The 57,671-nt window shown below is 48.9% G+C and carries 53 protein-coding genes, 1 pseudogene and 1 riboswitch (2 of these 55 only partly in view); of the genes and pseudogenes, 26 read left to right on the plus strand and 28 right to left on the minus strand.

Annotated features, from left to right (window positions below; genetic code table 11):
• The 9 genes from purH to B0D95_RS01360 all read right to left on the minus strand — a co-directional run.
• Positions 1-412, minus strand: the 5' portion of a protein-coding gene (gene purH / locus B0D95_RS01320; protein WP_078042198.1) for a bifunctional phosphoribosylaminoimidazolecarboxamide formyltransferase/IMP cyclohydrolase. It extends 1,169 nt beyond the left edge of the window; the window shows 412 of its 1,581 coding nt (coding positions 1-412); it begins with the start codon at positions 410-412; its stop codon lies off the left edge, out of view.
• Positions 413-556: 144 nt separating this feature from the next.
• Entirely contained in the window at positions 557-850 is a 294-nt protein-coding gene (gene fis, locus B0D95_RS01325; RefSeq protein ID WP_078042199.1) for a DNA-binding transcriptional regulator Fis, read from the minus strand.
• Positions 847-1,878 carry a tRNA dihydrouridine synthase DusB gene (gene dusB / locus B0D95_RS01330; RefSeq protein WP_078042200.1) on the minus strand — a complete coding sequence of 344 codons (1,032 nt, stop codon included), beginning with the start codon at positions 1,876-1,878 and terminating at the stop codon, positions 847-849. Before dusB ends, fis begins: the two co-directional genes overlap by 4 nt.
• Positions 1,879-2,185: 307 nt before the next feature.
• The gene (locus B0D95_RS01335) at positions 2,186-3,760 is read right to left on the minus strand and encodes a DUF3426 domain-containing protein (RefSeq protein WP_078042201.1); all 1,575 of its coding nucleotides are present in this window, start codon (positions 3,758-3,760) and stop codon (positions 2,186-2,188) included.
• A gap of 119 nt (positions 3,761-3,879) precedes the next feature.
• Positions 3,880-4,761, minus strand: coding sequence for a 50S ribosomal protein L11 methyltransferase (gene prmA, locus B0D95_RS01340; RefSeq protein ID WP_078042202.1), 882 nt, complete (start codon positions 4,759-4,761; stop codon positions 3,880-3,882).
• A gap of 94 nt (positions 4,762-4,855) precedes the next feature.
• Positions 4,856-6,196 carry an acetyl-CoA carboxylase biotin carboxylase subunit gene (accC, locus tag B0D95_RS01345; RefSeq protein ID WP_078042203.1) on the minus strand — a complete coding sequence of 447 codons (1,341 nt, stop codon included), beginning with the start codon at positions 6,194-6,196 and terminating at the stop codon, positions 4,856-4,858.
• 72 nt (positions 6,197-6,268) lie between these two features.
• A complete protein-coding gene (gene accB, locus B0D95_RS01350; RefSeq protein ID WP_078042204.1) occupies positions 6,269-6,733 on the minus strand; it encodes an acetyl-CoA carboxylase biotin carboxyl carrier protein in 465 nt (154 codons plus the stop codon).
• Positions 6,734-6,797: 64 nt separating this feature from the next.
• Entirely contained in the window at positions 6,798-7,235 is a 438-nt protein-coding gene (gene aroQ, locus B0D95_RS01355; protein WP_078042205.1) for a type II 3-dehydroquinate dehydratase, read from the minus strand.
• Positions 7,236-7,555: 320 nt separating this feature from the next.
• The gene (locus B0D95_RS01360) at positions 7,556-9,352 is read right to left on the minus strand and encodes a protein-disulfide reductase DsbD (protein WP_078042206.1); all 1,797 of its coding nucleotides are present in this window, start codon (positions 9,350-9,352) and stop codon (positions 7,556-7,558) included.
• A gap of 175 nt (positions 9,353-9,527) precedes the next feature.
• On the opposite strand from B0D95_RS01360, the gene B0D95_RS01365 reads away from it, so the two are divergent.
• Both B0D95_RS01365 and B0D95_RS20965 read left to right on the plus strand, forming a co-directional pair.
• Positions 9,528-10,259 carry a hypothetical protein gene (locus tag B0D95_RS01365; RefSeq protein ID WP_078042207.1) on the plus strand — a complete coding sequence of 244 codons (732 nt, stop codon included), beginning with the start codon at positions 9,528-9,530 and terminating at the stop codon, positions 10,257-10,259.
• Between the two features lie 140 nt (positions 10,260-10,399).
• Positions 10,400-10,561: pseudogene (locus B0D95_RS20965) on the plus strand (IS110 family transposase); the annotation flags it as partial.
• 40 nt (positions 10,562-10,601) lie between these two features.
• Here the strand turns inward: B0D95_RS20965 and B0D95_RS01375 are convergent.
• Together B0D95_RS01375 and B0D95_RS20625 are read right to left on the minus strand one after the other, a co-directional pair.
• A complete protein-coding gene (locus tag B0D95_RS01375; RefSeq protein ID WP_078042209.1) occupies positions 10,602-10,937 on the minus strand; it encodes a hypothetical protein in 336 nt (111 codons plus the stop codon).
• Between the two features lie 149 nt (positions 10,938-11,086).
• Complete coding sequence (locus tag B0D95_RS20625) at positions 11,087-11,425, minus strand: hypothetical protein (RefSeq protein ID WP_210403667.1); 339 nt, start codon at positions 11,423-11,425, stop codon at positions 11,087-11,089.
• Positions 11,426-11,764: 339 nt separating this feature from the next.
• On the opposite strand from B0D95_RS20625, the gene B0D95_RS01385 reads away from it, so the two are divergent.
• On the plus strand, positions 11,765-12,724 hold the full coding sequence (locus B0D95_RS01385; protein ID WP_078042211.1) for an IS110 family transposase: 960 nt from the start codon (positions 11,765-11,767) through the stop codon (positions 12,722-12,724).
• A 48-nt stretch (positions 12,725-12,772) separates the two neighbouring features.
• Here the strand turns inward: B0D95_RS01385 and B0D95_RS01390 are convergent, their stop codons facing one another.
• From B0D95_RS01390 to B0D95_RS01435, 10 genes are all read right to left on the minus strand, one after another.
• Positions 12,773-13,504, minus strand: coding sequence for a hypothetical protein (locus B0D95_RS01390; protein WP_078042212.1), 732 nt, complete (start codon positions 13,502-13,504; stop codon positions 12,773-12,775).
• 50 nt (positions 13,505-13,554) lie between these two features.
• On the minus strand, positions 13,555-14,403 hold the full coding sequence (locus B0D95_RS01395) for an IS3 family transposase (RefSeq protein ID WP_246841778.1): 849 nt from the start codon (positions 14,401-14,403) through the stop codon (positions 13,555-13,557).
• Positions 14,404-14,414: 11 nt separating this feature from the next.
• Positions 14,415-14,723, minus strand: a complete 309-nt coding sequence (locus B0D95_RS01400) for a transposase (RefSeq protein ID WP_210403668.1) — start codon at positions 14,721-14,723, stop codon at positions 14,415-14,417.
• Positions 14,724-15,369: 646 nt separating this feature from the next.
• On the minus strand, positions 15,370-15,660 hold the full coding sequence (locus tag B0D95_RS01405; RefSeq protein ID WP_078042213.1) for a hypothetical protein: 291 nt from the start codon (positions 15,658-15,660) through the stop codon (positions 15,370-15,372).
• A 630-nt stretch (positions 15,661-16,290) separates the two neighbouring features.
• On the minus strand, positions 16,291-16,740 hold the full coding sequence (locus B0D95_RS01410) for a hypothetical protein (RefSeq protein WP_078042214.1): 450 nt from the start codon (positions 16,738-16,740) through the stop codon (positions 16,291-16,293).
• Positions 16,741-16,874: 134 nt separating this feature from the next.
• The gene (locus tag B0D95_RS01415) at positions 16,875-17,465 is read right to left on the minus strand and encodes a hypothetical protein (protein WP_078042215.1); all 591 of its coding nucleotides are present in this window, start codon (positions 17,463-17,465) and stop codon (positions 16,875-16,877) included.
• A 154-nt stretch (positions 17,466-17,619) separates the two neighbouring features.
• A complete protein-coding gene (locus B0D95_RS01420) occupies positions 17,620-17,904 on the minus strand; it encodes a hypothetical protein (protein WP_078042216.1) in 285 nt (94 codons plus the stop codon).
• Positions 17,904-18,206 carry a hypothetical protein gene (locus B0D95_RS01425; protein WP_078042217.1) on the minus strand — a complete coding sequence of 101 codons (303 nt, stop codon included), beginning with the start codon at positions 18,204-18,206 and terminating at the stop codon, positions 17,904-17,906. The genes B0D95_RS01420 and B0D95_RS01425 overlap by 1 nt, the downstream gene beginning before the upstream one ends.
• A gap of 994 nt (positions 18,207-19,200) precedes the next feature.
• Complete coding sequence (locus B0D95_RS01430; RefSeq protein ID WP_078042218.1) at positions 19,201-19,602, minus strand: DUF1493 family protein; 402 nt, start codon at positions 19,600-19,602, stop codon at positions 19,201-19,203.
• Positions 19,603-19,721: 119 nt separating this feature from the next.
• On the minus strand, positions 19,722-20,207 hold the full coding sequence (locus B0D95_RS01435; RefSeq protein WP_149867845.1) for a hypothetical protein: 486 nt from the start codon (positions 20,205-20,207) through the stop codon (positions 19,722-19,724).
• Between the two features lie 346 nt (positions 20,208-20,553).
• Here B0D95_RS01435 and B0D95_RS01440 point away from each other — a divergent pair, with 346 nt between their 5' ends.
• Together B0D95_RS01440 and waaA are read left to right on the plus strand one after the other, a co-directional pair.
• Positions 20,554-21,546 carry an integron integrase gene (locus B0D95_RS01440; RefSeq protein ID WP_371453611.1) on the plus strand — a complete coding sequence of 331 codons (993 nt, stop codon included), beginning with the start codon at positions 20,554-20,556 and terminating at the stop codon, positions 21,544-21,546.
• An 85-nt stretch (positions 21,547-21,631) separates the two neighbouring features.
• The gene (gene waaA / locus B0D95_RS01445; RefSeq protein WP_078042221.1) at positions 21,632-22,909 is read left to right on the plus strand and encodes a lipid IV(A) 3-deoxy-D-manno-octulosonic acid transferase; all 1,278 of its coding nucleotides are present in this window, start codon (positions 21,632-21,634) and stop codon (positions 22,907-22,909) included.
• A 108-nt stretch (positions 22,910-23,017) separates the two neighbouring features.
• On the opposite strand, the gene B0D95_RS01450 is transcribed toward waaA, so the two are convergent.
• Positions 23,018-24,391 (minus strand): TolC family outer membrane protein, encoded by a 1,374-nt coding sequence (locus B0D95_RS01450; protein ID WP_078042222.1) that lies wholly within the window; start codon positions 24,389-24,391, stop codon positions 23,018-23,020.
• A 585-nt stretch (positions 24,392-24,976) separates the two neighbouring features.
• On the opposite strand from B0D95_RS01450, the gene nhaD reads away from it, so the two are divergent.
• The 12 genes from nhaD (at position 24,977) to radA (ending at position 40,626) form a co-directional block, all read left to right on the plus strand.
• Complete coding sequence (gene nhaD, locus B0D95_RS01460) at positions 24,977-26,233, plus strand: sodium:proton antiporter NhaD (protein ID WP_078042224.1); 1,257 nt, start codon at positions 24,977-24,979, stop codon at positions 26,231-26,233.
• A gap of 181 nt (positions 26,234-26,414) precedes the next feature.
• Positions 26,415-27,656: a sodium:proton antiporter gene (locus B0D95_RS01465; protein WP_078042226.1), complete on the plus strand. Its 1,242-nt coding sequence runs from the start codon at positions 26,415-26,417 to the stop codon at positions 27,654-27,656.
• Positions 27,657-27,800: 144 nt separating this feature from the next.
• A riboswitch (TPP riboswitch) is annotated at positions 27,801-27,910 on the plus strand.
• 76 nt (positions 27,911-27,986) lie between these two features.
• Positions 27,987-28,799: a bifunctional hydroxymethylpyrimidine kinase/phosphomethylpyrimidine kinase gene (gene thiD / locus B0D95_RS01470; RefSeq protein WP_078042230.1), complete on the plus strand. Its 813-nt coding sequence runs from the start codon at positions 27,987-27,989 to the stop codon at positions 28,797-28,799.
• Between the two features lie 28 nt (positions 28,800-28,827).
• Positions 28,828-30,756 carry a phosphomethylpyrimidine synthase ThiC gene (gene thiC, locus B0D95_RS01475; protein ID WP_078042231.1) on the plus strand — a complete coding sequence of 643 codons (1,929 nt, stop codon included), beginning with the start codon at positions 28,828-28,830 and terminating at the stop codon, positions 30,754-30,756.
• A 58-nt stretch (positions 30,757-30,814) separates the two neighbouring features.
• Positions 30,815-31,438: an NUDIX domain-containing protein gene (locus B0D95_RS01480; protein WP_078042233.1), complete on the plus strand. Its 624-nt coding sequence runs from the start codon at positions 30,815-30,817 to the stop codon at positions 31,436-31,438.
• A 129-nt stretch (positions 31,439-31,567) separates the two neighbouring features.
• Positions 31,568-32,056 (plus strand): DUF1249 domain-containing protein, encoded by a 489-nt coding sequence (locus tag B0D95_RS01485; protein WP_078042235.1) that lies wholly within the window; start codon positions 31,568-31,570, stop codon positions 32,054-32,056.
• 241 nt (positions 32,057-32,297) lie between these two features.
• Positions 32,298-33,080 carry a 3',5'-cyclic-AMP phosphodiesterase gene (cpdA, locus tag B0D95_RS01490; RefSeq protein WP_078042237.1) on the plus strand — a complete coding sequence of 261 codons (783 nt, stop codon included), beginning with the start codon at positions 32,298-32,300 and terminating at the stop codon, positions 33,078-33,080.
• Positions 33,081-33,086: 6 nt separating this feature from the next.
• Positions 33,087-33,671 (plus strand): YqiA/YcfP family alpha/beta fold hydrolase, encoded by a 585-nt coding sequence (locus B0D95_RS01495; protein ID WP_078042239.1) that lies wholly within the window; start codon positions 33,087-33,089, stop codon positions 33,669-33,671.
• A 24-nt stretch (positions 33,672-33,695) separates the two neighbouring features.
• Entirely contained in the window at positions 33,696-35,585 is a 1,890-nt protein-coding gene (gene parE / locus B0D95_RS01500) for a DNA topoisomerase IV subunit B (RefSeq protein ID WP_078042241.1), read from the plus strand.
• 171 nt (positions 35,586-35,756) lie between these two features.
• Positions 35,757-38,111 (plus strand): Ig-like domain-containing protein, encoded by a 2,355-nt coding sequence (locus tag B0D95_RS01505; protein ID WP_078042243.1) that lies wholly within the window; start codon positions 35,757-35,759, stop codon positions 38,109-38,111.
• Positions 38,112-38,326: 215 nt separating this feature from the next.
• Positions 38,327-39,247, plus strand: coding sequence for a hypothetical protein (locus B0D95_RS01510; protein ID WP_078042244.1), 921 nt, complete (start codon positions 38,327-38,329; stop codon positions 39,245-39,247).
• 8 nt (positions 39,248-39,255) lie between these two features.
• Positions 39,256-40,626, plus strand: coding sequence for a DNA repair protein RadA (radA, locus tag B0D95_RS01515; RefSeq protein ID WP_078042247.1), 1,371 nt, complete (start codon positions 39,256-39,258; stop codon positions 40,624-40,626).
• Positions 40,627-40,632: 6 nt separating this feature from the next.
• On the opposite strand, the gene B0D95_RS01520 is transcribed toward radA, so the two are convergent.
• Positions 40,633-41,001, minus strand: a complete 369-nt coding sequence (locus B0D95_RS01520) for a PilZ domain-containing protein (protein ID WP_078042249.1) — start codon at positions 40,999-41,001, stop codon at positions 40,633-40,635.
• A gap of 47 nt (positions 41,002-41,048) precedes the next feature.
• Positions 41,049-41,435, minus strand: a complete 387-nt coding sequence (locus B0D95_RS01525) for a PilZ domain-containing protein (protein ID WP_078042250.1) — start codon at positions 41,433-41,435, stop codon at positions 41,049-41,051.
• A 184-nt stretch (positions 41,436-41,619) separates the two neighbouring features.
• Between B0D95_RS01525 and B0D95_RS01530 the strand changes: the two genes are divergently transcribed.
• The 6 genes from B0D95_RS01530 to B0D95_RS01555 are packed head-to-tail and all read left to right on the plus strand — an operon-like array spanning position 41,620 to position 46,813.
• Positions 41,620-42,531, plus strand: a complete 912-nt coding sequence (locus B0D95_RS01530) for an ROK family protein (protein WP_078042251.1) — start codon at positions 41,620-41,622, stop codon at positions 42,529-42,531.
• Position 42,532: 1 nt separating this feature from the next.
• Positions 42,533-43,408 carry an ABC transporter substrate-binding protein gene (locus tag B0D95_RS01535; protein WP_078042252.1) on the plus strand — a complete coding sequence of 292 codons (876 nt, stop codon included), beginning with the start codon at positions 42,533-42,535 and terminating at the stop codon, positions 43,406-43,408.
• Positions 43,409-43,430: 22 nt separating this feature from the next.
• Positions 43,431-44,432 (plus strand): iron ABC transporter permease, encoded by a 1,002-nt coding sequence (locus B0D95_RS01540; RefSeq protein WP_078042254.1) that lies wholly within the window; start codon positions 43,431-43,433, stop codon positions 44,430-44,432.
• The gene (locus B0D95_RS01545; protein WP_210403669.1) at positions 44,429-45,232 is read left to right on the plus strand and encodes an ABC transporter ATP-binding protein; all 804 of its coding nucleotides are present in this window, start codon (positions 44,429-44,431) and stop codon (positions 45,230-45,232) included. The genes B0D95_RS01540 and B0D95_RS01545 overlap by 4 nt, the downstream gene beginning before the upstream one ends.
• 46 nt (positions 45,233-45,278) lie before the next feature.
• Positions 45,279-45,737, plus strand: coding sequence for a DUF4442 domain-containing protein (locus B0D95_RS01550; protein ID WP_078042255.1), 459 nt, complete (start codon positions 45,279-45,281; stop codon positions 45,735-45,737).
• 35 nt (positions 45,738-45,772) lie between these two features.
• Complete coding sequence (locus B0D95_RS01555; RefSeq protein ID WP_078042257.1) at positions 45,773-46,813, plus strand: Gfo/Idh/MocA family oxidoreductase; 1,041 nt, start codon at positions 45,773-45,775, stop codon at positions 46,811-46,813.
• 10 nt (positions 46,814-46,823) lie between these two features.
• Here the strand turns inward: B0D95_RS01555 and B0D95_RS01560 are convergent, their stop codons facing one another.
• Entirely contained in the window at positions 46,824-47,534 is a 711-nt protein-coding gene (locus B0D95_RS01560; RefSeq protein ID WP_246841696.1) for a DUF1461 domain-containing protein, read from the minus strand.
• A 278-nt stretch (positions 47,535-47,812) separates the two neighbouring features.
• Between B0D95_RS01560 and B0D95_RS01565 the strand changes: the two genes are divergently transcribed.
• Positions 47,813-48,394 carry a hypothetical protein gene (locus tag B0D95_RS01565; RefSeq protein ID WP_078042261.1) on the plus strand — a complete coding sequence of 194 codons (582 nt, stop codon included), beginning with the start codon at positions 47,813-47,815 and terminating at the stop codon, positions 48,392-48,394.
• A gap of 126 nt (positions 48,395-48,520) precedes the next feature.
• On the opposite strand, the gene dapE is transcribed toward B0D95_RS01565, so the two are convergent.
• The 3 genes from dapE to B0D95_RS01580 form a co-directional block, all read right to left on the minus strand.
• Positions 48,521-49,672: a succinyl-diaminopimelate desuccinylase gene (gene dapE, locus B0D95_RS01570; RefSeq protein ID WP_078042262.1), complete on the minus strand. Its 1,152-nt coding sequence runs from the start codon at positions 49,670-49,672 to the stop codon at positions 48,521-48,523.
• Positions 49,673-49,876: 204 nt separating this feature from the next.
• The gene (locus B0D95_RS01575; RefSeq protein WP_078042264.1) at positions 49,877-52,858 is read right to left on the minus strand and encodes a TonB-dependent receptor; all 2,982 of its coding nucleotides are present in this window, start codon (positions 52,856-52,858) and stop codon (positions 49,877-49,879) included.
• 293 nt (positions 52,859-53,151) lie between these two features.
• Positions 53,152-53,724, minus strand: coding sequence for an Hsp20/alpha crystallin family protein (locus tag B0D95_RS01580; protein WP_141229440.1), 573 nt, complete (start codon positions 53,722-53,724; stop codon positions 53,152-53,154).
• A 521-nt stretch (positions 53,725-54,245) separates the two neighbouring features.
• On the opposite strand from B0D95_RS01580, the gene B0D95_RS01585 reads away from it, so the two are divergent.
• Together B0D95_RS01585 and B0D95_RS01590 are read left to right on the plus strand one after the other, a co-directional pair.
• Complete coding sequence (locus tag B0D95_RS01585) at positions 54,246-55,214, plus strand: ABC transporter ATP-binding protein (RefSeq protein ID WP_078042268.1); 969 nt, start codon at positions 54,246-54,248, stop codon at positions 55,212-55,214.
• Positions 55,204-57,671, plus strand: partial view of a Gldg family protein gene (locus tag B0D95_RS01590; protein ID WP_078042269.1) — the 5' portion only. 451 nt of this gene lie beyond the right edge of the window; 2,468 of the gene's 2,919 nt are visible here — the first part of the coding sequence; it begins with the start codon at positions 55,204-55,206; its stop codon lies beyond the right edge, outside the window. Before B0D95_RS01585 ends, B0D95_RS01590 begins: the two co-directional genes overlap by 11 nt.

The following is a 57,671-nucleotide window of genomic DNA, read 5'->3' on the forward strand; positions in this document are numbered from 1 at the left end:
GCACCATGGTTGGGCCGCCGATATCAATATTTTCTACGGCGTCTTCCAGTGAGCAATTTTTGTTGGCGACTGTTTTTTCAAAGGGATAGAGGTTTACGACAACCATATCAATGGCATTGATGCCATGTTCGCGCATGATGGCTTCATCGGTACCGCGACGCCCCAAAATGCCACCGTGTACTTTCGGGTGCAGGGTTTTAACGCGACCATCCATCATTTCCGGGAAGCCGGTGTAGTCAGAGACTTCAATAGCAGGGATCTTGTTGTCGGTCAGCAATTTGAAGGTGCCGCCGGTTGATAAAATTTCCACGCCTTGGGCGTGCAGGGCTTGGGCAAATTCAACAATGCCGGTTTTATCAGACACGCTAATAAGCGCGCGTTTTACTGCAACAAGATCGGAAGTATTGGACATACACTGTTCCTGTAAAATTGATGATGTAAAAGTGAAAGGTAGAAAAAATAAAATTCGCTAAAAAGCAAAAGGGGTGGAAACGAATCACCACCCCTTTTTTGATTTGCGCCAGGTTTTTTTGAGGTTCCCAGTGCGCTGTAAAAATTACAGCAGACCGTATTGCTTTAATTTTTTACGCAGTGTGCCACGGTTTAGGCCCAACACTTGTGCGGCGCGGGTTTGATTGTGACGGGTGTACTTCAATACGATTTCCAGCATAGGTGCTTCCACTTCGGCCAGAACCATTTCGTACACGTTGCTAACGTCTTGGCCGTCGAGGTGTTTGAAATAGTTTTCAACGGCTTGCTCTACGCAGCCGCGCAGCGATTGAGCTTGTACTGGTTGAGTGGGGGCAGCTTGTGCTGGAGTTGCATCAGCAAAGAAAGTTGCAGTATTCATGCGGCTTTTTCCTCTTTCGTAAGCAGCTGTTCAAAGAAATTTTGAATGCTGGTTTGTTGTTCTTCTGCGTTATCTATAGCGTTAAAGGTTTTGCGAAAAATTTCGCTGCCTGGGACCGTTTGCAAGTACCAGCTCACGTGTTTGCGAGCGATACGCGGGCCCATAAACTCACCATAAAAACGGTATAACTCGCGCAGATGGGTAGATAAAATATCCCTGACTTCTATCAGGGATGGTTCAGGTAATTGCTCACCGGTTTGCAGGTAATGTGCAATCTCCCGGAAAATCCACGGGCGCCCTTGGGCCGCTCGTCCAATCATCACCGCTGCCGCTCCGGTGTAATCCAACACGGTTTTGGCTTTGTGTGGTGAATCTATATCGCCATTGGCAAATACCGGAATCTTCACGGCATTGACTACACTGGCGATAGTGTCGTATTCGGCTTGGCCAGCAAAGGCGTCGGCGCGGGTGCGACCATGAAGAGCAAGGGCTTGTATACCTGCATCTTCAGCGATGCGTGCAATACGCACCGCATTGCGTTCTTCGTTGCTCCAACCAGTGCGAAACTTCAGGGTGACGGGAATGTCCACCGATTTCACTACTGTCTGCAAAATATCGGCGACCAACTGCTCGTCTTTCAATAGCGCTGAGCCAGCCGCTTTTTTACATACTTTTTTAGCAGGGCAGCCCATGTTGATGTCGATAATCTGGGCGCCATTCGCGGCATTTAAGCGCGCCGCTTCGGCGATCATGTCCGGATCACCGCCCGCGATTTGCACTGCTATCGGTTCGGCTTCGCCGGTATGATCCATCCGCAAGCTACTTTTACGACTCCCCCATAAGCTGGCATCGGCGGTGAGCATTTCCGAAATCACCAAGCCCGCGCCCAGAGAGCGACACAATTGACGAAACGGCCGATCAGTAACGCCTGCCATAGGCGCGAGAATCATCTGGCTGTCGATAGTGTAGGGGCCGATACTAAACACGTGGTTGGTTTGCAGTGATCGAGTTGTCGTTGTTGCGGTCATACCGGAAACTCCGGCGTTAGCCTGAGCAAGTCAGCACAAAAATTGAGCTGTTGGCCTGCGTTAAAGGGGCGCCATGATACCCGTTTGGGGTGGGGTTGGGAACGCAAAAAACGCAAAAAACGGTGTTTTTTTGAGCGATAAAAACAGGCTTTTTTAGTGATATCGGGTTGCAAAAAAAGCAGATTTGGGGCAGCGGCTGGGCTGGAGTGGTTTTTAGTTGTTCATCCCCATCAGTTTGATCCCTATGAGGTAAAGCTGCGCCCCCGGTTGTTGCTTTTTGTACAGTGAGGGCGCAAGTCGTGTGTTGTTACTGTTGTGGGATGTGAATGCGGTAGTTCACTGCCTCGGCGCCCGGGTCCACTATATCGAGGGTGATATAGACTTTTTGGTTTTGCGGCATCAGATCCCTGCCTGCCAGCTCACCGCCCAAGTAATCCTTCGGGGTAAAGCGCCGTGAGGCGACCAGATTGTCATCCAGATCGCTGAATACGAGGACCAGATCCGGAAAGGGTTGATCGAAAGGAGCACCGTTAATAATCATCACATCAACCGCCAGTGCATTCTCGGCATCGGGGTGTTCGCGCACAACCAGGTTGGAGGTGGTGATTTGGCGGGTATCCACCAGTGTGGGGAGTTCACAGCCAAGGTAAGGGCAGGCAAATAGATAGGCGGTGCGATAGGGTTCAATACGACTCAGGGAATCGAACTTGAACCAGGCTATCTGCACGGCGAGTGTAATCAGTCCGATCAGGCTTAAGGTTGCCCATAATTTGCGTTGATACCAGCGGCGCATACTTTTGGCTGTAAATTCGATCGGCGCGGGAATGATGTTCATCAATAGCGCGGCGCGAGATCCGTCGTAGGCGCGGATTTTGGGTTGGGTTTTCACCTGGCGCTTGTGCGCGTCATCGCTGGGTGGTGTTTCTGCGTCAATGCCAGTGTCGGTATTGATTGCTTCATCGAGTGGTGTGGCCGATGGTTGAAACCCTTGGTGATCGGGAATCTTCGCCAGTTCTTCACTGAGTATAAATTCATCTGTTGCGGTCGAGGCCTGACTCTCGGTTTCATCCACAAGGCTGAATACTAGCCCCGGTGTTGCAGGTTTACTGTCGCCAGGGAAGTTATTGTCGGATGGCGCAGGTGTTACAGCATGGCTGGCAAGCAGTGCCTCATCGGCCAGCTCCTCATCGGACTTGGGGCGAGCTACACCTAATTGCGGCACAGTCTCCTCTTCATCAATCAGCATTTCTGCCCAGGATTCATCCGCCTCTTTGTGTTGTTTGTCGTCGCTGTCATTATCGGGGCGAATCTTACGCTCAAACAGAGACACGTCCGTCGTTGGCTTTACGTCTATATCCATAAAGCTGTCGAATTCGTACTTGCTGTCCTCGGCCAGCGGCTCCTCCATGTCGTCGCTAATAAGAATGTCATCACCATCATCCAGAGTGATGGGCTTGATGATTTTTCGTACGGCGACCGGTTTTTCGGGGATGGGTGGCTGTTGTTGCAGTGTGTGTAAATCCGGCTTTTTCAGCGTCACATTGGACGACTCTGACGCGGCTTTTGGTTGCACTGGCTGCTGTGCGTTTGGCGTGTTTGGTGGTGTAGTTGTATTGATAGCACGTGGAGTTGCGCTCGGTGTAATCGCTGGTATCGTGCGTTTGGGTGTGTCAATTTGTGCTGGTGCTGGTGCTGGTGCTGGTGCGGCGACAGGTGGTGTATTTGGCTTCACAGCAACCAGATATTCCTGCGCCTTGAACACGTTCAGGCAAGAACCGCAGCGCACTGCACCCTTCGCGGTTTGCAGCTGGCTTTGGGTTACACGAAATGCAGTTTCACATTTTGGGCAACGGGTGATCATTGGGTTGCTGGCAGAGGTCATGTCTATGGGCTCTTAAACCTGTCGAAGTAATCAGCGAGATTGCACAGTGTAGCTTTTCGCGAGCTATGCGGTAAATTGCGACGCGCGCGCCAGCCAGGGTTGTCGCGTCGCAATGCCAACTATCTCACCTTTGTGGCCGTCAGGCGTACCCATTCTTCTTGTTCGGCGACAGGATCAAATTCAAACCAGGGTTCATAGGCCGCCATCACTGATTTTGCTTGAATCGCCAGTATGCCGGATAGGCAGAGCTTGCCGCCTACTTTGGTCATGGCATTCAGTGCGGGAGCCAATTCGGCCAGTGGGCCAGCGAGAATATTGGCTAGCATGACATCCACCTGACCTTTGGGGCAGTTTGGCGGTAAATAGACGGGCATGGCATCCGCCGGTAAATGATTGCGTTTGGCGTTTTCGGTGGTGGCGAGTAGTGCTTGTGGGTCGATGTCTACGCCGATCACGCGCTTGGCGCCTAACAGCAGGGTGGCAATGCCCAAAATGCCTGAGCCGCACCCATAGTCGACGACGTCAAGCCCTTTAAAATCCTGTTGATCAATCCACTGCATGCACAGGAAAGTGGTTGGGTGGGTACCGGTACCAAATGCCAGGCCGGGGTCAAGCATCAGGTTTACCTTGTCCGGTTCCGGCGGCTGTTGCCAGCTGGGGCAAATCCATAGGCGCTCACCGCAGCGAATAGCATGGTAGTTGGTCATCCATTCGCGCTCCCAGTCTTTGTCTTCCAGTTGTTCCCAATAGTGCTCAGGCAATGGGTTGCCAAAGCGCCGCTCAGCAATGGCGATGGTCTTGGCGGTATCAATTTCTGCATCGAACAGGCCGGTGATTTTGACGCTGTCCCACAGTGGTGTCTCGCCCAAACCGGGTTCCAGAATGGGTTGATCTGCGTTGTCTTGCAGTGTGACTGAGGCGGCACCGCAGGCCAATAGTGAATCCTCAAGGGATTCGGCGTAGCGGCGTGTACTGATGATTTTGAGTTGCAGCCAGGGCATAGACTTCTGCTCTTGGTGAAAAAAGATGTGCTCTTGGTCGAGGTGAATGCAAAAGGGCGCGATAAATCGCGCCCTTTTGGTCAATCGGCTGATATTACTCGGCCAATTTCTTTTCCAGGTAGTGAATGTTTACACCACCTTTGCGGAATTCGGTATCGCGAACCAACATTTGCTGTAGCGGGATGTTGGTGCGAATACCATCCACAATTGTTTCATCCAGCGCGTTGCGCATACGGTTCAGGGCGATCTCGCGGGTATCACCGAAGGTGATAATTTTGGCGATCATTGAGTCGTAGTTGGGCGGCACTGTGTAGCCGTTGTAGAGGTGAGAATCCACCCGTACACCCAAGCCACCGGGGGCATGGAAACCTTTTACCAGGCCGGGGCAGGGCATAAAGGTTTTGGGGTCTTCGGCGTTGATGCGGCATTCAAATGAGTGGCCGCGAATGACTACATCGGATTGCTTGTAGGACAGCGGCAAACCGGAGCAAACGCGAATTTGCTCTTTGATCAAATCGATGCCGGTTACCATTTCCGATACTGGATGTTCCACCTGGATACGGGTGTTCATCTCGATAAAGTAAAAACGTCCGTCTTCGTACAGGAACTCAAAGGTTCCTGCGCCTTTGTAGCCAATATCAATACAGGCTTTAACGCAGGCGGCATAAGTCTCTTCGCGTACGTCTTGCGGAATGCCGGGTGCAGGTGCTTCTTCCAATACTTTTTGGTGGCGGCGTTGCAGTGAGCAATCGCGATCACCCAAGTGAATGGCGTGCCCCTGGCCGTCAGACAGGATCTGAACTTCCACGTGGCGTGGGTTCTGCAGGAATTTTTCCATGTACACAGTGCCATCGCCAAATGCGGCTTTGGCTTCGCCCTGAGTGACGTGGATGGAGCTGATTAATGCGGCTTCGGTGTGTACCACGCGCATACCGCGACCACCGCCACCGGCAGCTGCCTTGATGATGATGGGATAGCCAATGCGTTTGGCGATTTTCATGCACTCTTCCGGGTCATCCGGCAGCGGGCCATCGGAGCCGGGAACGGTGGGAACACCAGCTTTTTTCATTGCCTTGATGGCTTCAACCTTGTCGCCCATCATGCGGATAACCGCTGGGTCCGGGCCGATAAAGGTAAAGCCGCTGTTTTGCACGCGCTCGGCAAAGTCAGCATTTTCCGCCAGAAAGCCGTAGCCGGGGTGTACCGCTTCGGCGTCGGTGATTTCCATGGCCGCGATAATCGCAGGCACATTGAGGTAGCTTTTGGGTGACGGGTTTGGCCCGATACACACCGATTCATCCGCAAGGCGAACGTGTTTCAAATCGCGGTCAACCTGGGAGTGCACGGCAACAGTCTTGATGCCCAACTCTTTGCAGGCGCGCAATACGCGCAGCGCGATTTCGCCACGGTTGGCGATCAAAATTTTATCGAACATAAACCAATTCCTCAGCGATTAGTGAATAGGTCGCCTGTGTTAAAACAGTGAGGCGACAGCCACAACAAATGGTTAGGCAATAGTCACTAAAGGCTGGTCAAATTCAACGGGGCTGCCGTCTTCAACCAGAATGGCTTCAATCACACCGGCTTTATCGGCTTCGATCTGGTTCATCATTTTCATGGCTTCAATAATGCAAATCACATCGCCTGCTTTAACGTGCTTGCCTACTTCAATAAATGACGGCGAGCCTGGGCTTGGTGAGCGGTAAAAGGTGCCGACCATAGGTGATTTCACCAGATGGCCAGAGGGTACTGCAGGTGCTGGCGCCGCTGCAGGGGCTGCTGCTACGGGAGCTGTCGGTGCAGCAGGTGCTGGTGCAGCGGGTGCGGCAAAACCTTGCGGTGCAGTGAAGTATTGGGTGGTGCCACTGTTGCGTGCGATACGCACAGATTCTTCGCCCTCTTTGATTTCCAGCTCGCCGATGTTGGATTCTTCCAGCAGCTCGATCAGTTTTTTAATTTTGCGAATATCCATAGTGTCCTCTTTGGCAACATAGGTTGAAGGTTGATATTGGTTGTTGGCCTGATAAATAAAAGCGCTATTTGATCAGGGTAAAAGCAGCTTGCAGCGCCAGGTCATAGCTTGTGGCGCCAAATCCACAGATGACGCCTTGGGCGACATCGGAGAAATAGGAGTGATGACGAAAAGCCTCGCGTTTGTGCACGTTGGATAAGTGAACCTCGATAAACGGAATATCTACACCCAGTAATGCATCGCGCAAGGCAACGCTGGTATGGGTAAAGGCGGCTGGGTTGATAATAATGAAATCAACCCCTTCCTTGCGGGCATCGTGAATGCGATCAATGAGTTCGTATTCCGCATTGCTTTGCAGGGTTTGCAAGTGATGACCTGCATCAAGTGCAGTTTGGGTGAGCTTGCGATTAATGTCTTCCAGTGTGGTGGCTCCATAGATGCCTGGTTCGCGCAGCCCCAAAAGGTTCAGGTTGGGGCCGTGAAGTACCAAAATGGTTGCCATTGACTGTGATCCTGCAGTGATATTCTGTTTTTGTGCGCGAAATCACCAATGTCGGGTGAGTGTCGGCCTGTCTGGATTTAAATGTGACAAGAGTTTGCCGCAAAAACCCTGATCTGTCCACGATAGCAGCGAAATTTTGTTGAGTTGGCAGAAAATGCCTGCATGATTGAAGAAGTTAGTCGTGGTGATACTAAAAAGCGGCACTTAAATAACACTTTTGCAGGATTATCCCCGCATCATGCCCTCACGATAGCGGCACAATGCGAGAAGTTGTGTAAATTTGTCGCCAAAAGAGCCTAAAATCGCCAAAAAGTAAAAATTTATAGGTTATTTTCGCCTTTCAGTGTGCGGATTACCAAATCCTTGGTGAGTAGTTGCGGCAATATTTGACCCTTGCCTGTGTGATTAGCGGGAAACCAAAGGTATAAAGGCACTCCGCTGCGGCCATATTCTTGCAGTAATTCGGTGATTTTCGGGTCCGTATTGGTCCAATCGCCTTTTATTGTTGCCACATTAAGTGCGTCGAATACGGCTTCTACGGCGGGTGTGTCTAATGCAATACGTTCGTTGGCAAGGCATGTCAGGCACCAATCGGCGGTGAGGTTTACAAATACCGGGCGGCCCTGGCTGCGTAAATCAGCTAATAACTCGGGGCTATAGGCTTGCCAGCGTCCTTGTTGTTGCGCCTGATTATTGAGCGCTGGTGTTTGGAAAATAAGTGCCAGTGCAGCAATCCAACTGGCGGCGATAGCCAAGCGGCGCAACCAAAGCCAGAGGCCTGCGGCATGGCGTCCTTGTAGCCAACAACCAAAGGTAATCAGGACTGCACCAATACACAGGCTGGCCATACCATTAACGCCAGTTTGGCGTCCGTAAACCCAGAGCAACCAAATTGCGCTCAGGTAAAGAGGGAAGGCGAGCACTTGTTTTAAATTGTCCATCCAGGCGCCGGGTTTGGGCAGGCGATTGGCCAGTGTCGGCAGGTAACACAGCAGTAATAGTGGCAGCGCCATACCAAAACCCAGTGCAGCAAAAATGGCGATGCAAACCAGTGCTGGTTGTGTCAGGGCAAGCCCGAGGGCGGCGCCCATGAAGGGGGCTGTACAGGGGCTGGCAACAACGGCTGCCAGCACGCCGGTAAAAAAGGAGCCACTCAAGCCGGATTTCTGCGTCAGTTGTTGGCCTGCTCCCATCAAGCTGCCGCCAAAGTGAATCAGGCCGGACATGCTCAATCCCATCACAAAGAATAAATAGGTGAGTGCGGCTATTAGCCCCGGTGACTGCAGTTGGAAGCCCCAGCCCACAGCTTCGCCCCCTTTGCGCGCCAAAATCAGGGCGATGGCAAAACCGACAAAGCACACCACAATACCCAGGGTGTAAACCCAGCCGTGCACTGCCAGTCTGCTGCGGTCAGCAGCGGCGAGGCTCATCACTTTGATCGATAACACCGGAAACACGCAGGGCATCAGGTTCAGGATCATTCCACCTAGCAGGGCGAGAAGCATCGCAAATAACCAGCCAGTATTAGTCGTGGACGGCGGTGCGTTTATGGTGGCGGGCGTAGTTGAGGCGGTGGATGCGGTAACAGATTGTTCGGTCACGCTGAGCATTGCCGGATCGACAAGCAGGGTGATTTTTTGTGGTGGATAGCACAGACCTGCATCAGCGCAGCCCTGGTATTCTGCTTTCAAGGTAAAAGCGTGTTGGATCTGGCTGATATCAAATGTTGCCGTCACTTCGTGGTAGTGCACCATGGTTTCGCGTTCAAACAGCTCGTCGTACTTCATTTTGCCCATGCTGTAAGCAGGGCTTAGCGAAACAGGTTGGTCGGCTTTAAATTTGAAGCGCTCTTGGTACAGGTAGTATTTGTCGGCGATGGCCCAGTGTAATGTGAGCTGCTCGCGCGTTATCTGGAAGTCGGGTTTAAATGCCTCAGCAACCGGCAAGAATTCATCCTGGGCACCCAGCAGGCTGGTAGTGCTATTGAGGCTGGTGTTTTTGGCAAAAGGGTCGGCGGCATAGCCCGGTGTCGCGAAGGCGATGAGGCTGACGATCAGTAATGCCACGGCCTTGGCGTAGCCTGAGAATCCTGAAAATAAGTGACGAGTCTTATGCATGGATAAAGTATCTTGATCAAAATGGTTGGAGAGTGCCCGGTTCAGGTGTCCTTAAGCGCGACTTACAGTAACATACGCAGCTTTCTAGACAATTGGTATTCGCAATCATTTTACGTGATGTGCGATTTTTCTTTCGCAACACAGAACTCATCTTTCAACACAGAGAAAAGGCTTTATGTTTAATCTTGTTGGTCGCGCTGCGTTATTCATGGCAATGGTGTTTAGCCTGAGTGCCTGTCAGCTTCCGTTTTATGCTAATCAGAAAAAACCGGCCCCCGTTGCCCCAGCGCCAGTTCCGCCGCCCGCACCAGTGATCACCAAAGAGCAGCAGCTCATTCGCATGCTTCTGCTGAATGGTGAATACACTCTGTCGCGCGATCAACTCTTAACCCCGGCTAACGACAACGCCTACGACTTTTTCCGTGCGGTGCTAAAGCTCGACCCTAACAACCAACGTGCTAAGGGCGGCCTTCAAGGCATAGTGATGCGTTATGTGGATTTGGCTCGTCAGGCCGCCGCTCGCGGCAACTATACCCAAGCCACCACTATGCTCAATAATGCCCGTATTGTTGACCCAAATAACCTGCTAATAAAAGAAGTGTCTGTTGCGCTTACTGAACAAATTAAATCCGCACCACCTGTGCAACCCTATCGCGGCGGCGCCAACGAATTTTTGCTGGAAGCCAGTCTGCTGGGTAAGGATGATCCGCAAATCCTGGCGCGCTTGAGTGAAATCGCGCAAAAACTTAAAGCCACTGACAGTCTGGCAATGATTATTGCGCGCACCGATGTGGAAGGGCGTTGGATCTACCAAAAAATGCGCGACGCAGTGCCGGGCTACCGTGTGCGTGGTGATATCAAATTGGGTAGTCCGCCACGTGTACAGTTAGTGCCGTCCGCACAATAATCGAAACCCAATAAAAGTAGGCTATAACTATTTTTATTGGGTTTTAATGTTTCTACTCCAAATCAGATAATTTGCCTTTAAGGTGATTTAGCTCTGTCTTTTTTGTGAAATCAGCAGTTTCTTTTCTGTTTCACATGAATATGCTGTGTGCGATTCAGTGCAATCCGATTATGAAGAAATTCTACAAAAAGCTCGTCGAGCAGGGTAAGCACAAGAAGGTTGCGCTTACGGCCTGCATGCGAAAAATGGTGACGATTTTAAATGCCATGGTGCGCGATAACTGCGAGTGGCAGGCTAGCTAAATTTGCGCCGTAGGTATTGATTTTCTACCACAGTCGCTTGTTAGTTTTTGGTAATGACAACGGTAGCGGGCAATGGAAGAGTTTTCCCCCAAGGACCATTTTTGCAACCATTAACCCACATAGTAATTTTTTTATCTGATGAAAATGCCGCTAGAGCAGTACTAAACATTAAATTGTAGTTATTCGGATAATCTGATTTCCATAAAATCACTTTGTCGAATTCTTGGCATCCTTCATGAGCTATAGGGGTATTTAGATATAAGGTAAAGAAAGTATCTGACACTTCTATTTGGCTGATTAATACAGGACCAACATAGATCCCAGCCGAAGCATAGCAAGAGATAATTAATAAAAAAACGCTAAATAGATATTTCATTTTCCTTTACTCTGAATGAAAACTAACGCCGTGCTCAACGGCAGTTTGTAAGTTGTGGTTTTTTGGATTACTTTTGCGCAGCAAAACCACAAAACCGCGACTTAAATTCTGTCCAGTGGAGCGAAGCGGAACGATGTTTGACCACTTTGTTATGTGTGCTCTTGATTTAAAACAACAACACCTTGTGCATTAACCTCATAGTCTGACTGCCCTGAGGATATTTGCGAAATAATTTCAGGATCTTTTCCGCCGTAACGAATGTCATGAATTGGGCAAAGATTAACTACCTTAATTGCTAATTCAAGCTCGGCCTGCGATTCAGGCTGCTTAAAAAAATATGTTTGCCACCGGCGGTCATTAGTGTTTTTTAACAGTGAAGTTGCAAATTCTTCTGGCAAGCCGCAACCGCAATCACAACCAATATCCACTGTGTAGAATGGGCCAGAACAGTTTTCTTTTGCTCTATTCGGATGTAAATAATAGTTCATGCTAGATTTCACATAACGTTAAGCACAACGGCAGTTTGTAAGTTGTGCGTTGTGGAATACTTTTGCGAAGCAAAACCACATAAGCGCGACTTACAAGCTGTCCAGCCACGCAGTGGTGTGTTGCTGCGCCTTGTATGATTGATTTCACCAGTTTTCTTATCATTCCTAAAGCGATAAGGTGGAGCCCATACCTGCAGCAACAGGTATTCAGCAAGGTAGCCCGGTGCAGCGCCGGAACCGAATTATCGAGTCCGTTAACAAGCGTGGGCGCCTTGCTGATTCTACTTTTAACTCGAACAGTCGAATGGGCTCCGAGCCCGAATGTAGCAAGGGTGAGTTATGAATACAACTACCGCCGCACACATTGATCGTAGTGAAAGAAATGTAGGGATCGACATTGGAAAAAGCACACTGGATGTCTGCATTTTCGAGCTCGATGTTTATTTGCAGTACCCCAATGCCACGGAAGGGATTCGTGAATTAATCAAAAAGCTATCGCGCTACAAGCTCACGCGCATTCTGGTTGAGGCAACCGGTGGCTACGAAAGAGGTTTGGTGGAAGCCTGCGCCGAAAGGGAATTACCGGTGATTATTGTCCAGCCGACCCAGGTTCGTCAGTTTGGTAAAGCACAAGGTGTTTTTGTCAAAACCGATAAAATTGACTCGCGGCTCATTGCACAGTTTGGTGCTATTTTGAAGCCGGAGCCAAGGCCGCTTAACAGCAAAAAAGTCCGTTATATCAGGGATTTACTCTCACGCAAGCGCCAGCTAAATGAGATACGGACGCAAGAATTAAACCGTCAGCACAAAGCGCCTTCGATTCTTACAGCAACCCATAAACGTTTGCTTAAGGTGCTGGACAAAGAAATTGAAAGCATCAACAAGCTGCTCGCCGAAGTGGTTAGTGAAGTCACGGAATGGCAGCGCACGTATGAAATTCTGAGCTCGGTACCGGGCGTCGGTGATGGCGTTACCTTTACGCTGTTGGGAGAGTTACCTGAACTGGGTCAACTATCGCCACGCAAAATAGCAGCGCTTTGTGGGCTTGCGCCATACAATCGTGACAGTGGCATCATGAAAGGCCGACGCCGAATCAAAGGCGGTCGTGCACCGATCCGCACGGTGTTATACATGGCGATGCTGAGTGCGATTCAGTGCAATCCGATTATGAAGAAATTCTACAAAAAGCTCGTCCAGCAGGGTAAGCACAAGAAGGTTGCGCTTACGGCCTGCATGCGAAAAATGGTGACGATTTTAAATGCCATGGTGCGAGATAATTGCGAGTGGCAGGCTAAGTAAATTTGCGTCGTAGGTATTGATTTTTTACCACAGTCGCTTGTTAGGCTTTTACCAGGACACAATACCTTTCGAGTTTTTTGGATAACTTTTGTCAATTTGCTCATAAAGTACTACGTTGTCATTATTAGAGATTTTCGTTGCGGACACCCAAACGCCATAAATTTTTTTAAGCCTCAACTCTTGAATAAAACTTCCGTTCCTCGCAGTAAAAAAAATGTTGTATGACTGCTCAGGCTCACTTTCCAACTTCCACTGTTGGACGAGCCTTACATTTGAAGAAGTCATATTTCCCAAATTTATATTGGTGTCTGTATAACCAAGTGTAGCTAGAGAGAATTTTGTTTTAACTTGCTCAAACTTATTTAGGTCTACGATTCTTGCACTAACGTCATACAAAGGGTGCTTGCCTTGATGCATAGCCATTAACAACCCAATGTTAGTTGAATTATCAATCATACTTACTTGAAACCAAGGGAAGCTATTTCCTCCAGATATATGGCCAATCATTTCTTCGGTTTTGGCTTCTACCTTTTCTAAAAGCTCTTTAAACCGTGACTCCATAGCTCCAAAGCTATTTTCAACTCTGGTTTGTTTCTTTACTCGAAAAAATTGACCTGTAAGCCAGCTTAAAAGAAAAAAGGTCGGCCCAAATACATTAACTACTTTTTGAGTAGTCCACTCTGTCCCATTGCTACCACCATAAATATTGTATAGAACCCATGAAACGGACAAGATTAATGGAATATAGAATTCTTTTACTATTTGCTTAAAAATGTTCACTGCACATTTATCCTGAAGCTGGTCTTACCCATAAAAAGTAGACACCCTAACTATGCAGCCAAGGCTGTCATTTGTTCAAACTCTGCTGGCGCAACATAACCAATGCTGGAATGCCTGCGTAAGCGGTTATAAAAAATTTCTATGTATTCAAAGATACTCGATCTTGCATCCTCAATCGAGTGGAATTGCTGAGTATAAATTAATTCGACCTTCAAACGGCTGAAGAACGATTCCATTGGTGCATTATCCCAACAGTTCCCTTTGCGACTCATGCTCGGAACAGCATCATGACGCCGCATAAAATCAATATATTTTTGAGCACGATACTGGATGCCTCGGTCATAATGGATGATGAGCCCAGGTTTAATATCGCGGCGTTCAAACGCCATGCGCAAGGCGTCCGTAATGAGCGCTTCCGTCATGCTGGTATCCAGCGACCAACCAACAATACTGCGCGAGTATAAATCCATAACCGCCGCTAGATAGAGCCACTGTTTTTCAACCCAGATATACGTAATATCCGTTGTCCATTTTTCATTAGGTTTGTTCGCCCCAAATCGACGCCAGAGCAGGTTCTCAGCCACATTATGCATCGTCAACGCGTGGCTGCCATAATTAAAGGCTTTGCCGTTGTGGGCTTTTAAACCTTGTAATTTCAGTATATTGGCCACAAAGTTAACAGAGCAAGGCTGGCCTATTGCATGCAATTCTTTGGCGATTCGCGGCGCACCATAGCGTGCCTTGTAAGTGGCATAGGTATCAATTATCTGACGCTCACGGCATTCCCGTTGTTGCCGCGGACTCTTTTCCCTATCAACCCAACGATAATAACCACTGCGAGAGACAGATAGCACCCGACACATTAGCGACACCGGAAATGCGTCCAGATGCTCACGAATTAACGCGTACTTTACTCGTGCTGGTTCGCAAAGTACGCAGCTGCCTTTTTTAAAAAGGCCAGCTCCTTTTCCAGCTCTGCATTTCTCCGCTTTAGCTGGCGCACCTCGTCGCTTTCATTTTTTGAATAATCAACGCCCGCAACCGTATTAAATTGTTTTTCAGAAAGGCGGGTAAACTGACGTCGCCAGTTATAGATTTGTTGGGCGCTAATGCCGAGATCACGGGCAACGGATGCAGTCGTGTTACCTTCCTTCTCCGCACGTTTAACGGCCTCACGGCGAAACTCTTCGGTGTAAGCTTGTGTTTTCTTGCGTGCCATAATAAGCACCTCCATATAGGGTTTTCTAACTATACAGGGTGTCTACTGTTCGTGGGTAACTCGGAAGCCTAACGTTGTGCACAACGGCAGTTTGTAAGTTGCGCGTTGTGGAATACTTTTGCGTAGCAAAACCACATAAGCGCGACTTACAAACTGTCCAGCCGCGCAGCGGCGTGTTGCTGCACCTTGTTATAGATGCGATGGTTTGAGATTAAACAAGGCGGGATTTTGAAGGCCGCCAACCATGGCACCGATTAAAATTACAGTTGCCGATAATGGCAATAAACCTACTTATTGGCAACCCAAAATACGAAGCGCGTTTCCACACACTTTCTACTAGTACCGGAACGACAACGCACTCTTTGAAGCTTAGGATAAAGCCAAAAAGTAGCTGCTTGCGATTAAATTTCTACGAGGCACGTTTCAAAACAATTCGCACTCTATAACGCCGCGTACAACGGCAGTTTGTAAGTTGTAGTTTTGTGGGTTACTTTTGCGCAGCAAAACCACAAAGCTGCGACTTACAAACTGTCCAGCGCACGAAGTGCGCGGGTTGCTACGCTTTGTTACGTGTATTTCGACCTTAGCCTGATTTTAGATGAAACAGAAAAAAAGACCCAAAAAAACTAAAAATGATTTAGTAAATTTATTCTTTGAGCATTACATGACAATGCTGGCACTCTTTCCGCGCCCAGCCAGAACCTGGAAATTTATTGCACGATGGGCATTTCCAGTAGCTATAAAAGAACACAATATAGGGTACGAAACCTAGGGTAAACAACAACAATGCAACATTACTACTAATGCCTAAAAAAGTGGTATAGCTCGTAAAGCCAATAAAAAGTTTCGGTATTGCAAAAATTATTGCAATTACAGATACAATTTTCGCTTTAAAAAGAACTGATTTATATTTTTCTAATACTTCAGCAGAGTTCATACTTCCCTCTCGTACACGTAACGTTGCGGTAAACGGCAGAATTTAAGTAGTTTTTTTGTGGAAATATTTTACGAAGTAAAACCACAAAAAAGCTATTTAAATTCTGTCCAGTGGAGCGAAGCGGAACGGTGTTTGACCGCCTTGTTAGGGCTTGACATAAACTTAAACCACGTATACTTTACCAACAGAGCGCCAGGCTGGAAATGTACTTTTCTAGTAGCTGGTTAGAGCCGCGCCTCGGGGTACGACAGGGGCAGCAATTAGCGTTTAAAGGCCAGTGGCTTTTTGCGCTGACGGTTTTAACTAGCCAATTGGTGCCTCCAATGCAACTAATTCAACGCCTTATTCATTCCTTTCTCATATTGCTTCTAGCAACCTTTTGTTTTGTAGCTGCCGCGTTTCTTTTCTTTAAAGGGATAACTATAGCTTTTACTCTATTAGCACCAGGCTGCCTTCTAGTTTGGCATTCTTCAAACCTGTTGCGAGAGCGCTGAAGCTGATTACCCCTAACGCCGCGTACAACGGCAGTTTGTAAGTTGTGGTTTTGTGGATTACTTTTGCGCAGCAAAACCACAAAACTGCGACTTACAAACTGTCCAGCACACGAAGTGTGCGGGTTGCTACGCTTTGTTAGCCAAGCTCAATTTTAGAGCTCAAACAAACTTCAATGCTTTTTGGTTCACATGTAAAAGGCTTTATTTCTGTTCCAATTATTTCCTTTGCCTTTTCGAGATTTCCCTTATAGCGCTGGTTTGGCTCTAGCAAAACCTTGCCAGAACCTACTTCAATAATTCCGAAATTACCGAAGTCTGCACAACCACTACCACCACAGAAATGGTTAATTAAAACAACATGGTTCCCGACAGAGGTAACTTCACAGCGAAGCTTCAAGAAGTTGTTTTGTATTTCAAATAGATGTGTACTACTGGCTGGATTACCTTCGATAGTTACACTAAAAAATGGCTCTTTCGCAGAAGGGGCGTCAGAAACCGAAACAAATTTTCCGCCACAGGAAATTGTGTCTGCATACGAAGAGATAGAAATTAGAGACAGAGAAGCAAAAAAAATAATTCTTAGCAAAGTACATACTCCATGTTTTCTGGCTAACGCCGCGATAAACGGTGGTTTTTAAGTTGCACTTTTGCCATAAAATGAAGCGAAGCGGAATGGCAAAAGTGCAACTTAAAAACCATCCGTTTGATTGCTTTGTTAGGCTATGCCAAATTTAACTTTTTTCTACCTACACGGATGAGGTTTGAGTGACACGCCTCGACTGCACTTGCGGCATTATTAATAATGCCGGCCTCTTGCTCGAATTTTTTCTCAAATTCAGGTATGCCTTCTTGAGAGTGAACTCTTACAGATTGGCGCCCCATTGAGTTTGGGCTACTGTAGCGCCCGATAGCCTGGGTGAATTCTTTAATAAGGCCATATAATTCCTTTCGTAACGCCTCCAGCTCGATGTCTATAAATTCATGTTCTGGATTTTCCCACTCGTAGACAAACCGATTGAATGGAGAAATTTCTTCGATGGTAAAACTACCGAGAAAATCATGCTCTTTAATAAATTTAATAGCGCCGTTTATAGGGAGACACTCTTGGAACTTTTTAAACAGAGCTATATCATTTGGACTAGTAGTTTCCTTTGGTTTGTCATGAATGTCTGCCGCAATAAAACCTGCCAAGGTTAATGTAAATGCAACAATTGGTTCCCACTCGAACTTCCACCCTTCTGGATTCCATAAAAACCAAGCAACATTAAATAGCATTCCCAAGATCGTAAGATATTTGGCTAACTTAGCCATTTATTAATTTCTCCCTTTGCCTAACGCCGTGCTCAACGGCAGTTTGTAAGTCGCGGTTTTGTGGATTACTTTTGCGCAGCAAAACCACAAAGCCGCGACTTACAAACTGTCCAGCGCACGAAGTGCGCGAGTTGCAGCACTTTGTTATAGCCACCTAATCTATTTTCGGTTTTTCTTTTGTGGCTGTTGAAATTAGCAATGGGGTAGCGATACCTAAGTGAACTGCCATAAATTCATTAATATTAATGCCAATTTTTTGATATAAAACAACTGTAGCTCCGCCAAGTAAAACCATGATTAAAGTGACAATCCAGTAGTACCAAGATGTAACCCAAACGGGCTTTTTACCTTTAGCAAGATGCCTCAAATTATAGAGGGCTAAAACTTCAGGTAAGGAGCCACCTATAACACCATAAAAAAATGCCTCGCTAAGGGTCACTACGAGTCCCCCAATTTTTCAGCGTTCATTGCCCTGAATGCTGTATAGAAATCTCTAAGAGCGGAACGCCTGCGTTTTAAAGTGTATAAATCTTTTCCAGATTTTGATTTCATTACGGAGTGCCTTATTCTCTTGTCAGAATTTAGCACCCCTTTCACCAAGTCAACTCTCACGCTCACAGCTTTAGAAATACCTTCGGCGGTTCTATAATCCCAACGATTATCTTCTAGCGCTTTAATGACCTTGGCCTTAACTTCTTCCGAGCTACGATTGCTAGAGGTCTTAGCCTTTTGATATTTCATAATGCTCTCCTATAGCTATAACGCTTAGTTAATGGGCAGTTTGTAAGTTGCGCTGCACACACTTTCCGTAACCACACACCAAATGCGCGACTTACGAACTGTCCCAGCGCACGAAGTGCGCGTATTAAACGACTGGTTGTAAGCAGGACGTTAGTTGTTGCTACAGAGTGCAAGCTATTACGAAAACCGCACCGACTTTAAATTTCAGCGCGTGGGCTCGATGGAGCTGTAGCCAAGCGCGATTAACTTTGTTTAATTTCAAATTTTACTAACACTGCGGCGAATTTAGCACGACAGTGAAACCTACGTGAACTTTCAGCACTCGACCACAGGTTAGACCGGACGGCAGGTGATGCAATAGAAACTGCAAACACTTTTCTTCACAACACCAACCAAGTGCGATTACAAAACTAAAATATTACCTTACAACGTTAAGCTCAGCCGCAGTTTATAAGTTGCCGTTTTGTGGAAGCCTTTTGCGAAGCAAAACCACAAAACGGCAACTTATAAACTGTCGAGCGCACGTAGTGCGCGGTGCTGGAGCGCATTGTTATAAAAAGCTGCAATTTCTACACGCCGGCACACACTAAAATGTTCAATAAAACGCATAACTTGAAGCCAGGAAAAGAACTTACCAGCAGAGCAATGCGACCATTTTTTTAAAAGCACCATTTGCAGATAACTGAATCTGTTGATGTAACTATTCAAGAGACTGCAACGAAACTACGTTTTTACCAAAACTTTCTTAGCGGGTAAATTAGCCAAACTTACCGAATTGCACAAACCAAAATATTGCTACAAAGCGAAACCTTTCCGGTGGTGATATTGCACAAACTTTCCGAAAAGGTTTGAAAAGTCATTTCCCGTTATAACGTTGCGTTCACCTGCGGATTGTAAGTAGCGCGTTGCGATAAACTTAGCGCAGCGATATTGCAAAAGCGCTACTTACAATTCGTCAGGTGCAATGCTTTGTTATAAATTTGCATTTAAAGTATTACTGAAATAGCAATACTGCCAAACCAATAATTACGATAAATGCCACTATTGCACTCTTTGAAATAAAGGTACGTTTTTTCTCTTTATGAAAGTTGCTTTCATTCCTTTCTGGTAAAAACCAAACTTTCAAAGCAGCCACTTGAACCAAATGGCCAATTGTTACGGGATAATAACCAAACTCCGGATTTTCAGGCCACCCAACTTCAGGCGAGAAATGTAACGAAAAATTGAAACCAGAGAAGTCTATATCAAATTTTTTCTGCATTTCTTCAAGAAGTTCAGCCACGTCATCACCAACCAGATTCAAATCCTGCTCAACGTATAGCTCATTTGAAAGAGCTTCAGGCTCTTCTGAAGCGTAACGAGCTATGATTTCGTAAACTTCTTTAGTGATTTCCATTGGATTTATAACGTTGCGATAAACGGTGGTTTTTAAGTAGCACTTTTGCCATAAAATGGAGCGAAGCGGAATGGCAAAAATGCTACTTAAAAACCATCCGTTTGATTGCCTTGTTATGCTTACTTTGAGCCTTCAGTGACTAATTGATTTAAGTAATTTCTCAGTTCTATAAGACCAGAATAACCTCGTTCGGTTGTTTCATGCTCAGGTTCCCAGATTATAGTTTTTAGATATTGAAATGCTCTTGTTTCTAAAACCCATGTAGTTCCGTCAGGGCCTAGTGAGTGATCATTTTGAGGGAGCGTGGTGAGGCATGCTTTTAAAAGTTCCACTGCTTTGATGTGCTGCTCTTCGCTGAGATCAATTCTTGTTGTTTTTACTTTTTTGCCCCAGTTGTAGCCACCTTTTCCGTCGTATTCGGAATAAAAAAGCACGTATGGCTCATGTTGCGTTAGCTCATATTCAATAGGTTTTTCGAAAGTAGGCGCGATTTGAATTAGAGCGAATGGAGAAAAAATCTGTTCACTCAACGTGTAATCTAACTCGATGCTTTTGGTGGCGCAGCCACTAAGCAGAGCGAAAATTATAATGCTAACTATTTTCATGTTTCCCTTAATGCATAACAGTTTATTAGACGGCTGAGGCCGTATATCACTCCGCCGCATATCATATCGTTTAATTGTTTGGTTTGTCCTGAATGCCTTTTGGAATCAATAAGTTAACTGTTGGTACTCTTTATATCAGGAGCGTTGATTCCGGCTCAATCTTGCTATCTCCTGCCGCATATCACTTTATACGAGATTTGTTATTAAGTTAAACCCTTGTTTTTATTGATACTAATTGCTCTCAGGAAAACTAGTTGGGCTGATATGCGGCTAGAGCCTCATATACGGGGTTGGCGCGCGCTCTGTGTTGGTTTATTCTGTATGTATAAACAGTATGGAGATTTTTATCATGGTTGACGATATTCCTTTTCCGTTACCTACTCAGCCAGTGCGATTGGTTGATCGGTTTCGATTCTTTATGCGCTCATTAAATATGAGCTATAGAACTGAGCAGGCTTATGTGCATTGGTTGTTGCGGTATATTCGTTTTCATGATCGTAGACATCCTGACTCAATGGGAGTTGTAGAACTGGAAGCATTTTTGTCTCATTTGGCGGTTGATTTGAATTCAGCGATTAATACGCAGCGAACCGCATTGAATGCGTTGATGTTTTTTTATAATAAATTTTTGAACAAAAATATTGAAGGGCTTGCGCCGGTGCGAGCTACGAAGCATCGGCGCGTTCCTGTGGTGTTTTCTCACGATGAGGCTGTAAGAATTATCCAGCGATTGGAGCAGCCATATAAATTGGCCGTTCAGCTAATGTATGGGGCCGGTTTACGGTTGAATGAGTGTTTGGCATTAAGGGTAAAAGATGTCGATTTTTCTGGCAATCAATTGATTGTTCGGGCAGGTAAGGGGGGTAAAGATCGTAGAACGGTTTTGCCTCAAGCTCTGATTGGCGATCTACGACAACAAATAATTATTGTTCAGAAATTACATGAACTGGATACAGTTGAGGGGTTTGGTGAAGTTTATATGCCGAATCGGTTGTCTGAAAAATACCCTGAACAGGCAAGATCGTTAACTTGGCAATTTTTGTTTCCGTCCGCCAATCGTTCTGTCGACCCTAGATCAGACGTGATCCGTCGCCATCATCTGTATGATGGGACCTTGCAGCGTAAGGTGAAAGACGCATTGCGTGAGGCAAAAATTTTTAAGCATGCTTCTTGTCATACTTTTCGTCATAGCTTTGCAACTCAGCTATTGGTGGCAGGTTATGACATTCGTACAGTGCAGGAGTTGTTAGGGCATAGTGATGTGAAGACGACTGAAATCTACACGCATGTGCTGAATAAGGGAGGATTGGGTGTCCGTAGCCCTTTGGATGCGTTTTAGTCATATCCTTTCTCTGATCGTGAGTGAGTGCTCGTGATTTGTTATGCTGTGCACTTTATTTACTAATATGCACAATTGAACTCTTATGCGGTACATCTATAGCTTACTTCTCTACTGTTTATTGCCTTTCATACTGCTGCGTTTACTCTGGCGCGCCCTGGCAGCGCCCGCTTATGCCAAACGCTGGGCAGAGCGCTTTGGCTTTGTTCCTACTTTATCTACCCATAAAAAAGTCGTGTGGTTGCATACTGTCTCGGTGGGTGAGTTTCTGGCTGCTCTGCCGCTGATTCGCCGTTTACAGGCTGATGATCGCGTGCAGTTGGTGATTACTACCACAACCCCAACTGGGTCCGAGCGCGTGCGTGCAACGCTCGGGGATTCTGTTTTTCATGTATATGCACCTTATGATTTACCGAATGTGCTGGTGCGTTTTTTAAAGCGTGTGAAACCTTCGCTGTATTTGGTCATGGAAACTGAGTTGTGGCCAAATACCTTGGCTGCCTGCGCTAGGCGCAATATCCCGGCCATGTTGATCAATGGACGTTTGTCTGAAAAATCTGCGCGTGGCTATGCGCGTTTTGGTGCTTTGACCAAACCTATGTTGCAACATTTATCGTGCGCAGCGATTCAAAATTTCACTGATGCTGCCCGTTTTGCTGCGCTGGGTTTATCTGACGATAAAGTGATAGTGACAGGTAATATCAAATTCGATTTGAGTTTAACCGATGATCTTCGTACGAAAGCGGCGACATTGAAAAGTCTGTTATCAAATAATGGACAACGTTTGGTGTTGATTGCAGCGAGCACCCATCAAGGTGAAGATGAAATTATTCTGGATGCCTTTGCGCAGGTTCGCGCAAGTTCCTCTGGTGAGTCCCGTAGCGCAGTGCTGGTCTTGGTTCCTCGTCATCCCGAACGCTTTGAGCGGGTAGGGCAGTTGTGCGTAAATCGCGGTTTTAGTGTGGCACGGCGCAGTGAGCATAGTTGGGATAACACTAATGATATTTTGCTCGGCAATACTATGGGTGAATTGATGCTGATGTTTGGCGCCAGTGATATAGCCTTTGTCGGTGGCAGTTTGGTGCCTAATGGCGGCCATAATTTTATTGAGCCAGCCGCTTGGGAATTGCCGCTGTTGAGCGGAGAGCATGTATTTAATTTTGCCGAGGTGGCGCGGCTGATGACGGACGCGGGGGCTTTGGTACAAGTAGGTTCGGCTACGCAATTGGCGCAGGCATTTTTGCAGTTGATTGATGATGAGGCTGAGCGCAAACGGCGTGGTGTGGCTGCCTTGACTGTGGCACTGGATAATCGCGGCGCGCTGGATAAAACCTGCGCACTTATTCAACATTATTTGAAGTAGCTTTTATCAAATTGACGGAATAAAAACTATAAAAGCAGCGAAGTAAAAACAAAAATGCCAGGCGGATAGCCTGGCATTTTTTTGTGCAGCTAATAAAAGGATTTCGCCTTATTTTTCGTACTGGCTGCGGCTGACCAGTGCGTCATCCAACAACCACTTATCAATTTCCTGAACGTCGGCAGGTGTCAGCATACCGGCAACTTCACGCAGCTTGATGGTGTTGATGACATAGGTATAAAGCGCATCTGAATAATTGCGGCGCGCTTGATAGAGATTGCGCTGTGCGAGCAATACTTCTACCAAATTACGGGTGCCTACTTCATAGCCGGATTGTGTTGCTTCCAATGCAGATTGGTTGGAGACAATTGCTTGTTTGCGCGCTTGCACGTTGGCTACATCGGTTTCCACAGACAAATGCAGGGCGCGGGTGTTTTGGATCACATTGCGCTGGGTGCTGTTGTAGAGTTCCTGTGCCTGGGTGTATTGCGCATAAGCTTGGCGGGTGCGGCCAGAGGTTGCGCCACCGCTGTAAATAGGTACATCAAGGCGCAATGAGACGGTGGTGCCATCTCTGCTGATGTCGCTTGGGCCACCGTTTTGAGCGCCGTTGTCGCTATCGCTATCGCTATCGGAATAACCCAGGTTGGCGCCCAGTGTAGGCAAGTGACCAGACTTATTTGCTCTGGCATTTTGCAGCGAAGCATCAGCCTGCAGTTTTGAGGCTTTCAGGTTGTAGTTGTTTTTCAGTGAGAACTCTACCCAGTCCGCGCGGTTGGCTGGTACGGGAGCTACGACGGGAAATTTGGGGGAGAGGGGGGCAACCTGGTCTTCAGGTTTACCTGTCAACACTTCCAATGCTTCATAGTTGATGCTCAGGTTTCCACGTGCAACCAGCGTCGAGGCGCGAGCACTATCAAATGCCGCCTGAGCTTCATGCACTTCGGTAATAGCCGTCAGACCCACTTCAAAGCGTTGCTTGGTTTGTTCCAGCTGTTTGGCCAGAGCTTTTTCTTCAGCGATGGTTGCTTCCAGTGTTTCCACGGCGCGCAGCACATTAAAGTAAGCCTCTGCGGTACGCACAATAAGGCTTTGTTGGTCTGCACCATATTGGGCTTCTGCCTGCTCGCTGAGTTTTGCGCCCTGTTTGTAGTTGTACCAATAGGACATATTGAACAGCGGCTGGCTCAGGGAAATTTCCCAACTTTTGCTATCGGTATCGGTTTTGAGGCTGGTATTGGTCAGATTGTCTGTTGTTTCAATATCTGAATTGGAAATCTGCGCATTGGCGCTGATTTGCGGTAACAGGTTGGAGCGAGCAATGCTTCTGTTCTCAAGGCCTGCTTCGTATTTTGCTTTGTCCGCCTTTAATTGAGCGTCATTTTGCAGGGCAAGCTCATATACATCCAACAAGCTGTTGGCACTGGCTGCAAAAGGAGTGAGTGAGAAAAGGCTGACGAGCAGGTAGAGCTTGGTCTTTTTCATAGGGGTTTCCAAAGTCCAGAGTTTAAGAATTCCAGTTCAACACCTGTGATGCGCTGTTTGATAAGGACCAGTCGCATCGGTGTAAGACAGTCCGCGGGTTGCGTGGAGTTTAGCCGCTTGCCGCCTTGGGGTCGAGAAATGAACGAGGGTTCAGTGGTTAAAAAGGGTAAAACGTCGGCGCCATAACGGGAAGTTACAAATGTAAGCGAAGACCTTGTATTTGCATTTCCGGCGTGCAGCTACGGTTACTGGCAGGCCCGATTAACCCCAAGTGGCTATTTAGATGCACAAGAGCTGCCTTCGGATTCACCCCCTTGCAAAATTGTTTATGTGTTTACGCTGTACCTGGCTGGAACGATTAATGCTATTTAAATGATCAAGTGGTGCGATTTATCGAGTGTTTCGCCAGAGTTTGATTGCTTCGCTGCAAGCCAACTTTTATGATGCGCGCCATTTGCATTGTGCTGGGCTATTAAATGTTCGCCCTTACTTCCCGCTCATCTGCTCGCCGTTTGTGAGCCCTGCCTGGATGAGTTTGGTCGGTTACCTTGCTGCCGTTTTTTTAATCTACCAAAAGGGTCTTTTATGACTATGTCTCTGGAAATTGTACTGGTGATCTTCGCCGTACTCGCCCTGCTCGGGGTGGTGTTCGAAGAGGTGATCCATATCAACAAGGCGAAAACCACGCTATTTTTTGGCAGCCTCTCCTGGCTGGTGATGTTTATGTTTGCCGGCGGTCACAGCCAGCAAGAAGTGATGTTGGAAAAGCTCAATCACAATCTGTTGGAAATTGCCACGCTTTGGTTGTTCCTGATGGCGACTATGACTTTCGTTGCCTACCTCAATGCCAAGGGAATTGTGCAGTCAGTAGTGCAGCGCTTGTGCCCGGCACAGATGAGCACGCGTAGCTTGATGATACTGGTGGCACTGTTTGCGATGATGTTGTCCATGATCTGTGACAATGTTACCGCTACCTTGGTAACACTGGGTCTGGTGCATGCATTTAATGTGGATCAACGTACCCGCATCAAATTGGCAGTATTGGTGGTATTTGCGGTGAACTCAGGCGGTGTTGCCCTGATTACAGGCGATGTGACAACGCTGATGATTTTCCTCTCCGGTCACGTCACTATGCCGCAGCTTTTATTACTGTGGATTCCTGCAATTGCAGGTGTTCTGGTCTTGGCTTGTTTAATGTTCCCCGGTGTTACCGGTCAAGTTGTCACTGAGAAAGATCCCCGCGTGTTTACCGGTATGGACTGGGCGATTGTAGGGACATTTTTCAGCACAATCCTGTGCACCATGCTCTTTAATTTCTTCTTTGGCGTTCCACCGGTTCTGACCTTCCTGGTTGGTTTATCGATTATGTTTTTTATTGGTCACTTTATGGATATGGACCCGGAAGAGATACGCATTCTTGAGTATGTGCGCCAGATTGAATACGAAACCCTGCTGTTCTTCCTCGGTATTCTGTTGCTGGTGGGGATGCTCAAAGAGATTGGTACATTGGATTTGCTGACCAACTTCTATACCCAGTTGGCACCGCAATACGCTAACTATTTAATGGGTATGTTCTCGGCGCTGATTGATAACGTCCCGCTGACAGCGGCGCTGTTAAAGTCCGAGCCGGTACTGCAAACGCCCGAATGGTTGGCCTTAACCTACGGTGTCGGTGTGGGCGGTTCCATGTTGGCGATTGGTTCGGCTGCGGGAATTATCGCCATGAGTAAAGTAAAAGGCTTAACCTTTGGTGCCTTCTTGCGTTACACCCCATTTGTGTTTATTGCTTATAGTTGTGGTTATGTCGTCGCATTGACCTTGGCGAACCTTGTGTTCGGATAATCTCAACTATAGTAAATGTAAAAAAACCGGAGCTTGTCTCCGGTTTTTTTATGGGGAATCGATAACTGAAGGAGGTTAGGCACATGAATTTACACACAATTTATAATGCTATTTGACGCTAGCTGTCAGGATTCGCGCATTTCTGGCTTTAACATTTTTTAACCTTTCCAGTGGAGCAGCTATGTCGTCATTAGAGATTGCCAAACTCGACCTCATGTATGTGGGGATCATCATTTTTACCGGTCTGTTGGGGGGCGTGATCGCCAAAAAAATCAAAGTGCCGGACATAGTGCTGTTTCTATTAATTGGTATCGGCCTTGGGCCAACCATTGGTGGAATCCTGCATGTAGCTGCTGACTCAACCATGAATCAGTTAATTCTGACCATCGGTGCCTGTTACTTGTTGTTTGAAGGTGGAGCGACACTGCGCTTTGCGGTGTTAAAGGAAATCTGGATTACATTGGCTGTTATTGCCACAGTCGGGGTATTGATCACTGGTGCCATCATGACCTATGCCGGCGTCTGGCTGGGGATTCCTATTGGTGTTGCGCTTGTGCTGGCGGCACTCACCGCTTCAACAGACCCGGCGACACTGGTTCCAATTTTCAAACAAGTGCCCATCAAAGACCGTGTATCGCAAACGGTGATGAGTGAGTCGGCCCTTAATGATGCCATGGGGGCCATCGCGACCTTTGCGGTAGTGGCTTATGTGATGGGAACCGGCGAGGGTTTCAGCCTGACGCATTCTATGGGGGAATTGACCTATGAAGCGGGTATGGGGTTGGTGCTGGGCGCGATTGTTGGTTACAGCGCTGCGCTGCTGATGGCTCATGGCAGCATGGGTATTTTCCGTGAGGTAACGCCTTTTGTGATTATCCTGGCGGTGATTACCGTATACCTGTTGGCCGACGAAATAGGTGCATCAGGGTTTATGGCGGTATTTACGCTGGGTGTGATGATTGGCAATAAAGAGTCATTTGGTTTGCCGCTGGACGAGCACGAGCATGAATACCTGGAAGATTACGTGGGTAATACTGCCTTGTTGATGCGCATGTTTATTTTCATCCTGCTCGGGTCACAAGTGAACTTCCACTTACTTAAAGAATATCTGGGTGTTGGTTTGATGTTGTTGTTTGTCTTTATTTTTATCGCTCGCCCGGTCACTGTATTTTTGTGTGCGGGCCCGGATCGCCGCGCCAAATGGAGCTGGAAAGAGCTGGTGTTTATGAGTTGGACCCGCGAAACCGGCGTGATTCCCGCCGCCCTGGTGGGGATTCTGGCGGGTATGAAGGTGCCCGGTATCGATGTAGTTGGCGCTATCACCTTTATCTTTATTCTCGGGACTATTTTGATTCAAGCGCCCACTACCGCCCTGTTGGCGGGTAAGTTGGGGCTATTGAAATCACAGGAAAAGTCAGAATAAACCGACTTTTTTGCCCTGATTGATCGTGCAAAAAACTCCCTTTGGCTCAGGCAAAAGGGAGTTTTTTATGGCGATGTTTGAGCTTTGGGCGGAGCGACAAAACTCGTGTTTCTTTACTCTATGGGCCAACTCCAATAGACTGCGGTTTTCTTGTCGGGGTGCTGTTTAGGGGCGACTAGCCTGTATTCATGCTGAGATATACCCGCCGACCTGATCCGGTTAGTACCGGCGTAGGGAACGAGAGCCTCCAGTTTTGCATGCGTCTCATGCCTTGGTTATTTCTCTTCTTTCCGCGCTGTTGCTGTTTAGTCAATGAATGGCGGAAGTGCAATGAATTCACCCTTATCCACGCCCATAGCACTCACCATTGCCGGTAGCGATAGCGGTGGTGGTGCAGGTATCCAGGCCGATTTAAAAACCTTTTCCGCCTTGGGTGTATTTGGTGCAAGCGTTATTTCATCGCTCACTGCGCAAAATACCTTGGGAGTACAGGGCGTATTCCCCATTCCTCCGGTGTTTGTCCAGCAGCAAATACACTCTGTGCTCAGTGATTTACAGGTCGGCGCGATCAAAAGTGGCATGCTGGCAACAGCGGAAATTATCGATGCTGTTGCGCAATCACTCAGTGCCTATCCCGTGATTCCCTTTGTGCTTGACCCAGTGATGGTCGCCACCAGTGGCGATCGTTTATTGGCAGAAAATGCAATCCAGACACTCATTACCCAACTCATGCCACTGGCCAGTATTATCACGCCCAATTTGCATGAAGCTGCCGTGCTATTAAACGCACCGGTGGCGACAACCCATGAACAAATGCAACAGCAGGGCGAGCGTATCATGGCCCTGGGCGCGCGCGCCGTGTTGATGAAAGGCGGCCATAGCGACAGCGAAAATGCGGTGGATTTATTAGTTACGCCGCAGGGAACCCACGCGTTTTCAGCACCGCGATTACACACTAAAAATACCCACGGCACCGGTTGCACCTTGGCATCCGCTATCGCCGCCGGTTTGGCAAAAAAACTACCACTGCAAGTGGCTGTCGCCCAGGCAAAAGATTATTTGCACCATGCGTTACTGCATTCAGAAAAATTACACATAGGGCAGGGCGCAGGCCCGGTACATCACTTTTATTCCTTTTACTAATACAACTGATTAAGACAAGGCCATTATTATGAATACCAGCGTCGACAAAATTCTCAGTCAAACTGCCGAAGTAGATAAAGCCTCGGTACAACCCTTTACCGGCTCGCAAAAAATTTATGTGCAGGGTTCGCGTTCGGATATTCGTGTGCCTATGCGTGAAATCACTCTGGCGGATACTCCCACTGATTTTGGCGGCGAGAAAAATCCGCCCGTACGTGTGTACGACACCTCAGGCCCTTACACTGATCCAAATGTGACTATCGATTTGCGTACTGGTTTGGGCGATGTGCGCAGCACTTGGATTGAAGAGCGAAATGACACAGAAATTTTGGAAGACAGCCATTCCGAATTTACCAATGCGCGATTGAATGATCCGAAGCTTGCACATCTGCGCTTCAACCTCACTCGCAAGCCGCGCCGTGCCAAACCGGGTATGAACGTATCGCAAATGCACTATGCCAAAAAAGGCATCATCACGCCGGAGATGGAATACATCGCCATCCGCGAAAATATGGCGCTGGCACAAGCGCGTGAATTGGGCGTAGATCCCCAATATAAAGCCTTGGGGCAGCAACACAAAGGCATGAGTTTCGGCGCGAGTATTCCCGATGAAATTACCCCGGAATTTGTGCGCAGCGAAGTTGCGCGTGGTCGTGCGATTATCCCGGCCAACATCAATCACCCGGAATTGGAACCGATGATTATCGGGCGCAATTTCCTGGTAAAAATCAACGGCAATATTGGCAACTCAGCACTGGGTTCTTCGATTGAAGAAGAAGTGGAAAAGCTCACTTGGGGCGCGCGTTGGGGGGCGGATACGGTGATGGATTTATCCACCGGCAAAAATATTCACGAAACCCGCGAGTGGATTATTCGCAATTCACACGTACCTATTGGCACTGTGCCAATTTATCAAGCCTTGGAAAAAGTGGATGGCATTGCTGAAAACCTGACGTGGGAAATTTTCCGCGATACCTTGATTGAACAAGCTGAGCAGGGCGTTGATTATTTTACTATCCACGCCGGTGTATTGCTGCGCTATGTACCGCTCACGGCTAAACGCGTGACGGGCATAGTGTCGCGTGGTGGCTCGATTATGGCCAAGTGGTGTTTGGCGCATCACCAGGAAAATTTCCTCTACACCCACTTTGAAGAAATTTGCGAAATCATGAAAGCTTACGACGTAAGCTTCTCATTGGGCGACGGCCTGCGCCCCGGTTCTATTGCCGATGCCAACGATGAAGCGCAATTCGGCGAGCTGGAAACCTTGGGTGAGTTAACCAAAATCGCCTGGAAACACGATGTGCAGTGCATGATCGAAGGCCCCGGCCATGTGCCAATGCACATGATCAAGGAAAATATGGATAAACAATTGGAAGTGTGCGACGAAGCGCCTTTCTATACCCTTGGGCCATTAACAACCGATATCGCGCCGGGTTATGACCACATCACCTCGGGTATTGGTGCGGCCATGATCGGCTGGTTCGGTTGCGCCATGCTTTGTTATGTAACGCCAAAAGAGCATTTGGGCTTGCCGAATAAAGACGACGTAAAAGAAGGCATTATCACCTACAAAATTGCCGCCCACGCCGCCGATTTGGCGAAAGGTCACCCGGGTGCGCAGTTGCGCGATAATGCGCTTTCAAAAGCGCGTTTTGAATTCCGCTGGGAAGATCAATTTAACCTGGGGCTCGATCCAGATACGGCGCGTTCTTATCACGATGAAACCCTGCCGAAAGACTCAGCAAAAGTAGCGCACTTTTGCTCTATGTGCGGGCCTAAATTCTGCTCCATGAAAATCACCCAGGAAGTGCGTGACTACGCTGCAAAAAATGGTGCGGATATTTCCGTGATTGGCGATCAGGATATTATCAAGATGATCGATGTCGAAGCGGAAATGAAACAGAAATCCAAAGAGTTTTTGGAAGCGGGCGCAGAGATTTACCATAGGGTATAAATCCCTTCTCCCCTCTTTTTTCAAAGGGGGGATTTAAACAATCAACAAGACTTTAGTTATGATCAAAAAACCGGAATTTACCCGCGCGGATGTTGACATCATTCGCCGTGAAGAAATGTATAAACGTTTTTTCCGTGTGGAAAAAATCTTCCTGCGTCATAAATTATTTGAAGGTGGGTGGGGCAAGGAAATTGGCCGCGAATTGTTTGTGCGCGGCGAAGCTGTGGCTGTTGTGTTGTACGATCCACGGCGCGATTTGATTGGCATGGTGGAACAATTTCGTGTAGGTGCACTCGACGAGCCTAACGGTCCCTGGTGTTACGAAGTGGTTGCCGGCATGCTGGAAGAGGGGGAATCCCCAGAGGATGTTGCGCGCCGCGAATTGTTGGAAGAGGCAAACGTAACGCCTTATGCAATGGAATATATTTGTAATTATTTATCCAGCCCTGGTGGTTCTGATGAAAAATTACATTTATTTTGTGGTTTGTGTGATCTGGGTTCGGCCGGTGGCGTATTTGGTTTGCCGGAAGAAGGTGAAGATATACGTGTGCACATACTGGCTGCCGAAGATGTCTTTGCCGAGTTATTAAACGGTGCGTTTAATAATGCTGCCGCGTTAATTTGTTTGCAGTGGTTGCAAATGAATCGCAACCGTTTACGTACGCAAGTGGCGGCAGAATAATTTTTTATTGTCATTGACTTAGCTGCATCTCTGGCTAACACTTCACTCAGGGCGACGCTGCTCGCCCTTATCTGGGCAGGATCAATTTGATGATCTTGTCGCTCATTATCCGTTTGTTATCAGGTTTGTATGTTTACATTGCGTGTTGCCAAGGCTCAACCCGAGTACGTGACTTATAAGGAACGTTACAAAGTGGACTTACCTTTGCAAATGGCGGAATGCGAAGCAAATTATGTGCGCTTATCCAAGTTGGTTGCGCGCGAGGCAGCGGATGAGATCCGTTTTATAGTGACCACTGCAAATCAGCCGTGGTTGCATCTTTTGAAAATCACTGAACGCTCGCCCTATACCACAACCCTGGAATTGAGCCGAACGGCCATGGGTGTTGCTTCCGAGTGGTTGTCCATGCCCAAACTTACCTTGCGTATGTACCACGATGCCAAGCTCGCCGAAGTGCTGGCATGGGAAGGTCACAAACGCTTGCGCCCCCGCTACGATTATCCCAACCAGTCTATGTACCAAAGCGATGAAAAATACCAGCTCAATCGTTTTTTGGGTGAATGGCTGAACTTGTGCCTGGCACAAGGTCACGATGCGAACGAATTGGCTCCTTTTTAATAGAATGTCGATTGGTTCACAGCAGGCTTAAGTTTTACATTTCTTGGCCGTCGAACGCGGCATTTTTCTTTTTTGAGACTGGCGCGACAACTACCTTGCGTATATTGTTGCTGCTAATATCCCACTTATTGTGACGCCTCAGTCATCATAGATGGGCTGTCAATTTTACGCATAAGCTCAACCACTACAAAAATAACCCAACCACTACAGTAACCCGACTATCAAAGGATGAGAGCCGCCAGTGCGTCTGATTCAGATAACCGATTGCCATTTGGGAGCGCAACAGAGCGAATCTCTTTTGGGGCTAAATACTGACCAGAGTCTCGATGACGTTTTGCAGCTGATTCAGACCTCTGAATCCGGTTTTGATCATCTTTTATGCACTGGCGATATCGCCAGTGAAGCACATAAAGATTGTTACCAGCGTTTTGAAACCAGTATCCGTCGCTATTTTTCCCAGCCTTTAAGCTGGTTGCCTGGCAATCATGATTCCGCTGATTTGATGGCGGCAAATCAGGATCACCTGGGTATTCAAAGCCGTTTGGTTATGCTGGGGGATTGGTTGTTGGTGTTATTGGACTCCAGTGTGCCCGGTCAGGTCTATGGGCAGTTAGCGGCCAGCGAATTGGATTTTCTCGCGCACGCGCTGCGCACCCACCGCGACAAACATGTGATTGTTTCCCTGCATCACCAACCCGTTCTGGTGGGCAGCGCATGGATTGACCAATATATAGTGCGCAATGCCGATGCCTTCTTCCAATTGATCGATAGCCACTCACAAGTAAAAATTATCACTTGGGGTCATGTCCATCAGGAGTTTCAGCAGCAGCGCAAAGGCGTTTCCCTGTTGGCAACGCCGTCCACCTGCGTGCAGTTCAAACCCAAGTGCGATACTTTCACAGTAGATACTCAAATGCCCGGGTATCGCTGGTTCGATTTACGCGCCGACGGTCAATTTGATACCGGCGTTGCCCGCGTTACCAACAAGCAATATGTGATTGACTACCGGTCAGCAGGTTATTGATTCCCCATGGCGGCATTGGTCTATATCCATGGTTTTTTGAGTTCCCCCCTTTCCTTCAAAGCGCAGCAAACGGCGCAGTGGCTTGCGCAGCATCATCCTGAGGTTGCCTTTTACTGCCCGCAATTGCCACCTTACCCGCAGCAGACTCAGGCGATACTGGAGGCATTGGTTGAATCCCTGTCACCGGAACCGGTTTATTTGATGGGAAGCTCGCTGGGCGGATTTTGGGCCACGTGGCTTGCAGAAAAGTACAATTTGCGCGCGGTATTAATTAACCCTGCCGTGCGGCCACAGGATTTTATGCCGGCGTATTTAGAGGTTGACCTGAAAAGTTATCACACCGATGATAGCTACCGCTTACACGCGCACCATATTGATGAAATTGTCGCTGTAGATGTAACACCTTCGCGCCTGCAGAATTATTGGCTGCTGGTGCAAACGGGCGATGAAACGCTCGATTACCGTCATGCCGTAGAAAAATATGCTGGCTGCAAACAAACGATAGAAGCGGGCGGTGATCACGCCTTTCAGGGCTTTGAGCGTTTTTTGGCTGACAGCATGACATTTTTTAATCACTCGGCCTTTTTTTAAACCATTCGGTAAAAAGACAACAAGATGGCAAATTATTCCGCAGAAGATATTGAAGTACTCACGGGATTAGACCCGGTAAAAAAACGCCCGGGCATGTATACCGAAACAACACGCCCCAATCACCTGGCACAGGAAATTATCGACAACTCCGTGGATGAGGCCCTGGCTGGGCACGCCAAGACTATTGATGTGATTCTGCATAAAGATCACTCGGTAACCGTGGTGGATGATGGTCGCGGTATGCCGGTGGATATTCACCCGGAGCAAGGCAAACCGGGTGTAGAAGTGATTTTGTGTACGCTCCATGCGGGCGGTAAATTCTCCAACAAAAATTATCAATTTTCCGGCGGCTTGCACGGTGTAGGTGTATCCGTAGTAAACGCCTTGTCGGAAAAATTGATTGTGACGGTAAAACGTGACGGCAATGTTTACCAGATGGGTTTTTCCAATGGCGATAAAGCCAGTGATTTGGAAATTATCGACACTTGCCCTAAGCGTCAAACGGGTACCAGCGTACATTTCCTGCCTAACCCAACTTATTTTGATTCACCTAAATTTTCCGTCACCCGCATGCGTCATGTGCTGCGCGCCAAGGCGGTATTGTGCCCCGGTTTGACGGTGACATTCCTCGATGAATCGACGGGCGAAAAAGATGTTTGGTACTACGAGGATGGTTTAAAAGATTATCTCGCCGGTGCAACACAAGAGTGGCTGACTTTGCCAGACAGTCCATTTGTGGGTGATTTTAGCGGTCAAACTGAAGCCGTGACCTGGGCGGTGCAATGGTTGATGGATGGCGGCGAGTTAGTGCAGGAATCCTACGTCAACTTGATCCCGACGGCGCAGGGCGGAACCCATGTGAATGGATTGCGCACCGGTTTGCTGGACGCGCTGCGCGACTACTGCGAATTCCGCAATTTAATTCCGCGCGGCATTAAACTCGCGCCGGAAGATTTATGGAATGCCTGCTGTTATGTGCTTTCTTACAAACACGCCGACCCACAATTTTCCGGTCAAACCAAAGAGCGTTTAACCTCACGTGAAGCAGCGGCATTTGTCTCCGGTATCGCAAAAGATGCGTTCGCACTCTGGTTAAACCAACACACAGAGGACGGCGACAAGCTCGCGGAATTTTGTATCAGCAATGCGCAAAAGCGCGTGCGTGCCAGTAAAAAAATCGAGCGCAAACGAGTGACCCAAGGCCCGGCGCTGCCCGGTAAATTGGCCGACTGCTCCAGTGGTGATCCGGCGCGCAGCGAATTGTTTTTAGTGGAAGGGGATTCGGCGGGCGGTTCTGCCAAGCAGGCGCGTGATCGCGAATTCCAGGCGATTATGCCGCTGCGCGGAAAAATCCTGAATACCTGGGAAGTAGACTCGGGGGAAATTCTTGCCAGTCAGGAAGTGCACGATATTTCTGTCGCGATTGGCATGGATCCGGGTAGTGAAGATTTAAGCGAGTTGCGCTACCACAAAATTTGTATCCTCGCGGATGCGGACTCGGACGGTTTGCATATCGCGACACTCTTGTGTGCGCTGTTTGTAAAGCACTTTCCGGTATTGGTACGTCGCGGTCATGTATTTGTGGCCATGCCGCCGCTGTACCGTATCGATATTGGCAAAGAAGTGTATTACGCGCTGGATGAAGGCGAAAAAAATGGTGTGCTCAATCGCATCGCAGCGGAAAACAAAAAAGGCAAACCCAATGTGCAGCGCTTTAAGGGCTTGGGTGAAATGAATCCGCTACAGCTGCGAGAAACTACCATGGCGCGCGACACGCGCCGCTTGGTGCAGCTCACGATTGGTGAAGATGACGGCACCATGCAAATCATGGATATGATGCTCGCCAAAAAGCGCGCGGGTGATCGCAAAAGCTGGCTGGAAGAGAAGGGTAATTTGGCCGAAATTGCGGTCTAACTTCTGCTGCTCGCGATCACAAGGCAAATCCTGCGGGGTTTGCCTTTTTTTTTGCGTGTGGAGCACACTGGCGAAATAGGCGGCTGTGTTTTTGCTGGTTGACTCGCAGCTTCTAAAAATAGGTCTAGACTAAATTCTTGTAACACTATCAGTCTTACTCAGGGATCTATTATGAAGAATAAAATACACTTGTTCCTGTTATCCGCAATGACCCTCTCTACCCTTGGCCTGCATGGCTGTGGCGGTGGTAGCGGTACTGAAAAAGCCCCCACGCCCACTGGCCCGGATATTTATGTGGAGGGCACTCACCCGCGTTTTGATCCAGTGATTTCTGATTTGCCCTTTAATACCGACCTGATTTTTGCGGCAGCAGCAACCAGCGATGGCACTGCCAACCTGGGCGCTCCCACAGACCCTGTGCGCGCTACTATGAATCAGTTGGACGGTTTTTCCACGTCGGCATTTTTTGACATTTTGGTGAGTGGTGGGGTGAATCCTGCCAGTGCCGTCGCGGCACAGACTGTGTTCCTGATCGAGTTAACTGCGACTGGCGATGCGTTGAACCCTGCCAATATCACCGGCATTACCGGTCTTGCCAATTTTGATGTGCAAGTGGTATCGCTGGATGGAGGGACTAACAATGCGATCCGTATTCGTCCCACCAAGCCGCTCAAGCCAAAAACCAAGTATTTGGTGGTATTAACCAATGACCTGCGCGATAGCAGTGGTTCGCCACTCACCCGCTCCTGGACCTACAACGCGCTGCGCGACCCGTCCTATACCACGCTTGAAGCCTTGCTACCGGTGCGCAATGCGATTATTGGTTGGGAGACTCTTGCCAGCGGCTTTCTGGCGAACGTCAGTGGTGGCACCTTAACGGCTGCCAGTGCCAAAGAAAAGTTAGTGCTCACTTATACCTTTACCACAACGGATCCCGTATCGCCGCTGGTCGCCATGGCCGCGCCACGGGCGGCTATTGCCGGGCTACAGATTGCCGCAGGTACAGCGCCAACAACAGCGGTAGCAAATGCGGAGGGGTTGGAATCGCTCGGATTATTGCCAACGCCCAAAGCGCGCAGCCTGGGGATTGCCGGTGTCACCGGGATTGATTTCTCTGCCTTCAGCAGCCAATTAGCGGCGAATGTGGGCAAGTTGTATACCGGCTATATCAAGCTGCCGTACTACCAGACAGCCGCGACTGGGTTACCCTTTGGCACTTATCTGACCCGTAGCTGGAAGCCGGATTTAACCCTGGCCGGTGCCTTGGGGCGCACAATACCGATGGATGTGGACGGCAGCTACAACGTCACCTACCGCTACCCCTTTGCGGCCAAAACTGGCGATGAATCTGTGCCTTTACAAGTCACTCTGCCACAAGATAACTGGGTACCTGGTTACGCCGGCGCTGCTAATTGCGGGCAGATTTATGCATCCACCGGCTACCCCACGGTTATTTATGTGCACGGTATTACCAGTGATCGCGCTTCGGTATTGGCCTTGGGTCACACGCTGGCCAGCCGCTGTGTGGCAACCGTGGCGATTGATCTGCCGGTGCATGGTATTCCTGCCAACAGTGCATTGGTGAATGTGCTGAACGTGGAGAAGAGCAAGTCGATTCCTTTTGCAGCGCTTTATGGTGCCAATGCCCCACATGAACGTCATTTCAATGTGGCTGGTGCGGGCGGGGCTCCTGCGCCGATGAATTTTGAGTCTCCCGGTGCAAGCGATGGCTCCGGAGCTCAATTTATCAACCTCGGCTACCTCACCAATACGCGCGATAATAATCGCCAGGCGGTGATGGATTTACTCAACCTCAATGCCAGCCTCGCCAATATCAACACCGAGATGCTCAAATCGGTCAATACCGGTTTGGATTTGAATCGTGTCTATGTGGTGGGGGCTTCTCTGGGCGGCATACTGGGGAGCGTGTTTACTACGGTTAACCAACTGGCCATTGCTGCCGATACCCAAGTGGGTCTGAGTGCCAACCTCAACCCGATTCGCGGGTTAATTACCAGCGGAGCAGGCACACAGGTGGCGCAAGTGCTGGTGAATTCCGCGACCTTTGCGCCGGTGATTAACGGTGGTTTGGCGGCCAGCGGTGTGATGGTGGGCAGCACCAATTACGAGCGTTTCTTGTACACGGCGCAAAGCGCGATGGATGCAGGCGATCCGGTCAATTACATGCAGACCCTTGCACAGTTAGGCGTACCAGTACTGGTACAGCAAATCAATAATGATTTGGTCATTCCCAACAGTGCAGCCAGCGCGCCACTTACCGGTACCCAGGCCATGGCCTCCCTGCTAAACACAACCCAACTGGGGCTGGGTTCTACACAACTCGGGCGCGGTTATGTCAAACACACTGCAGGCGGTCATGCGTCCTTGTTGCGCCCCGAAGGCAATGCCCCACAAGTGACGGCCGAGTTGCAAACCCAGGTGGTTACTTTTGTGTTGAATGACGGCGATGTAACGGTCGGCGGCGGCGCGCCGGGTAATATTGAGTTGCCTGTCGCTAACGATTAATACTGGCCTGATATGTAGCAACAAACCCCGGTTCGCCGGGGTTTTTCGTATTACAGGTGTTTGCAATTTTTGCTATCAATACTGGCGTAATAACTGCTTGTTAATAATAGGCTTGGCCGGTAAATACCTTGTGTTAACTGAGGTTTTTGGGGATTATGCCGCAGCCATTGACCCCTGATTCAGGGTTCGTTATTTAATCGCACAGAGCCGCCAGTATGACCCCACGCAATTATTTATACCTCTTAGAAAAATACGACGAATATCAGGCGCAGATTACGCGTCTGTTGGAGTCGATTGTGACTTCACTGGCGCCGGCCAAAATGGATACCTCCCATGAGCATCTCAATAGGGTGGTGAAGCGGTTGCACGAGTCCTATCCGTTTATGGAGCTGCTCTATTGCATTAACGATAAGGGTGTACAAATTACCGAGTCAGCGGCATCCCCCACAGTGCCTGACCCCAAGCGACGTGAGCCGGGGTTGGGGTCGGATCGCAGCAACCGGGTTTACTATACCCGCGCCCGTGAAAATACCGCTGCCGCCACCGTAACCCAGCCGTATCTGTCCAGTGCAACCCATCAGTTGGCGATTTCTGCGGTGCAGCGTTTTACTGATAACAAGGGTGAAACTTGTTATCTGGTGATCAACTTTAATTTGGAAAAACTGATCACCTTTTTAAATGGCGACAGTTTGCGGCGCATTGTCCATCCCTTCTTTCAAGTGGTGTACGGCATTATCGGTGTGATGTTGGTCATAGTGTCCTCGCTGCTGTTGTACTCGGCGGGCACATCGCTGTTTGACATGGTGTACGAGCATACCAACACCGCAACCCAAGCCTTCCAATCGGTCATTTTGGTCACCCTGGGGTTAGCGATTTTTGACTTGGGGAAAACCATTCTCGAAGAGGAAGTGCTGCTGCACAAAGACATCCACCACACCGGATCTACACGCCGGACCATCAGCCGGTTTATGTCGGCCATTGTGATTGCGGTGTCCATTGAATCGCTGTTATTGATGTTTAAATCCCTGCTGGGCGATGCGACTCATTTGAACTCGGCGGTATTTATGTTGGTCGCGGCGGTCGCACTTCTGGTTGGCTTGGGCGCGTACCTTAAATTGACCAAAGATCAGGAATAGGGGCTGTTGTGAGCACTAAAACCAAAAGTGCGTTTGTCTGCAACGAGTGCGGTGCGGATTATAAAAAATGGCAGGGTCAGTGCACTGAGTGTGGTGCCTGGAACAGTTTGAGTGAAGTGCGTTTGGGGCCAACGCCTACCAATCGCGCCGCTAAATTCGAAGGCTATGCGGGCGGTGCCTCGGGCAACAAAATCCAAACCCTGGCAGAAATTGCCCTCAATGAAGTACCGCGTTTTAGCAGCGGCACCGGTGAGTTTGATCGCGTATTGGGTGGTGGTTTTGTACCGGGTTCGGTGGTGCTTATTGGCGGAAATCCGGGTGCAGGAAAATCCACCTTGCTATTGCAGACATTGTGCAATCTGGCGCGCACTATGCCCGCGCTTTACATCACTGGTGAGGAGTCATTGCAACAAGTCGCTATGCGCGCCCAGCGGTTGGGTTTGCCTACGGATCAGTTGCAAATGCTCAGTGAAACCAGTGTGGAAGCGATTTGCGCCATCGCCCAAAAAGTGACGCCCAAGGTGATGGTGATCGACTCCATCCAAGTCATGCACATGGAGGATATTTCCTCGGCGCCGGGTTCGGTATCGCAAGTGCGTGAAAGCGCGGCGTATCTCACCCGTTTTGCCAAACAAACCGGCACCGTATTAATTCTGGTGGGGCACGTCACCAAAGACGGTTCGCTCGCTGGCCCCAAGGTGCTGGAGCATATGATCGATTGCTCGATCCTGTTGGAAGGCGATAACGACTCGCGTTTCCGCACCTTGCGCGGCAATAAAAACCGTTTTGGCGCCGTGAACGAGCTGGGTGTATTTGCGATGACCGAACAGGGCATGCGCGAGGTCAGCAACCCCTCGGCGATTTTTTTGCAGCGCGCAGAGGATGCCGCCTCCGGCTCGGTGGTCATGGTGATGTGGGAGGGGACACGCCCGCTGCTGATTGAAATTCAGGCTTTGGTGGATGACAGTCACTTGGGGAATCCGCGGCGCGTTGCTGTCGGCATGGATCAAAATCGTCTGGCGATGTTATTGGCGGTATTGCATCGCCACGGCGGCATTATGGTGGGCGATCAGGATGTGTTTGTGAATGTGGTTGGCGGCGTGAAAGTCATGGAAACCAGTGCTGACCTGGCTTTGCTGTTAGCGGTTGTCTCCAGTTTTCGCGACCGGGTGTTGCCGCAGGATCTAATTGTGTTTGGCGAAGTGGGCCTGTCCGGTGAAATTCGCCCGGTGCCCAGTGGCCATGAGCGGCTGCGTGAAGCGGCGAAGCACGGTTTTAAGCGGGCGATAGTGCCCTTTGCCAATGCCCCGCGCGACAAACAATTGGGTATTGAGGTAGTGGCCGTGAAAAACTTGCAGGAGGCCTTGGCCGCGCTCTAGTCGCGGCTACTGGTTTTCAATATGCATCAGTAATTCGTACAGCAGGGTTTTATCGGCTGGTGTATCGGGCTGAAAATCAAACCCCAGCACATGCTCGCGCACATGAACAATGCGGCCATGCAGGTCCAGGCGTTTTTTATCGGATGCCACCAGGTTTACATTGCTCAGGTCGATGTGCACGCGTAGTGCATCGCCCTTTTGCAACAGGTGTTCTTCCAGCAGCGCAATGCGCGCACCGCTTTCAGACAAGTCCAACACATGGGCTTCCCAGGTTTTGGTGGAATATTGCAGTTCGGCATAAGCGCGCAAGGTAAAACGCGGGTAGCGGCGCTTTTCGGCGTTTAAGGGTTCGCTATTGTCGGGTTCGGATGACATTGTGTGTATAGAGTCCGCGCAGGAGTAGTGGTCTGGTGACGAATAAATCAATAATCGCTGATCAGTTCGATAAGTTCGCGCTCGGCGGCAGTTGAGTCACCAAGGTTCAGTTCGATAAGGCGGCGCAGGTGGCTAACGCTATCGATATCAATGGAACTGCAGACCAGTCCGGTCTGGTTGTGGTGTTGGTGGGCGACAGTGACCGACATGGCAATAGTCGTGTTGTCGGACAACAGGATCTTGACCAAAATAGGCGTGTGCGCATCTACCTCTGCAGGCAATTGCTGCTGAAGTAACAGGCCTTTCAGTGAAATATCCAGCAAGCTGGCGCGCCAATGAAACTCACCTTGTGCGAGTTCGACATGGGCATCAAACAGGATACGGCTGAATTTCCGGCGTTCGCTGTCATCGGTGTTGTGTGGTGGGGTGCTCATAAATTAAATCAGTTGCTCATAGATCAGTAATCAAAAGGGGCCCAATAGCCTGCACTTGAGTGTAGTCGTCGCGCGCCAAATCGCCATTCTTTTACTACCGCTAATTGTTAATTAATGTACTTATTTGCTTCGCGCGCGTCGCGCCACCTATAATTTCGCCCTAACGGATAACGGATTGATTTTTATGACAGATTTTCGCGTTGGTATCGATTTGGGCGGCACCAAAACCGAGGTGATATTGCTTAATGGCAAGAGTCAGGAATTGTTTCGTACACGCATTCCCACGGTGCGCGATGATTACCCGGCAACCCTGCGCGATATTGCCAGCCTGGTCGCTCAGGCTGAAGCCGCAGCGGGCCAAAACCATCTGCCCGTCGGCATTGGTATTCCCGGTACGGTGTCGCGCAAAACCGGTTTTGTAAAAAATGCCAATTCCACCTGGCTCAATGGCCAACCCTTCCAACGCGACTTATCGGTATTTTTGCAGCGCGATGTCAAAGTCACTAACGATGCCAATTGCCTCGCCGTATCGGAAGCCACCGACGGTGCCGGTCGCGGTTATGAGATGGTATTTGCCGGTATCCTCGGTACAGGTTGTGGTGCCGGGATCGCCTATAAAGGCGCGCCTTTGGTGGGCCCCAATGGGTTGGCGGGCGAGTGGGGTCACAACCCGCTGCCCTGGACGAGCGAAGCCGAGCTGACCGCGCGTCCCTGTTACTGTGGTAAAGCCGGTTGCATGGAAACATTTTTATCCGGCACCGGTTTGTGTCGCTCTTATCAGCTGGCGACGGGGGAGCAGGTTAAGGGGCATGATATTGTTGAGCGTGCGGCGCAAGGTGAAGCCATCGCCCAAAGGGTATTGGCCAATTATTACGACCAACTGGCGCGCGGTTTGGCGACAGTGATTAACAGCCTCGACCCGGATGTCATTGTGCTCGGCGGCGGCGCTTCCAATATCGCGGCGATTTACACCGCAGTCCCCAAGCTGTTACCCAACTACGTGTTTGGCCGCGAGTGCGATACCCCCATAGTGCAGGCTGTGCACGGTGATTCGAGTGGCGTACGTGGTGCTGCCTGGTTGAATCCAATTGCTTAAGATGCTGCCATTTTTCTTGCTCAAAAAGCCCATCTTCCTTGCGATGGGCTTTTTATTTTTTATCGCGTCGCTGCAAGCCCAAACACCTGCACACACCAACACCGAAACGCCGCTCAAAACCCCACCACAACGCATTGCCTCACTCAATATTTGTATTGATCAATTGCTATGGGAACTGGTGCCCCATGAGCGACTGGTCTCTTTCAGTTATTTGACCGCCAATCCTATGTGGTCGCCTATTGCCGGGAAAGTAAAAGGGATGCCACTCAATCACGGCCTCGCGGAAGAAATTGTGCCGCTGCACCCCGATATTATTTTGGCTGGCGAGTTTGATGCGCATAGCCCTATTGAATTGCTACAAAAGCTCGGGAAACGAGTAGAGCGTTTGCAATTGCCGCGCACACTGGAGGATATTAATCGTCAAATTTTGCAATTGGCAGATATGGTGGGTGCGACGGCAAAAGCAGAGCAGATGGTACAAGAAATCAATGCGCAAATTGCCGAACTGCAAGCGGCTAACCAAGGTAAAACACCGCTCACTGCTTTTTGGTATTCGGCCAATGGTGTAGTCATTGGTGATGGCACACTGGAACACGAATTTATGCAGCTTGCCGGTTTGCGAAATCTTGCCGCAGAACGCGGTATGTTTGGTTTTAACCAGCTTGATCTGGAGTTATTACTTAGCGCTCAACCGCAAATTTTAATTGTGGAGCAGGGGAGTGATGACGCTTATTCACTTGCGCGGGAATATCTTTCACATCCCGCATTGCGGCATGCTGATTTTAAAGTGATTACCTTGCCGGCAGGTTTGTCGGGTTGTGCTGCGACTGTGATCAGCGATGTTGCAACCCAATTGAAAAATTCCCTAGCGAAATAATTTACTTAATAGGTATTAACCCTTGCAGTCCCGAATCTCATTTACAACCTTAATCTGTTTACTGGTGCTGGCTATTACGCTCGCATCAGTCATTGCACTCAATACTGGCCTCGCGGATATTGATGTCATCAACGGCTTGCTGGATTTTTTTAACGGTGAGCAAAGCCTTGCTGCCAACGTGGTGGGCCAAATTCGTCTGCCTCGTTTAATTCTTGCGCTGGTCATTGGTGCTACCTTGGGGATGTCGGGTGCTGCTATGCAGGGGCTATTGCGTAATCCGCTTGCCGATCCAGGTGTATTGGGTGTTTCCAGCGGGGCGGCCTTCGGTGCTATTTGTACGTTGTATTTTGGTGTTGCTGCCAGTGCATGGTATTGGTTGCCTGGCGCCGCTATTGTTGGTGCTTTATTTACTTTATTTATGGTGTATGTGTTGGCTGGTTTGCATAGCAGTATGTTGGCTTTAATTTTGGCGGGTACTGCTATGAGTTCCATTATGATTGCGCTAATAGCCGTAACCTTGAATTTTGCCCCCAGTTTGTACGCTATGCAGGAAATTGTATTTTGGATGTTGGGTTCACTGGCTAATCGCCACTTTGACCATGTCAGCATCGCGCTGCCACTTGCGATTATTAGCTGGTTAATGATGCTCAGTCGCATTCGTTTTCTTGATGCGCTTAGCTTGGGTGAAGATAGCGCTCGCTCGCTCGGTTTTAATAATCATATTGAACGTGGCATTTTGTTACTGGGTATTTCCATCGGTGTAGGTGCATGCGTGGCGGTGAGTGGTGCCATTGGTTTTATTGGTTTGGTTATTCCTCATCTGTTGAGGCCTTTTGTCGGTTATCGTCCAGGGCGGCTAATGGTGGCTAGTGCGTTGGGTGGTGCATTGTTATTGGTACTCGCTGATATTTTGGTGCGTCAATTCGATAGTGCACGCGAATTAAAAATTGGAGTGGTTACTTCATTAATTGGCGCACCATTTTTTCTGTTATTAATTTTAAAAACCCGTTCACGGTGGGCATGATGATGACGACAATTCTCAGTGCCCAGCAGGTTTCATTCGCGCGTGATGGTAACGTCATTCTGGATAAGACGGATCTTGCACTATCAGCAGGCGAAATGGTGGGGCTGATTGGCCCCAACGGCGCGGGTAAAAGTTCGCTCTTGCGCGTCATGGCCGGTTTGCTGCAACCGGATTCCGGCGCAGTAAATTTATCTGTCACCGCTAATGCGGCGGCACAATCGCTTAGCACTTTATCCGGGCCTGTACGCGCACAGGTGATGGCCTATTTGCCTCAGCAGGAAACACCCGCCTGGCCTTTGCAAGTTGAACATTTAGTGGGCCTTGGTCGTGCGCCCTGGCATAAACCCATGAGCGGGAAATCGGCGCGCGATAAGCAGGCTATTGAGCACGCACTTGAAATCACAGAACTGCAATCGCTGCGCCAGCGTATTGTGACTACACTGTCTGGTGGTGAATTACAGCGCACATTGCTAGCGCGGGTATTTGCCGGTGAGCCCCACATTATTTTGGCCGATGAACCCATTGCGGCACTGGATCCTTACCATCAACTGCATGTGATGGAGTTATTGGCCACTCATGCCCAGCAGGGCGGGACGGTGCTTGCCGCACTGCATGATTTGAGCCTTGCGGCGCGATTTTGTTCGCGGTTGATTCTGTTGCATCACGGAAAAATTGTGGCAGACGGTGAACCCATCCAGGTATTAACCACTGAAAACCTGGAGCAGGTCTATGGGATTAGTGCCTATGTGGATTGTCGTGAAGACGGTGTGGTGATTATTCCGCGCAAACGAGTGCTTTAATCGCAATTAAACGGCGCAGGATATTTCCCTATTGATGGAGTACAAGATGAACGCAGGTCTTTTTAAATCCATTGTTAATATCTGGCCGCCGCTGTTTTTTGCAGGAATCAAACTCACCTACCTCGCTGCTGATTACCGGGAAGCGAAAGTGACATTAAAGTTACGCTGGTACAACCGCAATTATGTGGGGGTGCAATACGGCGGCAGCCTGATGTCCATGACTGACCCTTGGTATATGTTGTTGCTAATGCACAATTTAGGTAGCGATTATTTTGTGTGGGACAAACACGCGGAGATAGATTACATCGCCCCCGGCAAAACCCATGTACACGCCCACTTTATCATCACAGATGAGATTCTTGACGATATTCGCACCAAAACCGCCAGTGGCGAAAAATACATTCCCGAATTCACTGTAGATATTGTTGATGAACAGGGCGCGTTAGTTGCCCGTGTTAAGCGTCGTGTCTATATCAAATTAAAACCGCGTGCGCGCACCCACTAATCGGTGGCGCTCCTGATTCTGTATTGGTAATGATTATGCTCAATGTTGCACTCTGTTCTTATGGTATGTCGGGCAAGGTTTTTCATGCACCGCTGATTTCTGCCGAGCGAGGCCTGTACTTGCACACGGTTTTACAGCGCAATGAACCTACCGCACTGGCGGATTACCCGCAGGTAAATATTGTCAAAGATTTTGAAGAAATTATTGTCAATCCGGATATTCACTTGGTGGTGGTAAATACCCCCAATGAATTGCATTACCCCATGACCAAAGCCGCGTTGTTGGCAGGCAAGCATGTGGTGGTCGAAAAACCTTTTACCTTGAGTATGGACGAGGGCAATGAATTAATTGCACTGGCAAAACGCCAGCAAAAAATCCTGTCGGTGTTTCAAAATAAACGCCTTGAAAGCGATCACCTGGACACCAAAAATATCATTGAATCCGGTGCTTTGGGGCGCATTGTCGAAGTGGAATGGCACTATGACCGCTATCGCACCAACATCACCCACAAGAAATGGAAAGAGGACAAATTACCCGGTTCCGGTACTTGGTTTGATTTAGGTATTCACATGGTGGATTCCATGTTGTGTTTATTTGGCAAACCAAACGGTGTTTATGCCGATATGCGCAGCCTGCGTCGCGCAGAAGGCGCTACCGATTACTTCACCAGTATTTTTTATTACGACGATCTGCGTGTGATATTGCGCTCCAGTACCTTTGTCAGTGAAAAAGGCGCAACGGTTTCGCTGCACGGCGACAAAGGGTCATTTTTGAAATTCGGGCAGGATGTGCAAGAAGGGCAGTTAATGCGCGGGATTCTCCCGGGTATGAGCGATTGGGCACAACCCGGTGAAGACAACTATGGTGTGTTACACACTCGCGATCATACCGTCTCCAATATCACCAGCCTGCCCGGTCAACGGGGTTGCTATGAGCAGTACTATAAAAATATTGTCGATGCCATTAGCGGCGCGGCGCCGCTGGTGTTTTTACCAGAGCAATCGCTGTTGGGCGTGGAGCTGCTATTGGCCGGTGAAGAAAGTGCAGCGCAGCAGCGGCTTATTCCCTTGGGTTAATATTGCTGTGCTATGCACTTTTGTTCAGCAAACGGATAACGCCATAAACACTGAGGCACCAGAGTGCGATGAGCAAGGTCACCAATAACAAGGTGATAAAGGCAAAAATATCCGGTGCTTTCATCAGGGTGGTCATCAGTGATTCTTCGTAATAAAAAAACCATTGATGCCCATCGGGAAACACTTGTACGTGAAGCCAATAAAACACCGACCTAGGGCCGATCAGTAACACAACCAGCGTAATAATGAGTGCTGCCATTAAAAAACCGAGCAATACCTGTCTGGTTGGCGGTGCCGTTAGTTGTTGCCAATAAGCAACGGCCAACAAGCCCAACCATAGCAGCACGCAGCCAGAACCTACCCAGTAAAATACATCAATTAAATTGGCCACATCTTGCAGGTGAATAATTTCAGCCTCATGCATTAAAGGAGTTGTCTGGCCATTTTTCAGTGCGTAGTGAATATCGCCCAGCCCCTTACCGCTGGCCTGCACGGCATCGCTAATTTCCCCAAACAAGCGCCAGTGTTCGCTGGGCGTTATCAATTCAAAATCCCGTTTATAGCGATTGAGCGGCGCATAGTCGGCGATGTGTTGATCCAATGCTAAAAGCTTATAACCGACAGGGTAGGCGAAATGAAATTGGGCCAATAGATGCCAACTGATTAAGGCCAGGGCAATTAGCTGGCAGGCAAAAAATAGGGGCCAAAAAAAATATTTCACTGGGCGCTTCATTAAGGTATGGGGTCCGTTAAAGAAAAAACTGGCGGCAACTTAGCATGGCGATAGGCTTTTCGTCATTATCCTGGCGTCTCTGGCTCGGCTTTTTCTTCTGTTGTCGAATAGCTTTACAGGTGATGATTTTGGTGCCATGTAAGCGATCAATAATTAGTATAGAAATCATAAGGATACTTTCGACCAATTAGAGTGGCATCTAAATTGCTATTTTATATGTGATCGCCGTCACATTTGGCGGCCATATAAAAACGAGGAGACTTGCTATGTTGCAGTCAATTATTAAAGCGGGATTTATGGTTGTTGCTTGTATGTGGGGTGCGTTTGCTAACGCGGGAGCCATTACTTGTCTACCAAGTAATGAACGTGTAGCAACCTTGGATGATGCGGTATTGTGTGCAACCCGAAATGGTCCCAACGCGAATATAAGCACGCCTGCGGATGTGGATGCGCTGATTGATGATTTGGGATTTGCCTGGGTGAAAGAGGGTGAGATAACGGCGCCGGGCAGCAATGATCTGTTCAAGGTTTCAGCCGATAGCTGGGGAACGGACGTCAATGGTATGTGGTATATCGACGCCTCATTTTGGACTATGTATAGCCGCGCTGTCATCAGCATGCATGTCGGTGAGGGTGGTGGAAATCCTGATGCGTTTGCGTGGTTGATTACTCCCGGCGAAGTATCCGGCACATTCTCTTATGAGCGCGTGGCAGGAAAAGGAGGTGGTTTGTCTAACCTTTTCCTGTGGGGATCTGGAACACCGAAAACGAGTGTATCAGAGCCGAATATTGCAATTCTGTTACTCTTGGGATTGATATCCGTGTTTGCTGTTCGTCGTCGTACCTAAAGGATTAACCAGAAAGGAATATTGACGTTAATGGGAAAGTAAAAGCCGCAGCTTGGTCTGCGGCTTTTTTATATCTACTCTGTGTTGTTGAGTAGGAAGGTGATGTCGGATTTTTTTGCAGCTCGCTTATGCGAGCAATGTTTTTAATGTGCGTTCGTAAATTGCGGTGAGCTTATTTAAATCATCGGCACTGATGCATTCGTTGACCTTGTGGATAGTGGCATTGATTGGCCCCAGTTCTACAACCTGCGCGCCTGTTGGGGCGATGAAGCGACCGTCGGAGGTGCCGCCAGAGGTGGAGAGTTCAGTATCCAAACCGGTTTCTGTTTTGATGGCCTCAACAACAGCATTGACCAAATCACCGCGCGGTGTCAGGAAGGGCTGGCCGCTCAGAACCCATTGCAGTTCATAGGTCAATTGATGTTTGTTCAGTATCGCCTCGGTGCGTTCGCGCAGGATTTGATCGGTCAATTCGGTGGAGAAACGGAAATTAAATACCACTTCCACTTCGCCCGGAATCACGTTAGTGGCGCCGGTACCGCCGTTAATATTGGATACTTGAAAACTGGTGGCGGGGAAAAATTCGTTGCCATTATCCCAGTGGGCTGCTGCCAATTCGGCCAGTGCCGGTGCCAGTTTATGGATGGGGTTATCCGCCAGGTGCGGATAGGCCACATGCCCCTGGATTCCTTTGACTTTTAAAATGCCCCCCAGTGAACCGCGGCGGCCATTTTTAATCACATCACCCACCACCTTGGTGCTGGATGGCTCACCCACAATGCACCAGGTCATTTTGGTGTTGCGCGCTTCCAGCCATTCCACCACTTTCACTGTGCCGTTAATAGAAGGGCCTTCTTCATCACTGGTGATTAAAAATGCAATGCGACCTTTGTGATCGGGGTGCTGCGCAATAAAGTTTTCGCAGGCGATAACCATACACGCCAGTGAGCCTTTCATATCCGCCGCGCCGCGCCCGTGCAACATGCCGTCGATAATCTGCGGCTCAAAGGGTGGGTTGTTCCAGTTGGCCTCAGGGCCAGTGGGGACAACATCGGTATGACCGGCAAAGGCCAAAATCGGGCCGCTCGCGCCGTCGCTGCCCTCGCGAATACTCCAAAAATTATCCACCTCGCCAAAACGTAAACGCTCGGTTTTAAAGCCAATCGCTTCAAGGCGTTTGATCATCATCTCCTGACAGCCATCATCTTCCGGCGTAACCGAGCGGCAGCGGATTAAATCAGTAGCGAGTTGTAGTGTGGGGCTTAGGGCAGAGGTCATGGTGATGTCCGGCAGTATGAAGGATAAATTCGCGGTGAATTTTACGCGATTTTGTACCGGATTCGATGAGATTGAGTAATAAAAAACACGGATGGTGTAATGGGTTGATATGAAGGTGATCGCAACTATTAAAACAGGGGAAAGGTAAAAAGCCCCTGCCTTGCGGGCAGGGGAAAGGGTTGGTGATGAACACCCAGCATCAGATTAGAAGGATGCGCGTACACCCAAGGTGACAAACATACCCGGGTCGTAATAGCTGAAGGTCGCCGAATCGTAATGGAAGGTTTGGCGAATAGGCTCGCTGGTCAGGTTAGTGATGCTGAGGCTAACTTGTGGTGCGCCGGCTACTTTTTCAAAGTCGTAACTGGCTGACAAGTCTAACTGGCCGCGGGCATCGGTTTTTAATTGCGCGAACGGAATACCGTTTTGATTCGGGCCCGATGCCCATTGCTCGTCATTCCATACATAGGTTAAACGAATAGAGGCGCCGTAATTTTCCCAGTAAGCCGTGAAGTTATAGGTTTCCGGCGATACGCCAATCGCTTGCGCCGGCGCACCATTGCCTTCACCGCGCTGATGGATATGGGTGTAGTTGGCATTAAAGCCAAAGCCTTCCAAAATCATATCCAGCGGTTGTACCCAGGTCACTTCCGCACCTTCAATTTCCAGGTTGCCATCGGAGTTTACTTGCTGCGTGACGATGACCTGTGCAACATCTGGCCCACCGCGACTCATAATGGCTGCTTGTGCTGTTGGCGCCAGGGAGTCAAACGGAATCATATTGGGGTTGCCAATCGCCACCGGCAATTGCGAGAAGGGTACGGAGGTATTTTTGTTGACGGTAAAACCGGTCATTTGTTTGCCAAACAAGGTCAGGCCAACATAACCCTCATCACCGGTATACCATTCGCCGCCAATATCGATATTGGTGGAGAGGTAAGGTTGCAAATCCGGGTTACCTTGCGTCGCATTTTGCGCCGAAGGATCACCAAAATTGGTGGCGGGCAACATAGCGCTGGGGTTAGGGCGCGTCATGGTTTTGGAGGCTGCAAAACGCAGGACAACATCCTCGGCAGCATCAAAGCTGACGTTCAGCGAGGGCAAGAAGTAGTTGTAGTTGGAGGACACGCTGCTGTAGAAGCGCTGTGCTTCTACCGGTGGGTTGGCGTTGGGTTGCGCGGCGATAGACACAGGGCCTTCAATGACCTGATCGGTTTCTATGTAGCGCCCCCCCAGATTAATCCGCGCCTCGCGATTGGCAATTTCTGTTTTGGCGTTTACTTCCAGATAACCGCCCAGCGTATCTTCATCCACAATACCCGTGGATGCCCCGGTTGCTGAGCCACCGCCTTCCGGTGCGCCCTTGGCCAGGGTGTAATAATCGGTTGCGGCAAAGAAGCGGTCGTAATCAACACTGATAAAACCGAATGGGCCAGGTTTCAAATAGGAGGCCAGTTCTGACTGTGGCACGGCCGAATTGGGGTTCAATCCGTTACAAGGCGCACGGTTGGTGGTAGGTGAATTGCCATCGGCATCCAGACCATTGCGGCACACCACATCTTCCCAGCGGCCACTGTTGTCATAGCCGCGAATAGCGCGGCGGATAGTGTCCTGCGCCAAACCAAATTTGATGTTGTTGTCGGCATCGCCAAAACGATAATCCACATGGATACCATCGGTTTCGGTATCGCGCTCCTCCAATGAAATATTCACGCGTCCGCCGCCGTCCCAGGTCCAACCGGCATTGGGGTCATTCAGATTTACCGCCGAGTTGTATTTGGGAACTTCGCCGTTTACAAAATCCACCTGCCCGATCGGTGTGTTGACCAACACCGTCGGTTGCGAACGTTTCCAATCGCTGCGGCTGGAGTTCAACTGCACGTCCAGTGTGTGCACATCGCCAAATTCAAAATGCGCACCGGGATTGATGTTGTAGAAATCCAAATCCTCGGTGTAGGGGCGAGCTTCCAGCAGGAACCGCGCGCCGCCAAAGGTAGCCGACTGCACGACGTTATTGCTGTCCAACACCATGTTGGTCGGAATGGCGGTGCCATTGCGCCCGATAAATGCCAGTGCCAAACGGTTGAAATCACGGGTTTGATTGGTGGCGATAATATCCAGATAAAATTGCATGCTATCGCTGGGACGATGCTCAAACGACAGCAAGCCGCTCACGCGATCCTGTTCGCCATCCATATAAGCCAAGCGACCCAGGCGGGGAATCAGGGCTTCGGAAATTTGGGTGATATCCAGCCCGGGGTTTTGATCCAGCAGGAAGGCCTGATCGATGATAGTGCCCGCGGTTAATCCAGCACCGGCATTGGCCGGAACAACACCGTAACCAAAGTTCGGATCATTGGCGTCCTGGATTAATCCCGCCACATTCCAGTTGTTACCGCCCGATGGATTACAGCCACCGGTTGTTGCCAGGGTTTGGCCTGTACCCGGTGTGGTGCCACAAATACGGTGCGAGGTATTCAGGTTGGTCCAACCGATGGTTTCAAACCCTTCGGTGGTGAGTTTTTTATTAAAAACGGAAATACCGCCCAGCACACCAAAGGTGTCATTAGTCCAACTTCCCAGAGCGGACAGCTTCGGGCTGATCTCATTATTAATATCGGTGTACACGCCTTGGGCGTTAACTACCGAGTGAAAACCTTGTTCACTGTTATCAAAGGGGCGCGCGTTACGGATGTTAATAACACCGGCAGCTCCTCCTTCCAGCATGCCCGCTGTCGGGGTTTTTTGTACATCAAACCGGGTAAAAAGCTCGGTGGGGAACAGATCCAGATCGATCTCGCGGTTCTGGTTTTGTGAATCCACACTGCCAGCGGATGCCACCGCAATCTGCGCATTATTCAGCGTCACCTTGGTAAAGCTGGTGCCCAATCCGCGAATAGATACGTTAGTGCCGTCGCCAAATACGTTGCGGCTAATTTGAATACCGGGCATGCGGTTAATGGCTTCTGCGATGTTGGAATCGGCAAACTTACCTATGTCTTCGGCGAACACCGAATCCACCAATGAAGTAGAGGCGCGTTTGGCATTAGTCGCACTTTGCAAGCTGCCTTTGTAGCCAGTAACTACCAGTTCTTCGACTTCGTTTTGCGCAACAGCACCTGCGGATGCAATCGCAAGGCTGAGTAAACTGATCTTAAAAAGCGGATTGATATATAGAGAGTTCATACTAAAAATCCTTTACTGATTGATTATTCTGGTCTTTGCAAAAGCCTGTAAGGGAATGCAAAAGTCTATTTCAGTGCAGTAGTGGCACTCAAGTGCACTTGTATACATGAGTGTTGAATAATCCTATTCCTGCTTTTTTGGGGCGTCAATATAAATTGTCTGATTATATGTGAAGGTTCGCTTTTTAACGGGGGAAAGGGGAGGTAGGGGAATGGGTGGATATAGGCAGATTTACAAATTTGCTTTTACTCTACCGGGCAGAAAAAAGCCCTCCAGAAGAGGGCTGTGCGGGTTTAGTTGGTTTTGTTGTTGATGCTAATGCGTTTGCTTTCACTCGGTGGCAGTGCCTTGCGTGGAATAGTAATCTCCAGCAAACCGTGATTCATGGACGCGCTTATCTCGTCCTGGTTGCAATCCTCTGGCAGGGTGAGTACACGCTGAAAACTGCCAAAAGAACGCTCCATCCGGTAGTAGTGTTTATCGCTGGATTCTTTTTCCTCTTTTTTCTCACCGCGAATAGTAAGTACACCTTTGTTGATTTCCAGATTGATGTCCTTCTCGGTCAAGCCGGGTGCCTCCAGGCTGATCTGGTAACTCTTGTCATCGCTTGCAACATTTAATTTGGCCTGAAAACCAGTGATGTTAAATAACCCATCTTTTGGCCAGCGGTTGTTGAGCGATGGCATATTAAAATCGCGAAAGGTTGCATCAAATAACCGGTCAATTTCCCGCTGCAACCGCAGCATGGGGTGACTGCCGGTGGTGTTGTCTTTTTCTTCATTACTGGCACTGGTTGTAGCGGGCGCTTGTTGCCCGGCATCTTCATGTTTAAACCAGTTCCAGGGGTTGAGTTGCAATCTGTTCATAAGCACCTCCTGTTGTGGTGAATCATCGGTAGTTAAGTGCGCTGACATAACTGTCAGTAACAGCCTAGCGCCAATGACCCGCTGCACATTTGTGTTGGATCAAATAGCGCGGTTAATTATTAACTAAGGCTGGAGTTTCCTGACTTCAAGCCATATTGCTAGATGCTTTTTCTATAAAAATAAATGCCAACATAAATTTGTTTTATTAATCTGCACCTATCCTTTTTCATGGGTTTTTCATCGTCGTTAAATTTTTTTATCTGGTGCCTTGAACTTTATTTATGGTGTCCTCATCTAACGCCGCAGCTTCGTTAGCTACGATTGTTTTGTGGGAATAATCCCGTTACTGAGGAAAAAACAATGTATAACGCGAACCTTATTCATAACGCGGTTATCCAATTCTCGCTCTTGTTTTTTGCGCGCTTCTGGCGCCCCCCCGCCCATATTCCTTGCGGTTTAACGCACTGTATTTCTAACTGAATTCTTGTTGTTATCTTTCGTCCATTACTCTGGAGGCTTTTATGCTGGCAGTGTCAAAACTCAAGCGAGCCTACGGCGATTTTGTGGCGGCCGATGAGGTCAGTTTTACTATCGCCAAAGGTGAGATCGTAGGTTTGCTTGGCCACAATGGGGCAGGCAAAACTACCGTCATGAAAATGTTAAGCGGTTATTTGGAACCCAGTGCAGGAACCATCCAGTTCCAGGGGCTGGCGCTGGCGGATAACCTCAAAACCTTGCAGCGTAAAATTGGTTATTTGCCAGAAAATTTACCGATTTATCCTGAAATGTCGGTGGCCGCTTATTTGGATTACGCGGCCGAGCTTAAAGGTTTGCAGGGCGCGGAAAAACAGCGCGACATAAAGCGTGTGATTGACGCGACTGACATAAAAAATAAATTGCTGGCGCCCATTGCCAGTTTGTCGCGCGGTTACAAACAGCGCGTGGGGGTAGCACAAGCATTGCTCGGTCGCCCCGCACTGTTAATTCTGGATGAGCCCACCAACGGCTTGGACCCACAGCAAACCCTGCAAATGCGTGCGTTAATTCGCACTATTGCGCAGGAGGCGACAGTTATTTTATCCACCCACATTATGCAAGAAGTGGATGCCTTGTGTGACCGCGTATTGATGATGCGCGCGGGGCGCTTGGTATTGGATGAAAAATTGTCGGAGTTGCGCCACGCCCGCTCCTTGTTACTCACCACCAATCAATCCGGTGCTGAACTGGAGCCAGTGCTGCGCTGTGTAACTGGCGTAAAAACAATTGAAGCTCTCGGTAAAAATGCACATGGCGAGCAGCTGCGTATTCACTTGGGCGATGCCGCTGACGTGCAAGCCACTACGGCTGCACTGGCGCGTTTAGTATTGGAAAACAACGCGGAGTTATACCAGCTGCAACCCGAAACCCGCGACCTGGAAAGCCTGTTCCGCGATATCAACAATGCCACGCTGAGCGCGAAAGAAACGCAGGAGGTTGATCGTGCTGCCTAACACTACGATTACAAAAATTGCCAAAAAAGAAATCGGTTTATTTTTTTCCTCACCGATCGCCTATTTATTTTTAGCCGCTTTTGCGGCTGTCAGTTTATTTGCCTTTTTTTGGGGTGAAGCTTTTTTTGCCCGCAATATTGCCGATGTACGCCCGTTGTTCGAATGGATGCCGCTCCTGCTGATTTTTTTATGCAGCACTATCACCATGCGTTTGTGGAGTGAGGAGCGCCGTAGCGGCACGCTTGAACATGTACTTACCCAACCCGTGCCGCTGTGGCATTTTGTGGTGGGTAAGTTTTTGGGCTGCGTTGTGTTGTTGGTGATTGCACTGGCGATCACTTTGCCGCTCCCCATTACTGTTGCAGTGCTGGGCGATTTGGATTGGGGGCCGGTAGCTGCGGGTTATGTGGCAACCTTATTGTTGGGTGCTGCTTACTTGAGTATGGGTTTGTTTGTATCTGCGCGCAGCGATAATCAAATAGTCAGTTTGATTAGCGCCGTGGCACTCTGCGGGGTTTTTTATCTATTGGGCAGCAGTGCAATTACCAATTTTATGGGCAATAGCGCCGCCGAATATTTACGATTGTTGGCAACCGGTGCGCGTTTTGATTCTATCGCCCGCGGTGTGATTGATCTGCGCGATTTGTATTTTTATATCAGCCTGGTGTTGGTATTTCTCGCCTTAAATACCTACGCTTTGGAGCGCGAACGCTGGGCGGCCACCGGCAACAAAACCCATCATGGTCGCTGGCGTTCTGTTACTGCGTTATTGTTGATCAATGCCTTGGCAGCCAATCTCTGGCTTGGCCAAATTAATAGCCTGCGTATTGACACCACTCGCGGCAATCAATATTCCATTTCTACTGCAACTGAACACTATTTGCAGCAACTGCAAGAACCCTTATTGCTGCGTGGTTATTTCAGCGGCAAAACCCATCCGCTGTTATCACCGCTGGTGCCGCAGCTGCGCGACTTGATGAAAGAATATGAAGTGGAAGGCAAGGGGTTAGTGCGCGTGGAATTTGTGGATCCGGTAACTGACCCGGAGTTGGAGCAAGAGGCAAATCAGAAATATGCCATTCAACCCGTGCCCTTCCAAATTTCGGATCGCTACCAAGCTTCGCTGGTAAATTCCTATTTCAACGTGTTGGTTCAGTATGGCGATGAATATCAAGTGCTGGGCTTTCGCGATTTAATTGAAGTAAAAAGTGCCGGCGAAACCGATTTGGATGTGCAACTGCGCAACCCCGAACACGATTTAACCCGCGCGATTAAAAAAGTGCTGCACTCTTATCAAGCGGGCGGCAATTTGTTTGACACAGTAAAAGGTGAGCTGCGTTTTACTGCCTATGTGTCAGCGGATAATCGCCTGCCTGAGGCGCTTAAAAAATTTAAGGATCTGGTTAGTGCTGAGGTGAATAAACAACGCGAAAAATCGGGCGAGCGTTTGCAGTTGGAGTTTCTCGACCCGGATGCCAATGGTGGTGAATTGGGGCAGCGCATCGCTCAGGATTATGGTTTTAATCCTCTGGCGACCAGTTTGCTCAGCAATGAACGTTTTTATTTTTACATGACCTTGGCGCAGGGTGAGCAGTTGGTGCAGATCCCGCTGGATGATATGAGTGCGGCAAGTTTTGAGCGCAACTTTAACGCTGCCCTGAAACGATTCGCTTCAGGTTTCACCAAAACCGTAGCGCTGGTGACTCCTGCGGCGGATATGGGCGGCTACTATGGTGCACCGGCGGGGCCGCAATTTAATCAGCTGCAGGAATTTCTCGGTGCAGAATTAAATGTGCAACGCGAGGATTTGTCCGACGGCAGTGTGAGCGGTGAGGCGGATGTATTATTGCTCGCTGCCCCCAAAGAACTGGGCGAAAAAGAATTGTTCGCGGTGGATCAATTCCTTATGCAAGGTGGCACGGTGATTATGGCCAGCTCGCCCTACAGCGCCTCGGTCAGCCAGCGCAGTTTGAGTTTGCAAAAACACAACAGTGGTGTGCAGCAATGGCTCGCCCATCACGGTATTCGCATGGAAGAAAAGTTGGTGATGGATAAACAAAACTTGCCTTTCCCAATTCCCGTGAGCCGCAATCTGGGTGGTTTCAGTGTGCAGGAAATGCGCATGGTGGATTACCCTTATTTTGTGGATGTGCGTGGGCAAGGTTTGAATGCGGAGAATCCCATCACCAGCGGTTTGCCACAGGCGAGTCTTGCATGGGCTTCACCTATCGCGCTGGATGCTGACAAAAATCAGCAGCGCCTAATTACCGAATTGCTACGCAGTTCGGACAGCGCATGGCTGAGTGGCGATATGAATATAGTGCCGCAAGTCAACAGCGATGGTTTGTCACGCTTTATTCCTGTGGGCGAACAAAAATCCCATTTGTTGGGTGTGATTAGTCAGGGCCGTTTTGATTCTTTTTTTGCCGGAAAAAATTCGCCCTTGCTGGTCAATAC

Source organism: Cellvibrio sp. PSBB023, assembly GCF_002007605.1.
Classification (GTDB): domain Bacteria; phylum Pseudomonadota; class Gammaproteobacteria; order Pseudomonadales; family Cellvibrionaceae; genus Cellvibrio.

Bases quoted from the DNA above. Each gene is read 5' to 3' on its own strand.
- waaA (WP_078042221.1), top strand. From the start codon at position 21,632: ATGCGGTACATCTATAGCTTACTTCTCTACTGTTTATTGCCTTTCATA.
- B0D95_RS01555 (WP_078042257.1), top strand. From the start codon at position 45,773: ATGCTCAATGTTGCACTCTGTTCTTATGGTATGTCGGGCAAGGTTTTT.
- B0D95_RS20625 (WP_210403667.1), bottom strand. From the start codon at position 11,425: ATGAACTATTATTTACATCCGAATAGAGCAAAAGAAAACTGTTCTGGC.
- B0D95_RS01550 (WP_078042255.1), top strand. From the start codon at position 45,279: ATGAACGCAGGTCTTTTTAAATCCATTGTTAATATCTGGCCGCCGCTG.
- aroQ (WP_078042205.1), bottom strand. From the start codon at position 7,235: ATGGCAACCATTTTGGTACTTCACGGCCCCAACCTGAACCTTTTGGGG.
- B0D95_RS01425 (WP_078042217.1), bottom strand. From the start codon at position 18,206: ATGAAATATCAAAAGGCTAAGACCTCTAGCAATCGTAGCTCGGAAGAA.
- B0D95_RS01435 (WP_149867845.1), bottom strand. From the start codon at position 20,207: ATGAAAATAGTTAGCATTATAATTTTCGCTCTGCTTAGTGGCTGCGCC.
- B0D95_RS01510 (WP_078042244.1), top strand. From the start codon at position 38,327: ATGACCCCACGCAATTATTTATACCTCTTAGAAAAATACGACGAATAT.
- dusB (WP_078042200.1), bottom strand. From the start codon at position 1,878: ATGACCGCAACAACGACAACTCGATCACTGCAAACCAACCACGTGTTT.
- B0D95_RS01525 (WP_078042250.1), bottom strand. From the start codon at position 41,435: ATGAGCACCCCACCACACAACACCGATGACAGCGAACGCCGGAAATTC.
- B0D95_RS01585 (WP_078042268.1), top strand. From the start codon at position 54,246: ATGCTGGCAGTGTCAAAACTCAAGCGAGCCTACGGCGATTTTGTGGCG.
- thiC (WP_078042231.1), top strand. From the start codon at position 28,828: ATGAATACCAGCGTCGACAAAATTCTCAGTCAAACTGCCGAAGTAGAT.
- fis (WP_078042199.1), bottom strand. From the start codon at position 850: ATGAATACTGCAACTTTCTTTGCTGATGCAACTCCAGCACAAGCTGCC.
- B0D95_RS01335 (WP_078042201.1), bottom strand. From the start codon at position 3,760: ATGACCTCTGCCAGCAACCCAATGATCACCCGTTGCCCAAAATGTGAA.
- B0D95_RS01465 (WP_078042226.1), top strand. From the start codon at position 26,415: ATGTCGTCATTAGAGATTGCCAAACTCGACCTCATGTATGTGGGGATC.
- B0D95_RS01545 (WP_210403669.1), top strand. From the start codon at position 44,429: ATGATGATGACGACAATTCTCAGTGCCCAGCAGGTTTCATTCGCGCGT.
- B0D95_RS01375 (WP_078042209.1), bottom strand. From the start codon at position 10,937: ATGAAATATCTATTTAGCGTTTTTTTATTAATTATCTCTTGCTATGCT.
- B0D95_RS01400 (WP_210403668.1), bottom strand. From the start codon at position 14,723: ATGGCACGCAAGAAAACACAAGCTTACACCGAAGAGTTTCGCCGTGAG.
- B0D95_RS01495 (WP_078042239.1), top strand. From the start codon at position 33,087: ATGGCGGCATTGGTCTATATCCATGGTTTTTTGAGTTCCCCCCTTTCC.
- accC (WP_078042203.1), bottom strand. From the start codon at position 6,196: ATGTTCGATAAAATTTTGATCGCCAACCGTGGCGAAATCGCGCTGCGC.
- B0D95_RS01530 (WP_078042251.1), top strand. From the start codon at position 41,620: ATGACAGATTTTCGCGTTGGTATCGATTTGGGCGGCACCAAAACCGAG.
- thiD (WP_078042230.1), top strand. From the start codon at position 27,987: ATGAATTCACCCTTATCCACGCCCATAGCACTCACCATTGCCGGTAGC.
- B0D95_RS01365 (WP_078042207.1), top strand. From the start codon at position 9,528: ATGTTTAATCTTGTTGGTCGCGCTGCGTTATTCATGGCAATGGTGTTT.
- B0D95_RS01360 (WP_078042206.1), bottom strand. From the start codon at position 9,352: ATGCATAAGACTCGTCACTTATTTTCAGGATTCTCAGGCTACGCCAAG.
- B0D95_RS01535 (WP_078042252.1), top strand. From the start codon at position 42,533: ATGCTGCCATTTTTCTTGCTCAAAAAGCCCATCTTCCTTGCGATGGGC.
- dapE (WP_078042262.1), bottom strand. From the start codon at position 49,672: ATGACCTCTGCCCTAAGCCCCACACTACAACTCGCTACTGATTTAATC.
- nhaD (WP_078042224.1), top strand. From the start codon at position 24,977: ATGACTATGTCTCTGGAAATTGTACTGGTGATCTTCGCCGTACTCGCC.
- B0D95_RS01565 (WP_078042261.1), top strand. From the start codon at position 47,813: ATGTTGCAGTCAATTATTAAAGCGGGATTTATGGTTGTTGCTTGTATG.
- B0D95_RS01385 (WP_078042211.1), top strand. From the start codon at position 11,765: ATGAATACAACTACCGCCGCACACATTGATCGTAGTGAAAGAAATGTA.
- B0D95_RS01430 (WP_078042218.1), bottom strand. From the start codon at position 19,602: ATGGAAATCACTAAAGAAGTTTACGAAATCATAGCTCGTTACGCTTCA.
- B0D95_RS01505 (WP_078042243.1), top strand. From the start codon at position 35,757: ATGAAGAATAAAATACACTTGTTCCTGTTATCCGCAATGACCCTCTCT.
- B0D95_RS01405 (WP_078042213.1), bottom strand. From the start codon at position 15,660: ATGAACTCTGCTGAAGTATTAGAAAAATATAAATCAGTTCTTTTTAAA.
- B0D95_RS01415 (WP_078042215.1), bottom strand. From the start codon at position 17,465: ATGGCTAAGTTAGCCAAATATCTTACGATCTTGGGAATGCTATTTAAT.
- B0D95_RS01575 (WP_078042264.1), bottom strand. From the start codon at position 52,858: ATGAACTCTCTATATATCAATCCGCTTTTTAAGATCAGTTTACTCAGC.
- accB (WP_078042204.1), bottom strand. From the start codon at position 6,733: ATGGATATTCGCAAAATTAAAAAACTGATCGAGCTGCTGGAAGAATCC.
- prmA (WP_078042202.1), bottom strand. From the start codon at position 4,761: ATGCCCTGGCTGCAACTCAAAATCATCAGTACACGCCGCTACGCCGAA.
- B0D95_RS01580 (WP_141229440.1), bottom strand. From the start codon at position 53,724: ATGAACAGATTGCAACTCAACCCCTGGAACTGGTTTAAACATGAAGAT.
- parE (WP_078042241.1), top strand. From the start codon at position 33,696: ATGGCAAATTATTCCGCAGAAGATATTGAAGTACTCACGGGATTAGAC.
- B0D95_RS01450 (WP_078042222.1), bottom strand. From the start codon at position 24,391: ATGAAAAAGACCAAGCTCTACCTGCTCGTCAGCCTTTTCTCACTCACT.
- B0D95_RS01520 (WP_078042249.1), bottom strand. From the start codon at position 41,001: ATGTCATCCGAACCCGACAATAGCGAACCCTTAAACGCCGAAAAGCGC.
- B0D95_RS01480 (WP_078042233.1), top strand. From the start codon at position 30,815: ATGATCAAAAAACCGGAATTTACCCGCGCGGATGTTGACATCATTCGC.
- B0D95_RS01485 (WP_078042235.1), top strand. From the start codon at position 31,568: ATGTTTACATTGCGTGTTGCCAAGGCTCAACCCGAGTACGTGACTTAT.